This window comes from Paraburkholderia bannensis NBRC 103871 (assembly GCF_000685015.1).
Classification (GTDB): Bacteria; Pseudomonadota; Gammaproteobacteria; order Burkholderiales; family Burkholderiaceae; genus Paraburkholderia; species Paraburkholderia bannensis.
The window spans coordinates 170,781-228,451 of sequence record NZ_BAYA01000001.1 but is presented as its reverse complement, the minus strand read 5'-3'; the positions used below and the strand labels follow the sequence as shown (position 1 = coordinate 228,451).

Here is a 57,671-nt window from a genome sequence, read left to right as displayed (position 1 = left end):
GCGATTTTGGCGCACAGGAGCCCAGCAGCTTCACGATGCAGCACTTCTGGCAGATGCTCACGCAGCCCGAATTCACGCTCAAGGTGAGGGCGCCGCAGGCACAGCACGCGGACGTCTCCGGCATGCTCTGGGGCGGCAATCTGGCCGTGCTCACGTCGCTGATCGGCACGCCGTATATGCCGCCGGTGGAGGGCGGCATTCTGTTCGTCGAAGACGTCAACGAACAGCCGTTCCGCGTCGAACGCATGCTGTACCAGCTTCATCTCTCGGGCATCCTCGCGCGCCAGAAGGCGCTCGTACTCGGCGATTTCTCGGGCGGCAAGCCGTTCGACTACGACAACGGCTACGACCTGCACGCCGTGGTGGAGCAGGTGCGTTCGGTGGCGGGCATCCCGGTCATCACGGGCCTGCCGTTCGGCCATATCGCGGACATGGCGACACTGCCGTTTGGCGGGGACGCGAAACTCAGCGCCAACGCGCATGGGTTCGAACTCAACGTAAGCGGCTATCCGCATCTGGGTTGATTTGCGGCGGATGAACCAGCGCCTTCGGGCGCTGTTTTAAATTATCAATATGCAACTAACAGCCAGGTAATTCCACTTTAGCGAAATGTTCTAGAACCACCGTCGCGCAAAATTGTTGACAAAAAATTGGATCATTCGAGGGCATGTTGTCACCATGAGTGTGCGCAGTGCCCAGCATTGAAGCGGTTTTCACAGGAATAAGGCATGTGTCTGACCGGTCAGACCAGGCATATTCCCCAGGTTTGCCGATAAAATTGTTGACAATCTTTATGTCCAAACTAGCATACCCAACATCAAGGTGACAGACATGCCCAGAGACCTGCAAAACGCCGATACCGAAGCCGACGCGACCGGCACGAAGCCCGAAGCGATTGCCGCGCGCATCCGCGCCGCGATCCTGGAGCATCGTCTGCCGCCTGGCGCGAAGCTCACGGAAGCGCAGTTGTGCGAGGTATTCAACGTCAAGCGCGGGCCGATTCGCCAGGCGCTCGCCTTGCTCGCCACCGATCACCTCGTCGACCTGGAGCCGAATCGCGGCGCGTTCGTTGCCAGCCCGTCGCTCCAGGAGGTGCACGAAGTGTTCGAGATGCGCCGCATCATCGAACTGGCGGTGGTAGAGCGCGTGTGCAGTGCCCAGCACGGCACGCGGCGACTCAAGAGCATCGGCGAGACGATCCGCCGCGAGCGCAAGGCCTTCGAAGGGCGCGACTTTCCGGCCTGGATCCGCCTGTCGGGCGAGTTCCACACCGAACTGGCGGCGCTGACCGGCAACACGGTGCTGTGCGATTGCCTGAATGGTCTCGTCGCGCGTTCGACGCTGATTTCGGCGCTTTACGAATCGCCCGGACGCAGCCCGTGCTCGTTCGACGATCACGACGCGATCCTTGCAGCGCTCGAAGCGGGGCAGACGCAGGAAGCGGCAGCGCTGATGGTGCGCCACCTGCAGGGCGTGGAATTGAAGATGCTCGATCGACCGACAGGCGCGTCGGTGGATCTACAGGATGTGTTCGGCACACGCGAGCCCGCGGTTGCAGCGCGCTGACGCGTGAGCGGCGAGTAACAAGCGGCTGACAAGCGAGTAGCAGGCGAGTGCCAGGCCGGGCGTGGGAGCATGGATGTTCCCACCACGCAGAACTGAAGGACAACTGAATGATAAGCGGCGCGACTCGTGAAGTGCGCCGCGCGGGGAAGGATTTGGGATGGCAGCGGCACGGCGGGCAGGGCGCCAACACGGCGACCAGCGCAGTGCATAGGCGCTGCCATCCACGCAGGGATCGCGGCAGCCGCATCGAGCGGCGCAGCACGCGTTTTGAGGCGTTCAGGCGTCTTTTTTCCGTCGGCGTATCCATCCCAAGGAGCGGATCATGGCTCAGTTCAGCGCGTCACATGGCAGTCCTGCAGTGCCCACCTTCGATTCGGGCGAGAACAGCGAACCTGGCGATAGCATGCGGATCCCCGCAGGCTACAGCGAGCGCCTCTACAACCACGACCTCGCGCCGCTCAAGGAGCAGACCTGGGGCGCCTACAACATCTTCGCGTTCTGGATGTCCGACGTGCACAGCGTCGGCGGCTATGTATTCGCGGGCAGCCTGTTCGCGCTGGGCCTGACAAGCTGGCAGGTGCTGGTGGCGCTGATCGTCGGCATCTCGATCGTCAACGTGCTGTGCAACCTGATTGCGCGTCCCAGCCAGCGTCACGGCGTGCCGTACCCGGTCGCGTGCCGCGGCACCTTCGGTGTGCTCGGCGCGAACGTGCCGGCGGTGATTCGCGGCCTGATTGCAGTGGCGTGGTACGGCATCCAGACGTTTCTCGCCTCAAGCGCGCTCGTGATCGTCGTGCTCAAGTTCGTCCCGCAGTTAATGCCCTACGCCGATGTGCACAAGCACGGCATGCTGGGCCTTTCGACGGTCGGCTGGGCAGGCTTCATGACGCTGTGGGTCTTGCAGGCCTTCGTGTTCTGGAACGGCATGGAGACCATCAAGAAGTTCATCGACTTCGCGGGCCCGGCGGTTTATGTGGTGATGTTCGCGCTTGCGGGCTACATGGTCTATCGCGCGGGCTGGCAGAACATCGGACTGAATCTGGGCGGCGTGAAGTATCACGGCACGGAAGTCATTCCGGTGATGATCACGGCGATCTCGCTCGTGGTGTCGTATTTCTCGGGCCCGATGCTGAATTTCGGTGACTTCTCGCGTTACGGCAAGTCGCTGCGCAGCGTGCATCGCGGTAACTTCTGGGGCCTGCCGGTCAACTTCCTTGCGTTCTCGCTGGTGACGGTGATTACGACCTCGGCCACGCTGCCTGTGTTCGGACAACTGATTACCGACCCCGTCGAAACCGTGAGCCGCATCGATCATCCGACGGCCGTCATTCTCGGCGCGCTGACCTTCACGATTGCGACCATCGGCATCAACATCGTCGCCAATTTCGTCTCGCCGGCTTTCGACTTTTCGAACGTTGCGCCGCGCCTGATCAGCTGGCGTGCAGGCGGCATGCTGGCCGCCGTGGCTTCAATCTTCATTACGCCGTGGAACCTCTTCAACAACCCGGCTGTGATCCACTACACGCTGGATGTGCTCGGCGCGTTCATTGGCCCTTTGTATGGTGTCCTGATCGTTGACTTCTACCTGGTGAAGCGTGGCCGCCTGGCCGTGGACGATCTCTACACGGTGTCGCCGAAGGGCGCGTACTGGTACAGCAACGGCGTGAACTGGCGTGCGGTCATGGCGCTGCTGCCCGCCGCGGTGATCGCGGTTGTCTGCGTGATGGTGCCGGCGCTCAGCAATGCAGCGAACTTCTCCTGGTTCATCGGCGCGGCACTTGGCGCGCTGTTCTACCGCGTGCTGACGATGGGCCAGCGCGCTCGCGCACAGCAGGCCTGAAAGCAGCCCTGAACGACGCGTCACAACGGCTGGAAATCGAGGAATTGCCATGCGTATCAAACTGATCAATCCGAACACCACGCAGCGCATGACGGCGGCGATGGGGCAGTGCGCCCGTGCCGTCGTCGCATCGGGCACGGAGGTGGTGGCTGTCAGTCCGACGATGGGGCCGCCTTCCATCGAAGGCTATTACGACGAGGCGCTCGCCACGCCCGGCCTGCTCGCCGAAGTCGAAGCGGGCGAGCGCGAAGGCTTCGACGGTTATGTGATCGCCTGCTTCGGCGACCCCGGTCTTTACGCCGCGCGCGAACTCGCACGCGGCCCCGTGATCGGCATTGCCGAGGCGGCCATGCACGCGGCGAGCGTGCTGGCGCCGGGCTTCTCGGTGGTGACCACGCTTTCGCGCACCAAGGCGATGGCGTGGCATCTCGCGGAGCGCTACGGCATGACGCGCTTCTGTCGCAACGTGCGCGCCATCGACGTCGCCGTGCTCGAACTCGATGAGCCGGGTTCGGCCGCGCGCCGCGCAATCGTCGAGGAATGCCGCCGCGCACTGGACGAAGACGGCGCCGACGCCATCGTGCTCGGCTGTGCGGGCATGACGAGCCTCTGTGCGCAGGTTGAAGACGCACTGGGCGTGCCGGTCGTGGACGGCGTCACTGCCGCCGTGAAATGGGTCGAGGCGCTGGTTTCGCTGCGTCTCGTGACCGGCAAGCGGGGCGACTTCGCGAGACCCCTCACGAAGCGTTACGACGGCGAATTCGCCCGCTTCAGCCCGACCGCCGCCGCGAGTGTCACCGAGACGCCGCCGCCCGTGCGCCCGCTGCGTTACGGGTAAACACGCAGCTCAAACAGCCTGGACTGCAATACCGGCGGGCCTTGCCGGCCCGCCACATACACCTCGCTTGACCCGTACTATCCGTCCTCGCGTATGGGCGCGCCCGAACGATTTCGCTACACTGAGCCGTCCTCGAAGCAGAATGCCCGTAGGCCTGCAAATCCTTGTGGCGCAAGGTTCCAGTGCAGCGAAAGGGCATTCGCCTCGCGGCGTTTCGCTTAGTTTCGGTTTCGTTTCGTCATCATCCTTCGACAGATTCGACAGCATGCCACTCGATCCCCAATATCCCCGCGATCTGATCGGTTACGGCCGCCATCCCGTGCAGGCCAACTGGCCCGGCAAGGCGCGCATCGCGGTGCAGTTCGTGCTCAACTACGAAGAGGGCGGCGAGAACTGCGTGCTGCACGGCGACCCCGCCTCCGAGCAGTTCCTCTCCGAGATCGTCGGCGCGGCAGCCTACCCGGCGCGCCACATGAGCATGGAGTCGATCTACGAATACGGCTCGCGTGCGGGCGTGTGGCGCATCCTGCGCGAGTTCGAGAAGCGCGGCTTGCCGCTCACGGTGTTCGGCGTGGGCATGGCGATCGAGCGTCATCCCGACCTGGGCCGCGCCTTCGTCGAACTGGGCCATGAGATCGCCTGCCACGGCTATCGCTGGATTCACTATCAGGACGCGACGCCCGAGCGCGAGATGGAGCACATGAAGCTCGGCATGGAAGCCATCGAGCGCGTGACGGGCCAGCGTCCGCTCGGCTGGTACACGGGCCGCGACAGTCCGAACACGCACCGCCTCGTGGCCGAATACGGCGGCTTCCTCTACGACTCGGATTACTACGGCGACGACCTGCCGTTCTGGATGGATGTCGACGTGACGGGCGGCAAGACGGTGCCGCAACTGATCGTGCCGTACACGCTCGACACCAACGACATGCGCTTCGCCACGCCGCAAGGCTTCAACACGGCCGATCACTTCTTCACGTACCTGCGCGACGCCTTCGACGTGCTCTACGAAGAAGGCGACGAAGCGCCCAAGATGCTCTCGATCGGCATGCATTGCCGCCTGCTCGGCCGCCCGGGCCGCATGCGCGCGCTGCAGCGTTTTCTCGATCACATCGAAAAACACGATCGCGTCTGGGTGACGCGCCGTGTCGATATCGCGCGCCACTGGCGCGAGCACCATCCCTATCAACCGCAACATAACGATCACCGCGGGGCCGCCGCATGAAGGCAATGCACTACACCCTCGAACAGCTGAATCAGGCCTCGACCGACGCCTTCGTGGCGGCACTCTCGGGCATCTTCGAGCACTCGCCCTGGGTCGCCGAATCGGCAGCGCAGCAACGGCCCTACGCAAGCATCGACGCACTGCACACGACGATGTCGGGCGCCGTCGAACATTCCGGCGAAACGCAGCAGCTCGCGCTCATCAACGCTCACCCGGAGCTTGCGGGCAAGGCGGCGGTGCGCGGCGAGCTGACGGAAGAATCGACGCGCGAGCAGAGCGGTGCGGGCCTGAACCAGTGCACGCAGGAAGAATTCGACAAATTGCAGGCGCTCAACCGCGCCTATCGCGAGAAGTTCGGTTTCCCGTTCATTCTTGCGGTGCGCGGCTATGACCGTCACGGCATCATCGCGAACTTCGAATCGCGCGTGAACAACAATCGCGCCGACGAAATGCGCGCGAGCCTCGATCAGATTTACCGTATCGCGCGCTTCAGGCTGGATGAGCTGATCGACGCGTGACGTGGCGATGCGCTTCGCAGGCACACGCTGTATGCGGAGCGCAGCGCCGTTTTAACCATAGAAAAGATACGAAGGAAGACAAAGATGGCACTCCCGACTCTCGACCCCAACGCTCCCGACTTCACGCGCCGCTTCGTCAATCTCGCGGATCCGCGGCTAGGGGCGCAGGCGCTCGAGGCGAGCGACGACTTCTTCGCGCCGAAGGAGCGCATGCTCAATCCGGAGCCGGCCGTCTTCATCCCGGGCAAGTACGACGATCACGGCAAGTGGATGGACGGCTGGGAAACGCGCCGCAAGCGTAGCAATGGTTACGACTGGTGCGTCGTGAAGCTCGCGCGTCCGGGCGTCATCAAGGGCCTCGATCTCGACACCAGCCACTTCACGGGCAACTTCCCGCCGGCGGCTTCCGTCGAAGGCGCGTATGTCGCGGACGGCGCGCCCAACGCATCGACGCAATGGACGGAGATCGTGCCGTCGACCTCGCTCAACGGCAACAGCCACCACTACGTCGAAGTATCGAGCGAGCAGCCCTTCACGCATCTGCGCGTGAACATCTATCCGGATGGCGGCATTGCACGTCTGCGTGTCTATGGCCAGCCGCAAGTCGACTGGAAGGGCGCGAGCCGCTCGGAACTGTTCGACCTGGCCGCGATGGAAAACGGCGCGTATCTGGTCGGCGCGAACAACCAGCACTTTGGCGTCGCTTCGACGCTGCTCATGCCGGGCCGCGGCGTGAACATGGGCGATGGCTGGGAAACGCGTCGCCGTCGCGAACCGGGCAACGACTGGGCGATCATCGCGCTCGCACAGCCGGGCATCATCAAGAAGATCGAAGTCGATACGGCGCACTTCAAGGGCAACTATCCGGATCGCTGCTCGTTCCAGGCCGCGCGCGTGGTGGGCGGCACGGACAGCTCGCTCGTGACGCAGGCGATGTTCTGGCCGGTGCTGCTCGGCGAGCAGAAGCTGCAGATGGACAAGCAGCACTACTACGAAAGCGAGCTTGAAGCGCTGGGCCCGGTCACGCACGTGCGCTTCAACATCTTCCCGGACGGCGGCGTGTCGCGCGTGCGTCTGTGGGGCACGCTCGCTTGAGCGCGCTGACTCAGACCCGCACCGTTAGCACGAAGAGAGCATCATGAGCGATACCCGCACCACGCTGACCATCGAGCCGCTCACGCGCGAGGCGTTCGCGCCGTTTGGCGACGTGATCGAACTCGAAGGCGCGAAGCAGATTCCGATTAACCTCGGCACGACGATCCGCTATCACGATCTTGCGAATGTGGACGTCACGGAAGAGGGCGGGCGCACGCTCGTCAATCTCTTTCGCGGCCAGCCGCGCGTGCTGCCGTTCGAAGTGAAGATGCTTGAGCGCCATCCTCTGGGTAGCCAGGCATTCGTGCCGCTCAACGACAAGCCGTATCTGGTTGTCGTGGCGCCCGCAGGGGATCTGGACGTGTCGAAGATCCGCGCCTTCGTGTCGAGTGGCTGGCAAGGCGTGAACTACGCGAAGGGCGTCTGGCATCATCCGCTGATCGCGCTAGGCGAGGTGAGCGACTTCATCGTCGTCGATCGTGGCGGCGAGGGGCTGAACCTCAACGAACAGGATCTGCCGGAGTCGCTCTGGTTGACCGACGAGGCGATGCGCGAAGGCCAACGCTAACGCCAACGCCAACGTAACCCAACGGCGACGGCATTTCGCCCAGTCGCAAAGAAAAAGCCACGGCCCCGGCCGTGGCTTTTTGCATGGCGCAGACGCTTTGCGTCGCCTGCTCAGGTCGCCCTGCTCAGGTCGTCCGATCAGAACTCGTAACCGACCTGGGTGCGCACCGCTGCATTGCCGGTGCTCGTGACCGACGCTGCACCGTTGATCAGCCAGTGCATATTGGTCGAACGATACGTCACGCCGACCGCTGCCGCGCTGCCGCCCATGTAGTAGCCGCCGCCCGCTGCGACGACCGTGCGGCCCGGCCCCGAAGGCGTGAGGTTGGGCATCGCCATGGCGGCCGCGACGCCGGCATACGCGTTCTTCGACACCGTGTTGATCGAACCTTGTAGATTCGAGATCTGCTGGCCGAACGCATTCGATTGCTGCGTCATGGCGTTGTTCAACTGGTTCAGGTTGACGGCGTCGGTGCCCGACGTCCCCGCTGCGACGTTGACGACTTGACGCTCGGCGCCCTCCTGGCCGACCGAAACCGCATTGTCGCGATTGGCGATCGAATTCGCGCCGATAGCGACGGCGTTGTTCGCCGATGCGTTGGCCTTGTCGCCGATCGCCGTCGAGTTCGCACCCGTGGCCACGGCGCCGCCGCCGACCGCGAGCGCCTGCGTACCCGAGGCCGCCGCGACGCCGCTCGTCGTGTTCGCCGATACCGCCGTCGAGCCCGTCATGCTGATGTTCTGCACGGCCTGATTGATGCTGGCGACCTGCTGGTTCGTCGCGTAGAGCTGCTGGCCCGTCACGGCGTCGGTGCTGTTGGCGGAAAGCGCGCCGTTCTGCAGGCCGCTGAGGCTCACGTTCGCGCCGCTGGTGCTGCTGAGCGTGACGCTCGAATGATCGGCGGAGTCGTAGTGCAGGGCGTCGGCGTCGGTCGTGGCCGATGCAGCCCCCGTGTTGTCCGCCGAGGTCGCGCCCAGCAGCGAACGCGTTGCAGCGACCATGCGCACGGGTGAGCTTGCCGGCGTGCTGGATTCGGATGCAACGGTGCCCAGTTCCGCGTTGAACGACGCGATGTCTGCTGTGTTCTTCAGGATCCGGTTGTCCAGGTTCGTAATCGCGTCGCCGACCGTGTTCACAGTCGTGCCGCCGACCGAATACGTCGGTGCGACAAATCCACCTGCCGCGTTGATGGACGCGCCGCCGCCCAGCGCGCTCACCACGCTGCGCATCTGCGAGACGTTCACTGCGTCGGTGTCGCCCTGGCCCGCGGCAAGATTGACGATGCGGCGCGTGTTGGCCGCGTTCTGGATGACGTATGGGCGCCCGTCCGCGTCATAGGCGACGTAGGAAGCCGTGCCGTCGTTGCCGACCGAGACGGTATTGCCCTGATTGGCTACCGAGCCCGCACCAATCGCCACGGCATCCTTCGCGTTCGCGTAGGCTTGCACGCCGAGCGCGACACCGTTTGCTGCCGGTGTATAAGCGTTCGAGCCGATTGCGACCGAACCGGCGCCCAGCGCGCGCGCTACGTCGGAGGGCGCCGTGAGTCCAGCGCCGTCCGCGAGGCCCGCGGCCTGTGAGTAAAAACCCGCCGTCTTATAGGACTGCGTAAGACTGGCCGAATTGACGCCGGACGCGCCGTTCGCATCGCTGGTCGCGGCCATGAGCAATTTCACCCCGCTACCGCCGCCTGCCTGCGCGATCATGTCGCCCACCTGGCCGACATTGGCCGCGTCGGTTGCCTGAACCCCGTTTGCCACATTGCTGATCACGGTGCCTTTTGGCAGGAAACCCTGGGTGCGCTCGCCGTTCACGAAGTAGGTGCTATTGCCGTTGCCCGGATCGAGCACGACCTGTGCATTGGCCGTCCCGATCGTGTTCGGCACATACAGCACGGACGGATTGCTGACGTTCCCGTTGGTGTCGACAATGTAGCCGCCGTAGGTATAGCCCGTCGGGCTGGATGACGGTGCCTGCGCACCCCATCCCGCAGTCGTCAGCGTGTTGTGAATACGCGTATTGTCGTTGGTGATGTTCGTGATCGACTCGTCGATGCCATAGAGCTGCGCACCATTCACGGCATCGCTGCTTGTCTGGCTGATGGCGCCATTGGCGACGTTGTGCAGCGCAACGGGCATTGCAGCACCGGCGCCGCCGAAGGTCACTGCGTTGTGCGCAGCCGAATCGTATGTCACCGCATTCGCAACCCCCGTCGAAATGGCATACAGCTGCGAGCCGTTCACGGCTTCGGTGCTGTCCGCGGACACCTTGCCTGGCGCAAGCTGCACGATTTTCTGGTTGCTCATGGTGACGACGCTGTCGAACGTCGTCGGGCCGTACACCATGACGCTCGCACCTTTCAGCTTGAGCGTGCCGTTCAGGTATCCCGCCACCTGCGCCGTCGATGCGCCGAATCCATACCCGCCTTTGGTGTCCGCCGCGTTGTTCAGGGCGAACGCCAGGCCATCCGAGGTGCCCTTGCCATCGGTCGAGCAATCGAGCGCCTCGTTGCCGCCCGACGAGCCCCAGGCGTATCCCTTGGCGCCCGTGCACAGCTCGAGACCGCCCTGGCCCACCGTGCCGGGGGTGGCGGCCCACGCCGTATGTGAGGACAGGCTGGCAGCAATCCCCATTGCGCTGCCGGCGAGAAGGGCAAGACGCCGCACGGTTCTGCGGCCTGCCGACGAAGTTTCGGGCACGGCGACCCACGTTTGGTCTGTTTCGCTCCAGACAGAGCGGTATGTCTTATTCATTCAGGATGCCATATTAATGATGTTGGTCGTATTCGCATTCGCGATTGATGCAAGTGAAACCCCGTTGGCGATGCGAACGCGAACTTTAGGCGGACGGATTCGACTCAGGAATACGAAATTTCTGAATTAGAAGGAGAGGGTGGTCAACAGGCTGATAGAAATGAAAAACAGAAAGTCGTCTTATGAAGAACCAGATTCCTATGCCTGAAAGAAAATCGAAGTGAAATTTGAGATTCATGTTGAGTTTTGTAAAACGCCATGAAATTAGGGGCTTCTCGAAATATCGGGCTGATAAGATCCGCCTCGCCGCTGTCATGATCGGCGGAAATTACTCATAAAGGAGAACTTAAAAATGCAAAAAATCGACCGCACCCAACTCGCTAATGTCCAGGCCGCAGGCGGCTGCTGCAAGAGCTGCTGCACGCCGGCCGCGTCGAAGACGCCGGTTGTCCCGCGCTAAGCGACGCTGCTGAACGAAAGGGGGGCGCCCCCCTTTCTTCGTCGTCCCGGTCGCACGCCAACTTTATTCAACGCACCAACCCGCTGTGTCTCCCAAGTGTTTCGAACTCATTTCAAGCGTCTCAAGGCGCATGCTGCGATCGCACGCTTCGCCATCCGTCGGCATGTGTTTGCAAGGTTGCCGTTTGCGTTGCTCGATGCAGGGGCGCGTGCGAACTGGTTGATGTGCGCGCCGATCGATGGACGCGTGCGCTCGACAGGCATCGCCCGCTACGAAGCGGGGCGAGTCGAAGTGGGCCTTGGGCGGCGTGATGCACTGAGCGTCATGAGCGCCCAGTTACGCGAGCGCTGGATCGACGAGCGGCTTTATGCAGCGCGCGCGCTCGGCAGCGACGCGTGGCCGGATCTGCGCGCCGCGGCGGCGCAGCTGGCTGCGCACGTCAGGCAGATCAAGTCCCGTGAACCTGGCCGCATCGTCGTGCTGTCGCCGTTTCACTATGTTTCCCAGTACGCGAACATTTATGTCGTCGACGAAGTGCGCCGCTTGCTTGAGCTCAATTCGCTGTCGGTCGTATCCGGTGTCCCGCGCGATGTATTGGGCAACGATGCACAGATGATCCCGTCGGTGCAGGTGCTTTACACCTACGACGAAAACAGCGGAAGTCGCAACAGCCTTGGCCTGCGCGTGATTCGCGCAATGCGGCGTGATGGCGTGGTCGTGGTGTTCTCGGATGTCCCGCCATTCGCGCTGGCTAAATATCCGATGGAAACAGTCGGCGTCGCGATGAACGGTCAGCCTGCGCGCCTCCACAACGGTGTGTTCAGGTTGGGCGCGCCTGTCAACGCGGTCTTGTTGTCGTTCTATTTGCGCTTTGAGCGCGGCCGTTTCAGCATCGACATTTTTTCACCCATTCCGCTGGCCGATCCCTCGGCGCCGCAGCGCGTCGCCGACGATATCGCCGCGGCGCGGCGCGCAAACTATCCGCACTGGCTGTTCGCGGGGCATCCGTCTGTTTATCACTTCGCCGCCACGCGCTAGCAGCACCCGAACAAAAAAAGAGCCTGCGCAGCCGCGCCGGACAACATCAGACCACCACACGTCAGGCCGATCATCGGCCACGGGGACGCAATCACAACGTGGAACCCATTTATCTTCCCGAGTTCCGGGATTTTCATTGGCGCTGGATCGCCTATACAGCGTCGGCCTTTGTTGTATTTGGCGCGGCGTTCGCGTTCACGCATGAAGTCGAGCTGAAGCAGGACGTACGCTGCGAAATCGTTTCGCCGGCGGAAATCAAGGTGCAGGGCGAAAGCGGGCTCGTCTCAGCGATTTACGTGCAGCCCCCGGCGCATGTCGAACCAGGGCAGCCGCTGTTTCGCCTCGAACGCGATCTGTCGCTCGCACACGGCGGCATGCGGCGCGCGGACTTCGACGCACAGGTGCGTGACGAAGAACGCCGTGCGGCCGATGCGCGCTACGCGCAGCGCCATATCGATCTCACATCGCAACTGGCGACGGCCCGCGCAAGCGAAATGAGCCGCCGCGCGGGACTGGCCGAACTGGACGTGCAGGGCGCACAGAACACCCAGCTCGCCGCCGAAGCGCAGAAGAAACTCGCGCGCCTCGAATCGGTATCCGATTACGTCGCGGCCGACCGCATCGAGCAGGCGCGCGCGGACCTCCACCAGGTCCGCATCGCACGCGCAGAAGTCGCCTCGCGGCGCGAGCAGGCGCTCGCCGCGCTGGTGGATCTGCGCAACGCCCAGACCTCGCTCGAAGCGCAACTGCACGAGCTGGACGCCAGCCGCGCACGCGATCTTCAGGACGCCGATGCGCGCTTCGAGCAGACGCGCCGCGACGCGACGATCTCCGCGCCGAAGGCCGGGCTTGTGACGTTCTCGCGCCTCGTGCAGGGCAGCACGCTGCAGCCCGCCGATATCGCCATGGTGATCGTCACCGATTCCCATGAGCCGCTGCGTGCCGAGCTGCGCATCCCATCGCGCCGCCGTGGCTTCGTGCGCCCCGGCCAAACGGTGCGGCTCAAGTTCGATGCGTTTCCCTATGCGCGCTTCGGCTCATACGAAGCGCGCATCGATGCGATCTCGCGCACGACGGTCTCGCCGCCCACGCCTGCGCCGGGTGGCCCGGCCAATGCCGCGAATGCGACCGACGCGCTTGCGCAGCCCGCGCCGGGCGACGAGTACGTCGCCTGGGTCACGCTGCCGGGACGAACCTTCGATTACGGCAAGCAGCATTTCGACATCCTGCCGGGCATGCAGGCCACGGCGAGCATCGTCGTCGAGCGCCGCACCATTGCCGAATGGGTGCTGGAGCCACTTTTCCGCAGCGTGCGAGGCTGACATGCAGGTGATCTTCCAGAACGAAGTCGCGGAATGCGGCTATGCGTGCCTCGCGATGGTTCTGTCGCACCACGGTCGCGCGACCGAGGTACGTGAGCTTTCCGCGTTTCGGCCCATCTCCGCGAACGGTCTCTCGTTGATGGATCTCTACGACATGGCGACGGATTTCGGCCTTGAAGTGCAGGCGTTTCGCTTCGAGGCCGCACAGATTGGCGAGATCAGGCGCGGCTCCATCGTGCATTTCGGCGGCGCGCATTTTGTCGTGTTCGAGCGCGCGACGCGCCATTACGTGACGTTGATCGACCCTGCCGTTGGGCGCAGGCGCATCGCGATGGACACGTTTCTCGCGTGCATATCGGGCTATCTGATCGAGTGCACGCCGACACCCGCGCTCACGCGCATCCGTCGCCGGCTGCGTGTGCCCGATGCGCTGGCGCGGGTGCGTGCGCTCAATCCGCGCTTGCGCAGCCAGTTCGCGAAGACCCTGTTCGTCGCGCTCGGCGCGCAGTTTGCGATCCTTGCGCAGCCGTATTTCGGCTCGTTCGTGCTCGATCACGTCGTTGCGCAGGACAACCTGAATCTGCTCAATGTGCTGACCTTCACGTTCGCGGCGATCTTCCTCGTGGGGGCGTTGAGCCAGTATGTGCAGGGCGTGCTCGTCGAATTGCTGTATGCGCGCGTGAGCGTGAACGCGACCGAGGGCCTGTTTGCCCATCTGCTGCGCGTGCCGATCGCGTACTTCGAGAAGCGCAATCTCGGCGATATCTTCACGCGTTTCAAGGCCCAGGACGAGGTCAACAGTTTTGCGTCGCGCTCCGTGCTGTCGTTCTGCATCGACGTGACGGTCGGTCTGCTCGCGTTGCTGCTGATGTTCGTGCAGGACGTCAAACTGTCGGTTGTCGTGCTGGCGATTTTTGCGCTCTATGTGCTGGTGTCCGGCGCGATGTTCGTGGCGATGCGCGATACCCATGCGCGCTTGCTTCAGGAGCGTGCGCGCTGCGACGACGCGCTGTTCGAAACCGTGCGCGGCGCGTCGCTCATCAAGCTTTCGCAGGGTGAGACGCGCCGCGTCGCGCGCTTCATGGAGCTGTTTCGCACCTATGCGTCGGCGCTGTTCCAGAGCAGCCGCCTGAGCGCCACGCGCGATGCGGTGCTCAAGCTGCTGGCGCACGCCGAAACGCTGGTCATCACCTGGCTTGCGGCGAAGCTGATGCTCGCCGGCGCGGTCTCGGTCGGCGCGTTCTACTCGTTCATGATCTACAAGACGCTGTTTTCGGAGCGCATCGCACAGTCGATCAATACGGGCTTTGCGTATTTCATGTTGAGCGTGCCGGTCGCGCGCGTGGACGATATCGTCGAGTGTGCGCCCGAGCGCTATACGGCGCTTGCGGACATGCATAAAACCGTGGAGCTGCGGCGGTTCGAGCGCATCGCCGTGCGCGACGTGAGCTTCTCCTATGGCGTGTCCGATCAGCCGGTGCTGGTGCACGCGAGCCTCGACATCGCGCGCGGCGACAAGATCGTCATTACCGGGCCGTCCGGCGCGGGCAAGTCGACGCTATTCAGGCTGCTGGCCGCCTCCGACATGCCACAACACGGCGAGATCACGCTCAATGGCATTGCATGGCCCAAGCTGAGCGTCGATGAAATCCGCCGTCATAGCGCGCACATGCGCCAGGGCGACATCATCCTGCACGGTTCGATTGCCGAAAACATCTCCCTGTTCGAAGGCAATGCCGACGAGGCCCGCATTCTCGCGCTGCTCGAAGCCGTGGGTTTGGTCGACGATGTGATGCGCCTGCCGATGCGAACGCGCACGGTCATCAGCGATACGCTCGCGAATATCTCGGCGGGGCAACGCCAGCGTCTTTTGCTTGCGCGCGCGCTGTATCAGCCGCGCGAACTGCTGTTGCTCGACGAGCCGACTTCGAATCTCGACCCCGTTGCTGTGCGGCGCATTGCGACGCTGCTTCAGGGCCTTGATCGCACCGTCGTCGTGATTACGCACGACCTGGCGATGGCGCAGGGCTTTGAAAAACATTACCGGCTGGTCGATGGCGGTTTCGTGCGGGTCGAGCGCGAGGCGCAACACGAGGGCGTGCGATGAGCCGCGCCACGCGTTTCATGCTGCTCGCGGCCGCGTGGCTGATGGGGACAGCGCACGCCGCTGACCTGCTGTCCGTCGTCAGCGGCGCGCTTGAGCGCGATCCGGCGCTCGCTGCCTCGCGCGAGGCGACGCGCGCCGCCGCGCAGGCTGCGCCGAAGGCGCGAGCGGCATTGCTGCCGCGTGTGTCGGGCGGCTGGGGCCGCGCATACAACGGCATCGTCACGGAAGATTTCCCGACCCAGCACTACTGGCAAAGCGGCTGGACGATCGGCCTCACGCAGCCGGTCTTCAACTGGGCGAACTGGACGGCATATCGTCAGGCCGACTACGTGGTCGCGCGGGCGCGCCTGCAAGCCGCCAGCGCGCAACAGGACGCCATACTGTCGGCGGCGCAGGCTTACTTCGATGCGCTGGCCGCCACCGATGAAGTTGCACGCGCAACGGATTATCTGCATGCAATCGACGCGCACATGGCGCTGCTCGCGCGGGGCGAAGACCGCGGGAGAGGCGACGCTCGTGGACGTGCGCGACGGCGAGTCGAGCCGCGCGCAGGCGCAATTGCAATGGCTCGATGCGCAAACGCAGGCGCGTCTGGCGAATGCGGCGCTGGCACGTCTCGCCGGGCCCGATGTTGGGCCGCTCGCCGCGTTGCCGCCGGGCGGTGCGCCACAACTCGCGCCGCTTGCTGTCGAGCCGTGGGTGACGCAGGCGCAGGCGCACGGCTACGGGGTGCAGATCGGTGAAATGGCGCTCCAGATCGCTCGCTTCGATACCGAAAAGGCGCGCGCGGCGCGCTATCCGAGCGTCGATCTTCAGGTCACGCATACACCGGCTGGCGCAGCGGGCGGCTATGCGCGGCCCACAACGACGACCACGGGCATGCTGTCCGTCACGATTCCGCTCTACTCGGGCGGCGAAATCAGCGCAAAGGTCGACGAAGCCAACGCGCTGCAGGACAAGGCGCGCGACGAACTCGACGCCGCCGTGCGCGACGCGGGCGCGAACGCACGCGATGCGTGGCTGCGCGTCAATTCGGGTGGGATGCGCGTGTCGGCGCTCGACGATGTGGTCAGGCGCGCACAGTCGGCGCTTGAGGCGACACGGATCGGCCAGCGCGCGGGCAGCCGCACGACTTACGACGTGCTGCGCGCCACCGACGCGTTCTACGCGAGCCGCCGCGATTGGATCCGCGCGCGCTACGACACCGTGCTTGCGACGCTCAAGCTGCTCGCGCAGGCGTCGATGCTCGATCTCGACGAAGTAGGGCGCCTGAACACGCAGTTGTTTGCGCCGGACTTCGCACCATCCCACGCATCGCGCGCCCCATGAAGAAAAGCCCGAAGCGCTCAACACGCTTCGGGCTTCTCCCCCTTCCCAACACCTGCAACTACATGACGCTTACTTCGCGCCGCCCTGGAACCAGGCAGCGATCTTCATGCGTTCGTCGTCCGTCATGTGCGTAACGTTGCCCAGCGGCATGGCCTTGAGCGTCACAGCCTGCTGATACAGACGCTGCGCATTCTGCGAGATTTCGTCAGGCGTATCGAGCATCACGCCTGCGGGTGCAGCGCCCATCATCGTCGGGTGAGCCGAGTGGCAGCCTGCGCAACGCTGTTGCAGGATCGGCTGGATGTCGGACACCTTGATGGTCGGTGCGTTGGCGGCTTCGGCTTGCGGCACGACCGGGCGCGGCAGCGTCCAGACCAGTGCGACGAACATCAGCGCCACGCCGCCGATCGGCAGATACCAGAGCTGCTGGCCACGATGGCGCATCACGAAGAACTGACGGATCAGCGCGCCGGCCAGCATGATGACGACGAGGACAGCCCAGTTGTATTCGTGGGCGTAGGTCATCGCGTAGTGGTTCGACAGCATCGCGAACACCACCGGCAGCGTGAAGTACGTGTTGTGTACCGAGCGCTGCTTGCCGCGCTTGCCGTAGATCGGGTTCGGCACTTCGCCCTTGAGCATCGCGTTGACCATCTTGCGCTGGCCAGGAATGATCACGAAGAACACGTTCGCCGACATGATCGTCGCCAGCATCGCACCCATGATCAGGTACGCGGCGCGGCCCGAGAAAATGTGGCAAGCGAGGTAAGCGGCGATCACGACATAGATGCCGACACACGCGCCGAGCAGCTTGTCCTTCGTGCCCAGCAGGCGGCACAGCGAGTCATAGACGATCCAGCCTGCAGCGAGGAAGCCCAGTGCGGAGGCCACCGCCACGACCGGGCCCATGTCGAGCACGTTCTTGTCGATCAGGTACGTGTTCGGTGCGAACAGATAGAGCACCGTGAACAGCGACGCGCCCGAGAGCCAGGTCGTGTACGAGGGCCACTTCGACCAGTGCAGGTCGTCGGGCATTTCGGGCGGCGCGACGGTGTACTTCTGCATGTTGTAGAAGCCGCCACCGTGGACGTGCCACAGTTCGCCGAACACGCCGCGACGCTTCTGGTTGGGATCCGTAGGCGGTTTGAGGCTGTTGTCGAGCGCGACGAAGTAGAACGATTCGCCGATCCAGGCGATCGCCGCGATGACGTGGAACCAGCGCAATGCGAGGTTCAGCCAGTCGGTAATAAAGCCTTCCATGAAACTCCTCCACTCCTGATTCGTTGCGCGCGGACGTCAGTGCGTCTCGCGCGGGACTGCGGGGGCGGCAACAGTGCAGCGCCGCAAAGCGGGGGCACGTGAGTGCGCCGCCTGTCTCTTCGATGTGTTGTTGTTGGCTGTGCTAGCAGCGCGAGCGGGCCTGGCTAACCAGTTAGCTGCCGCGATACGTGCTGTACGACCACGGCGACACCAGCAGCGGCACGTGATAGTGCGCGCCGGCATCGGCCACGCCAAAGCGCAGCACGACGCGATCGACGAAGCGCGGTTCCGGTACTTTCGTGCCGATCGAGGCGAAATAGTCGCCCGCATGGAACACGAGTTCATATTCGCCGGGGGTGAGCGCCGCGCCTTCGAGCAGCGGTTCGTCGCAGCGGCCGTCGTGATTGGTCGTGACGGTTTTCAGCGCGCGGCGGGACTCGCCGTCGAGCGCATGGAGTTCGACCTTGATGCCCGCGCCGGGACGGCCGTTCGCGGTGTCGAGCACGTGGGTAGTCAGCTTGCCCATTCGCAGTTTTCCTTGTCTTTTCCTGGTGTCATTGCGAGGTTTCGGCGGCGTCTCGATCCCATGATGCTCAAGCGGCGGATCGAGGCTCCACGTCAGTGGCTACATACCCGTCGGCGGATCGAAGCGAGCGCCGTGACCGCATTTTAAGAACGATCGGGCCGCAATCGCGCGAGCGATAGGAAAGATAATCCCCGTAGCATGAGCCTGGCCGCCGCGCCTTGCTGGATGCGGCTCCGAAGGGGGACGAAACCTCGGGTTTTCACTCATGGTCGTATCGTATCCGCGCCAAAAATCGACCTTTATATGAAGGGACTGAATTCCGGTATCTCGTCCAGGCGAATTGCCAGCGGAATTTTGGTTGCGCAAGGTTGCGGTCATGCGCGCTGCCGCTCACGGCGCAGCGCGCAACCCGAAGACGGCGCTGGGCGCCGGGTAACCGGGCCAGCGGCGTCCTCGTCAGGACGCGTCGGCACCGGTTGTTCCGGTAGATCGGCGCTGCGGCAAGGACGTCTGCTTCACATTCACAGTCAATTTACGGACAACGGAGCGAACAGACGCGATGGAACGCACGAAAACCTTGCTGGTCAAGAACGCCGACATGCTGGTCACGATGGACGCCGCGCGGCGCGAAATCCGCGGCGGCGGCATCTATGTCGAGAACAACCGCATCGTCGCGGTCGGCCCGACGGCGGAGCTGCCGCAGACCGCCGACGAGGTGATCGACGCCACCGGCCATATCGTCACGCCGGGGCTCGTCAACACTCACCACCACATGTACCAGAGCCTCACGCGCGCCGTGCCCGCCGCGCAGGACGCCGAGCTGTTCGGCTGGCTCACGAATCTCTACAAGGTCTGGGCCAACCTGACGCCGGAGATGATCGAGGTCTCGACGCTCACGGCCATGGCCGAACTGCTGCTGTCAGGCTGCACGACGTCGAGCGACCACCTCTACATCTACCCGAACGGCAGCCGCCTGGACGACAGCATTCGCGCCGCGCAGCAGATCGGCATGCGCTTTCACGCGGCGCGCGGCAGCATGAGCGTGGGGCAGAAGGATGGCGGCCTGCCGCCCGATTCGGTGGTCGAAAACGAGGACGCGATCCTCGCCGATACCCAGCGCCTGATCGAGACGTATCACGACGAGGGTCGCTACGCGATGCTGCGCGTGGTGGTCGCGCCGTGCTCGCCGTTCTCGGTAAGCCGCGACCTGATGCGCGAATCGGCGACGATGGCGCGCCATTACGGCGTATCGATGCACACGCACCTCGCGGAAAACGTCAACGACATCGCCTATAGCCGCGAGAAGTTCGGCATGACGCCCGCCGAATACGCCGAGGATCTGGGCTGGGTCGGCCACGATGTGTGGCACGCGCACTGCGTGCAGCTCGACGACCATGGCATCGGCCTGTTCGGGCGCACCGGCACGGGCGTCGCGCACTGTCCGTGCTCGAACATGCGGCTGGCATCCGGCATTGCGCCGATCAAGAAAATGCGGCTTGCGGGCGTGCCGGTGGGCCTTGGCGTGGATGGTTCCGCATCGAACGACGGCGCGCAGATGGTGGCCGAAATGCGCCAGGCGATGCTGCTCGCGCGCGTGGGTTTTGGCCCCGATGCGATGACGGCGCGCGAAGCGCTGGAAATCGCCACGCTGGGCGGCGCGAAGGTGCTGGGCCGCGACGATATCGGCGCGCTCGCCCCGGGCATGGCCGCGGATTTCATCGCTTTCGACCTGCGCCAGCCGTTGTTCGCGGGTGCGCTGCACGATCCGGTCGCCGCGCTGGCGTTCTGCGCGCCGTCGCAGGTCGCGTTGTCGGTGATCGACGGGCGTGTGGTGGTGAAGGGCGGCGTGTTGCAGACCGTCGAACTCGGGCCGGTGATCGAGCGCCATAACCGGCTCGCGGGGCAGCTTGCGCAGGCGGCGCGCTGATCCAGGTGCATAAGCGCGAAATGCGTAAGCGAAGCGCATGAAGCAAAACGGGCGGCGCGCAAAAGCGGGCCGCCCGTGTCGTAACGCACTAGCCGTTCGGCAAAACGGCGCGTGCGATATCGGTGGTATCAGCGGTAGCGTCAGGGTTTGTCGATCAGCGTCCTGGTGGCTTCGGCGACGAGGCTGCGCAACCAGCGGACTTCATCCGAATAGTGACAACGCTCGTGCCACAACTGGTAGTACTGCATCGGCGGGAAGTCGAGCGGCGCCGGCACGACCGTCAGCGGCAGGAAGCGCGCGTAATGATCGGCGAAGAGGCGCGTGGTGGTGAACACCAGATCCGACTTGATGAGCACGTACGGCGCCAGGTTGAAGTACGGCAGCGTGACGACGACATGACGCTTCAGGCGCTCGCGCGCGAGGTGCACGTCAATGGCGCCGCGCTGGCCGACGGAATAGGGCGTCGGCGCGAGATGCGGCGCATTGAGGTACTGGTCGAGCGTGAGCCCGCCGCGCTTGGCGAACGGGTGCGTGTTGCTCATCAGGCAGACGATCTGGTCGACGAACAGATTCGACAAGTGCAACTGCTCGGGCGGCTCCGGCCAGTTGCCGATCACGATATCGAGCTTGCCTTCTTCGAGCGCCAGTTCGTAGTCGAACGCAGGCCCGAGCGAATGGAATTCGAGCGTGGCGTTCGGCGCGGCCTGGCGGAAACGCTCGACCACGGTGGGCACGAACAGGACGTTCAGGTAGTCCGGACAGCCGATGCGGTAACAGCGGATCGAGGTCGCCGGATCGAAATTATGCTGCTGGAAGCGGATGCGCTCGATCTCGCGCAGGGCGTTTTGCACGGGTTCGAGCAGGCGCAGGCCATATTCGGTCGGCACCATGCCGGACTTGCCGCGCACGAGCAGCGGGTCGCCGGTGATGTCGCGCAGACGCCGTAGCGCCGCGCTGATAGCGGGTTGCGACTGATTGAGCTTGACGGCCGCGCGCGTCACGCTGCGCTCCATCAAGAGGGTGTGCAAGACGCGCAAAAGGTACGTGTCGATCGCCTCGCGTTGCTGGCTCATGAAATCTCCGAATTATATGTTTTGGCTGATCGAGGGGCTTTAGGGATATATGTTTTTTAATATGTACAAAAAGACCCGTCAAGAGAGGGTTCTACTGAGCCATCCTGACAAGTCCCTGTTGCGCGTGGCGCAACGGCGTGTCTCGGGGATTTTTGTCGGCTCGACGCTGACGCGGCTGGCAAGGTATCGTCACCTCGCATGGGGGCGCTTTGCGCGGCCACAGACAAGGCTTTTGCGCAAAGGGTAGTCGCAGGCAAAAACGGACAACGAACTAGCCATAACGTACTACGGCGGAACATTCATGGGCGATTCTTCTTCCCGTCAAACGGGCGTAACGGGTCAAGCGGGCGTAACGGCCGATGCGGGACACGGCTCAGCGCAGCGCGTGCCGCGACTGGCGCTTTCCGGCATTACGAAGCAGTACCCGGCGGTGCGCGCGAACGACGACGTCACGCTCACGGTCGCGCCCGGCGAGATCCACGCGCTGCTCGGCGAAAACGGGGCGGGCAAGAGCACGCTCATGAAGATCGTCTACGGCGCGGTGCGACCCGACGCGGGCGAGATTCGTTGGGAAGGCCAGGCTGTCGAAATCGCGAGTCCCGCCGCGGCGCGCAAGCTCGGCATCGGCATGGTGTTCCAGCATTTTTCGTTGTTCGAAACGCTCACGGTCGGCGAGAACATCGCGCTCTCGCTCGACGAGAAGTTCGATCTCAAGACGCTGGCCGCGCGCATTCGCGAGGTGTCGGGGCAATACGGGCTGGACGTCGATCCGCAGCGCCACGTGCACAGCCTCACGGTGGGCGAGCGCCAGCGCGTGGAGATCGTGCGCTGCCTGCTGCAGAACCCGCGTCTGCTGATCATGGACGAGCCGACTTCGGTGCTCACGCCGCAGGCCGTGCGCAAGCTGTTCGGCACGCTGCGCAGGCTGGCCGCGGAAGGGTGCAGCATCCTCTACATCAGTCACAAGCTCGACGAAATCCAGGAGCTTTGCGATACGGCCACGGTGCTGCGCGGCGGCAAGGTGACAGGCAACGTGATTCCGCGCGAGGAAACCCATGCGTCGCTCGCGCGCTTGATGGTCGGGCGTGAACTGCCCGCCTATACGCGGCGCGCGCATACGCCTGGCGACGTGCTGCTCGACGTCAAGCATCTGTCGATGCCGAGCGACGATCCGTTCGGCACCTCGCTCGACGATGTGAGCTTCGGCGTGCATGCGGGCGAGATTCTTGGCATCGCGGGCGTGTCGGGCAACGGCCAGGCGGAGCTGCTTGCGGCGCTCTCGGGCGAGGCGCGCCAGACGCCTGCGGGTCGGCACGGCGCGGCGGATTCGGTGACGATCTGCGGCAAGGCGGCGGGGCGTCTTTCGGCGGGCGCGCGACGTCGGCTGGGTTTTGCGTTCGTACCGGAAGAGCGTCTCGGTCGCGGCGCGGTGCCCGCGATGTCGCTTGCTGAAAATGCGCTGCTCACGGCGCATCGCGAAGGCATGGTGCGCTCGGGCTGGCTCAAGACCGGGGCGATGCGCGCGTTCGCGCAACGCTGCATCGGCGCATTCGACGTGCGCTGCGGCGGCCCCGATGCGCTCGCGCAAAGCCTCTCGGGCGGCAACTTGCAAAAGTACATCGTCGGGCGCGAGATCCTGCAGGAGCCCAAGGTGCTCGTGGTCGCGCAGCCCACCTGGGGCGTGGACGTGGGCGCGGCGGCATTCATCCGTCAGCAGTTGCTCGACCTGTCGGCGCGCGGTGTGGCGATTCTCGTGATTTCGGAAGAACTCGAAGAACTGTTCGATATCTGCGACCGCATCGCCGTGCTCGCGGGCGGGCGTCTCTCACCCGCGCGTTTGACCGGCGAAACCAACGCCGAAGAAATCGGCCGCTGGATGGCGGGGCTGTTTGGCGACCGCGCCTCGCAATCGCCTGGCGGCCCGCCGCCTGCGGAGCCTGCCGCACCAGCCGCGCACGCCTGATCGAATGCCTGGCTGACGCAAGCCGAACGAACTGAATAACGACAACGCGACAACCACGCAACAACAACGCAACAACATCGCGACCGCCCATTCCAACGCCACGCCGACATGATTTTTCCCTACCGACTCGAAGCCCGCACGACGCCGTCCCGCACGGTGCGCATCGCGGTGCCGCTGATCGCTGCGCTGCTCACGCTGGCGATCGGCTTCCTGATCTTCGGCCTCGTGGGCCGCGATCCCTTGCAGGCCATGCACGCCTTCTTCATCGAACCGCTATCGACGGTCAACGGCTGGTCGGAGCTCCTGCTCAAGGCGTCGCCGTTGTGCCTGATCGCGCTGGGTCTCGCGGCGGGCTATCGCGCGAACGTCTGGAACATCGGCGCCGAAGGGCAGATGGTGCTCGGCGGCATCGCGGCAAGCGGCGTGGCGATCTACTTCGATCAGGCTAGCGGCTGGTGGATCCTGTTCCTGATGATGATCGCGGGCGTGCTCGGCGGCATGGCGTGGGCGGCGATTCCCGCATGGCTCAAGAGCCGCTTCAACACCAATGAGATCCTCACGAGCCTGATGCTCACGTATGTCGCCACGCAATTGCTGATCTGGCTCGTGAGCGGCCCGTGGCGCGATCCGAACGGCATGAATTTTCCGCTCTCCGAAATGTTCAGCGGCGACGCGCTCTATCCGACTTTCGGCGGCGACTGGCGCATCCACTGGCTGCGCGGCACGCGCCTGAATGCGTCGGTCTTCCTCACGCTCGCGGCCATTCCGCTGGTGTGGCTCTTCATGCGCCGCAGCTTCGCGGGCTATCGCATGAGCGTGGGCGGTCTGGCGCCGCTCGCCGCGCGCTACGCGGGTTTCTCGGAGAAGAAGACGATCTGGACGTCGCTGCTGCTTTCCGGCGGTCTCGCGGGCCTGGCCGGGATGGGCGAAATCGCCGGGCCGATCGGCCAGTTGCAGGCGACGTGGTCGCCAGGTTACGGCTTCACGGCGATCATCGTCGTGTTCGTCGGGCGGCTGCATCCCATTGGCATCGTGCTCGCGAGCCTCCTGATGGCGCTGCTGTATCTGGGCGGCGAAGCGGTGCAAACCTCGCTGCAACTGCCGCAGGCACTCTCGGGCGTGTTCCAGGGCTTGCTGCTGTTCTGCCTGCTCGGCGCGGATCTGTTCGTGAACTACCGCGTTCGCCGCCGCCCCAACGTCGCCGCCGCGCACTGATTGCGCTCGCTTACGCCTGATTACGCCCCCTACACAAGATTCGAAGATACGAAGGCAACACGACATGGATATCCAGCAAGCCAGTTCGCTCGCTTCGAGCGCCGTCACCGCCGCCATTCCGCTGATGTTCGCGGGCGTGGGCGAACTCGTCACGGAGAAGTCGGGCGTGCTCAATCTCGGCGTGGAAGGGATGATGCTGATGGGCGCGGTCACCGGCTACGCGGTCACGACGATCAGCGGCAATCCGTGGCTCGGCCTCGCGGCCGGCATGGCGGCGGGCGTCGCGATGTCGCTGCTGTTCGGCTTTCTCGTGCTGACGATGCTCGCCAACCAGGTCGCGACCGGGCTGTCGCTCACGATCTTCGGCGTGGGGCTGTCGGCGTATGTGGGCAAGCCGTACACCTCGGCGGCCACCTCGGCGACCATCAACGCATGGCCGATTCCCGGCCTCTCGCAACTGCCCGTGGTTGGCCCGGCGTTCTTCAATCTCACGCCTGTCGACTACCTCGCGTTCGTGATGTTCGGCGTGGTCGCGTGGTTTCTCTATCGCACGCGCGCGGGACTCGTGCTGCGCTCGGTCGGCGAGTCGCCGCAGGTCGCGCATTCGGTGGGCTTTCCGGTGATCGGCGTGCGTTATGGCGCGACGGCGTTCGGTGGCGCGATGGCGGGGCTTGCGGGCGCTTACTACTCGGTCGTGCAACTGCACCTGTGGCAGGAGCAGATCACGGCGGGGCGCGGCTGGATTGCGCTGGCGCTCGTGGTGTTCGCGACGTGGCGCCCGGGTCGGCTGTTGATCGGCGCGCTGCTGTTCGGCGCGGTGACGGGCGCGCAGTTCTACGCGCAGGCGATTGGCGTGCCGGTGCCCACGCAGTTCCTCGCCATGCTGCCGTATGTGGCCACCGTCGTCGTGCTCGTGCTGATTTCGCGCAACCCGAACACGATCCGCCTGAACGCCCCTGCATCGCTCGGCAAGCCGTTCTTTGGGGCAGCCTAGTTGTCCGCGCAACGAGTATCGACGATTCGACATTGCTCGCAGTTCTCAATCCACCATAGCAGCACGCTTCCTAACGGGACCGGAGAGTCACCATGAAAAAAACCATCCTGACCGCTTTCGCCGTGGCCGCTACGTGCGGCGCGGCGGCGCTCGCGCCGTCGGCTCAGGCCGCTGATGCGCCGGGCGTCGGTACGCCGGGCGTTGCGTTCGTCTACCTCGGCAATCCGGGCGATGCCGGCTGGACTTACGCCCACGATCAGGGCTCGAAGGCCGCCGAACAGAAGTTCGGCAGCAAGATCAAGATTACGCGCGTCGAGAACGTGCCTGAATCGGCGGATTCGGAGCGCGTGTTCCGCGATCTCGCGAGCAAGGGCAACAAGATTATTTTCGGTTCGAGCTTCGGTTATCAGGACTTCGAACTGAAGGTCGCCAAGGACTTCCCGGACACCGTGTTCCTGCACGCGACCGGCTACAAGAAGGCAACGAACTTCGGCACCTATGACGTGCGCATGTACCAGGGGGCGTATCTCGCGGGCGTCGCGGCGGGTTACGCGACGAAAACGAACACGCTCGGCTTCGTCGCGTCAGTGCCGATTCCCGAAGTCGTGCGCAACATCAACGCGTACACGCTGGGCGCGCGCTCGGTGAACCCGAAGGTTCACACCAAGGTCATCTGGATCAATAGCTGGTTCGATCCGGGCAAGGAAAAGCAGGCCGCCGAAACGCTGATCGGCCAGGGCGCCGACGTGCTGCTGCAAAACACCGATTCGAGCGCGACGCTCGCGACTGCCGAAGAGAAACACGTGCACGCCTTCGGCTGGGACTCGAACATGAAGAAGTTCGGCCCGGACGCGCATCTCGGTTCGGTTGAAGCGAACTGGGGCGTGTATTACGTCGCCGCAATCCAGCAGGTGCTCGATGGCAAGTGGAAGAACGATCCGGTGTGGTGGGGCATTCCGCAAAAGGCCGTCGATCTCGGCGACGTGAATACGGCTGCGCTTTCCGCCGATGCGCAGAAGGCCGTGGCCGCGAAGCGCGAGTCCATCGCCAGCGGCAAGTGGGACGTGTTCACGGGGCCGATCAAGGATCAGACCGGCGCGGTGAAGGTGCCCGCGGGCAAGACGCTGACCGATCCGGAACTGCAACGCCTGAACTGGTACGTCGAAGGCGTGGACGGCTCGCTGCCGAAGTAAGCCGGCGCATAAGCGGAAAAGCCGGCTCGAAAACAAGCCTGCTTTCGTAGGATCATTGCAGCGCCACGCGGCTGCGCGATGCCTTTGCGGCGCGCGCAGCCGTTTTCATTGGCAAGACGGTTTATTCGTCGATCCGCAAGCCGACCTTGATCGTCACCTGCCAGTGCATGACCTTGTCGCCTTCGATCAGGCCGCGGGTTTCGGTGACTTCGAACCAGTGCAGGTGACGCAGCGTTTTCGACGCTCGCGCGATGGCGCAGCGGATCGCTTCGTCGCTCGAAACGGTGGATGAACCGGTGAGTTCGATTTGCTTGTAGACGTGGTCGCTCATGACAAAGTCTCCTCGATGGGGGCGGCGCGCGCGTGACCTTCGACGGGCACGTCAATCGAGTATAGGTAACGACCCGTCGAGCGCCAGCGCGCCTCAGGCTGCGCTGCGCGACAGACGCCGGCGGGTATCATGGCGCCTCGCGCACGCGGCAAGTTTCCAGGCCGCATCGCGCATGCCCGTCAGCGGGCGTGAGCGAACGATGGCGATATAGACATGCAGCAGGAGACAAGGACGATGCAGAAGCAGGAACTGGGATTTTGCGGGCCGGGCTTGATGGGCGCGCCGATGATTCGCCATTTGCTTGGCGCGGGGCACGCGGTTCATGTGTGGAACCGCTCGCGCGCGAAGGCCGAGGCGCTCGTGGCCGACGGCGCGCAGGTCGTGGAGATGCCGCAAGCGCTCGCGCAATGCGCGGACGTGGTGCTGCTATGCGTGGCCGATGGCGCGGCGGTCGAACAGACGGTATTCGGCGAGCACGGCTTGCTGAGCGGCGCCGGGCCGAAGCGCGTGCGCCGCATCGTGGATCATTCGAGCATTCCGCCGCAACTCACGCGCGAGCTGGCCGCGCGCGCGGCGGCGCTGGGCGTCGGCTGGGTCGATGCGCCGGTGTCGGGCGGCGTGGGCGGCGCGCAGGCGGGCACGCTCGCCGTGATGGCAGGCGGCGAAGCCGCGGACGTCGAAGCCGTCGCGCCGATTCTCGCCGCGTACTCGGCGCGCGTCACGCACATGGGCGCGGCGGGCGCGGGCCAGACCACCAAGCTCTGCAACCAGGCCATCGTCACGGCGACGGTCGCCGCCATCGCCGAAGCCGTCGGCCTCGCGCGCCGCAGCGGCATCGACGCCACCAAGCTGCCCGAAGCGCTCGCGGGCGGCTGGGCCGATTCGACGCTCCTGCGCACCTTCGTGCCGCGCATGACGCAGGAGGGCCTCGCGCCCATCGGCGCGCTGAAAACGTTCCAGAAGGACGTCGATACGGTGGCCGCCGCCGCACAGCAGACCGGCACGCCCATGCCCGTCGCGGGCACGGTGCAGCAGGTTCTGCGGCTGGGCGCCGCGATGGGGCTCGATCAGGCCGATCTGTCCGGTTTCGTCGATGTGCTACAGACGCCGCGACGCGGCTAGGCTTGCATGACAGGGGCCAGGCCGCCGCCCGTGCACGAATCTGCCACGAATTTCCGGTAATTTCGAAACCGCGCGCCGCCGTGCCCTGACGCCGCGACCAGACACTGGCAGGCGCGCGCGAACTGGCATAACCTGCTAAAATTACAGGTTTTTCGTCGATCTACTTACCGGGACGCGCTGTGCTCTCTACCGCCAACATCACCATGCAATTCGGGCCGAAGCCCTTGTTCGAGAACATCTCGGTCAAATTCGGCGAAGGCAACCGCTATGGCCTGATCGGCGCGAACGGTTGCGGCAAGTCCACGTTCATGAAGATCCTGGGCAGCGATCTCGAGCAAAGCTCGGGCAACGTTATCCTCGAACCGAACGTGCGCCTGGGCAAGCTGCGCCAGGATCAGTTCGCATACGAAGACGTGCGCGTGCTCGACGTCGTCATGATGGGCCACACCGAAATGTGGGCCGCCATGAGCGAGCGCGATGCGATCTACGCGAACCCCGAAGCCACCGACGACGACTACATGCACGCCGCCGAACTCGAAGCGAAGTTCGCCGAGTACGACGGCTACACGGCCGAAGCGCGTGCGGGCGAGCTGCTGCTCGGCATCGGCATCGGCACGGAATTCCACAACGGCCCGATGAGCGGCGTGGCGCCGGGCTGGAAGCTGCGCGTGCTGCTCGCGCAGGCGCTGTTCTCGAAGCCGGACGTGCTGCTGCTCGACGAACCGACCAACAACCTCGACATCAACTCGATCCGTTGGCTGGAAGATGTTCTGAACGAGTACAACTCGACCATGATCATCATTTCCCACGATCGACACTTCCTGAACCAGGTCTGCACGCACATGGCGGACATGGACTACGGCACGTTGAAGGTCTATCCGGGCAACTACGACGACTACATGCTGGCGTCGACGCAGGCGCGCGAGCGCCAGGCCAACGCCAACGCCAAGGCGAAGGAACGCGTCGCCGACCTGCAGGACTTCGTGCGCCGCTTCTCGGCGAACAAGTCCAAGGCGCGTCAGGCCACCAGCCGCCTGAAGATGATCGACAAGATCAAGATCGAGGAATTCAAGCCCTCGTCGCGTCAGAACCCGTTTATCCGCTTCGAATTCGAGAAGAAGCTGCACAACATCGTCGTGGTCGCGGAAGAGATCACGAAGACCTACGAGCGCCGCATCTTCAACAAATTCAACATCAGCGTGCAGCCGGGCGAGCGTATCGCCATCATCGGCGAAAACGGCGCGGGCAAGACCACGCTGCTGCGTTCGCTGCTGGGCAAGCTGGCCGTCGATAACGGCTCGGTGAAGTGGGCGGAAAACGCCAGCATCGGCTACATGCCGCAGGACACGTACGAAGAGTTCCCGAACGACGTCACGCTGATGGAATGGATCGACCAGTACCGTCAGGAAGGCGACGACGAACAATCCGTGCGCGGCACGCTGGGCCGTCTGCTGTTCAGCGCGGACGATATCCGCAAGTCGGTCAAGGTGCTGTCGGGTGGCGAAAAGGGCCGCATGATCTGGGGCAAGCTGATGCTGGGCCGCCACAACGTGCTGATGATGGACGAGCCGACCAACCACATGGACATGGAATCGATCGAGTCGCTGCAGATCGCGCTCGACAAGTTCGAAGGCACGCTGGTGTTCGTGTCGCACGACCGCGAGTTCGTGAACGGCCTGGCCAATCGCATCATCGAAGTGAAAACCGATGGCACGATCAACGACTACAGCGGCAACTATGAGGACTTCCTGGCGAGCCAGGGTCTGCATTAAGCCGGGTTTTCGGTCGCTGAATCTGGCGGTCGAAGCTTGAAATGAAAACGGGCAACGCTTAATGCGTTGCCCGTTTTGTTTTGTGGGCCGCGAACGGATCTAGTTGCCGGGCTTAGTTCTCGTACTGCAAGCCTGCCGGGATGCGGTAGGCGCTGTCGTGGTATTCGAGCGTCACGCTGTCGCGTTGCGGCAGCGAGTTGCTGACCTCGCATTTTTCCGGCGTGCCGCTCACCGTCTCCTCGACCGTTTTCTCCTGGATCTTCAGGGGCGCAAAGCCGTTGGCCTGCGCGGCTCCTACGGCAATCGTGCGTTTCGTGTCGCTCGACTCGGAGCTGCAGGCGCTGCCCCGGCTGGTGTTCCACTCACTGGCCTTCAGGCGATCCAGCACGGTTCGCATGCGGCTGCCGTCGAGCAGATAGAGACTCAGCGTCGTGACGCCAGACATGTCCGCCGGATAACCCCCCGAAGACTTCAATCGCACGCCGAATGCGCGTTGCGTGGGCGTGAGCTGATAGCGCGCGGTATCGATCTCGATGCCGTCGAAGAAGTGGCCCGACTCGTACTGAATGGCCGCCGCCTGGAATTGATGCGCGACGATGGCACCCGTCGCTGTGCTGGCGATGAGCACGTCCACGTCGATGCTGCCGCCATCGTCGTTGCCGGACGCATTCTGAACCGGTAGCGCGGCGATAGTCAGTGCTTCGTCGGCTGGCCAGATTTTGCAGACAGCATGTTTCTGGTCGAGCGTCTGACTGGGATGCAGCTTGTCCATCCAGGTCTGCAAATAGTCCTCGCATCCCGCATGAGCGACGAGCGGAGCGAAGCAGGCGATGAGGCAAAGCAGGGTGCGTTTCATGCGCATTCGCTCCGACGCTCAGTCGACATATTGCATGCCCTTGGGCACGCCGTATTTGCCGTTGCGGTATTCGAGCGTGAAGTTGGCGCGCTTCGCCGGTTTGGCGTGATCGACGCAATTTGCCGTGGTGCCGGTATTGACGGTCTCGACCGACTTTTCGGCGACCTTGAGCGCGGCGTAACCGTCCTTGCCCGCCGGGCCGATATCGAGCGTGCGCGTCGTCTCGTTGAACGTGCCTGCACAGTTGCCGTCCCAGTCGCCATTGCTGTCGCCGACGATCAGCCGATCGACGACGGTGCGCAGACTTTGGCCATCGATCACGTAAAGGCTCAACACCGATTGACCGGCCGGATTGACACGGGACATGCCTTCGTGAAAGACGCGCACGCCGAACGCGCGGTTCTGCGGCGTCAGTTGATAACGCGCGGTATCGAGCGTCAAACTGGAAAGCTGCATCGCGTCGTATGTAATCGCGCCTTTCTGGAACTGATGCGCGATGATCGTCCCGGAAGCCGAATCCGCGACCAGCACTTCCAGGTCATCGGTGCCTTCATCGTCGTTGCTGCTTTTCTGCGGCAGCGGCAGCGCCGCAATCGTCAGCGCTTCGTTCGCGGGCCAGACCTTGCACACCGCATGTTCCGTATCGAGTGCGCGGCCCGGATGCAGTTGCGTAGTCCACTTCTGGAAGTTGTCCTCGCAGCCCGCGTGAGCAAGCAGCGGCGTGAGACCAATGGCGAGACAGAGCAGGGTACGTTTCATGAAGCGCATGAGCGAATGAAGGAGCGCGCAGTATAAGGGTGCGACCAAAACCCGCGCCTGAATGTGCGCACCACCTTCCGTAAGCGTCAAGCACGCTAGAATGCGTGATCGCTGCGTCGCAAGGTCGCACTCCCGACGCATACGAGCGAACGCACAAAAGCGAACACAAACGGAGACAGGAGCACCGCGCATGAAACAGTTCGACCAGCTTTACATCAACGGCCAATGGGTCGCGTCGCAGGGCAAGGGCACGATCGACGTGTTCGACTCGGGCACCGAGGCCGTCATGGGCCGCATCCCCGAAGGCAACGAGGCCGATGCCGAAGCCGCCATCGCCGCCGCGCGGGCCGCCTTCGACGCCTGGGCGACGACGCCCGCCGCCGAGCGCGGCGCGTACCTGCAAAAGATCGCCGACAACCTCAAGGCCCGCACCGACGAACTCGCGCAACTGATCGCCGGCGAAGTGGGCATGCCGCTCAAGCTCGCCCGCGCGATCCAGGTAGGCGGCCCGGTCTACAACTGGAGCGCTTACGCGAAGCTCGCGAGCGAGTTCCAGTACGAGGAGCGCGTCGGCAACTCGCTGGTCGTGCGCGAGCCGGTGGGCGTCGTGGCGGCGATCACGCCGTGGAACTATCCGCTTAACCAGATCACGCTGAAGGTCGCCGCCGCGCTCGCGGCAGGCTGCACCGTCGTGCTCAAGCCGTCCGAGATCGCGCCGCTGAACGCCTTCGTGCTCGCCGAGGCGATCCACGAAGCGGGCCTGCCCGCAGGCGTATTCAATCTCGTGAGCGGCTATGGCCCGGTCGTCGGCGAACTGATGGCCCGCCATCCCGAAGTCGATATGGTCTCGTTCACTGGATCGACGCGCGCGGGCAAGCGCGTGTCCGAAGTGGCGTCGGCGAGCGTCAAGCGCGTGTCGCTCGAACTGGGCGGCAAGTCGGCCTCGGTCGTGCTCGACGACGCGGATTTCGCGGCGGCGGTGAAGGGCACCGTAGGCGCGTGCTTCCTGAACTCGGGGCAGACCTGCTCGGCGCACACGCGCATGATCGTGCCGGAGTCGCGTTACGACGAGGCGCGCGAACTGGCGAAAGCCGCGGCAGAAGCCTACACGGTCGCCGATCCGCGCGACGAGAAAGCGAAGCTCGGGCCGCTCGCGTCGAAGGTGCAGCAGGAGCGTGTGCAGCACTACATCGAGCGCGGCATTGCCGATGGCGCCGAACTCGTCACGGGCGGCGCAGGCATGCCGGACGGCCTGACGAAGGGCTTCTTCGTCAAGCCAACCGTGTTCGGCCGCGTGCCGCGCGACGCGGCTATCGCGCAGGAGGAAATCTTCGGCCCGGTGCTGACCATCCTCACGGCCAAGGACGAAGACGACGCCGTGGCGATCGCCAACGATTCGCTCTATGGCCTGGGCGGCGCGGTCTGGGCGGGCAGCGACGAGCGCGCGATGCGCGTCGCTCGCCGCATTCGTACGGGCCAGATCGACATCAACGGCGGCGCCTGGAACATGGCCGCGCCGTTCGGCGGCTACAAGCAATCGGGCCATGGCCGCGAAAACGGTGTGTACGGCCTGGAGGAATACCTCGAGTACAAGTCGATGCAGTTCAAGGTGCCGAAGGCTTGAGCGCTTGAACAGCCAGTAGAAAACGCCGCGCCTTGCAAATGTCATGGTGCGACGTTTTGATTTAACTCATTGATGCGGGAGTCATTGCTGGCTCCCGCATTTCTTTTTGACTTTTATCAATGCTGCCATCGGGGCGCGCGCGACCATTAGCGTTTTGTCATCGACAACGCTAAGCGGGTCACCATGTTTCCTGATCATTCATTCGCGCCGCTCCAACTTCGTGGCCGTCAACTGCTGCCCATCGTGCAAGGCGGCATGGGCGTCGGCATTTCCGCGCACCGGCTTGCTGGCAGCGTGGCGCGCGAGGGCGCGCTCGGCACCATCGCGAGCATCGACCTGCGCCATCATCACGCCGACCTGGTCGAGCAATGCCGCGCCGATCCGCGTCACGAGACGCTCGCACAGGCCAATCTCGTCGCGCTGGGCCGCGAGATCGAGGCCGCGCGCAAGCTGGCCGACGGCCACGGCATGATCGCCGTGAACGTCATGAAAGCCGTCAATGCGCACGCCGATTACGTGCGCGCCGCCTGCGAGCACGGCGCCGACGCCATCGTCATGGGCGCGGGCCTGCCGCTCGACCTGCCCGATCTCACCCAGGGCGTCGATATCGCCCTGATTCCGATTCTGTCCGACGCGCGCGGCGTCTCGCTCGTGCTCAAGAAGTGGATGAAGAAAGGGCGTCTGCCCGACGCCGTGGTGCTGGAGCATCCGGCCCATGCGGGCGGTCACCTTGGCGTGACCGATCTTGCCGATATGGGCAACGATCGCTTCGGCTTCGAGCGCATCTTCGAGGAACTGGACGGCGTGCACGCGACGCTCGGCATCTCGCGCAGCGACGTGCCGCTGATCGTCGGTGGCGGCATCAATAGCCATGAGGCCGTGCGGCGCTGGCTCCAGGCGGGCGCGAATGGCGTGCAGGTCGGCACGCCGTTCGCCGTGACCGAAGAGGGCGACGCGCATCCCAACTTCAAGCGCGTGCTCGTCGATGCAAAGCCCGAAGATATCGTCGAATTCGTCAGCGTCACGGGTCTGCCCGCGCGCGCCGTGAGAACGCCGTGGCTCGACCGCTATCTGCGCAACGAATCGCGCATCCGCGCGAAGATCGGCCAGGTGAAGAATGCGTGCCCGACGGGGCTCGAATGTCTGTCCGTGTGCGGCCTGCGCGACGGCATCGAGAAGTTCGGCCACTTCTGCATCGACACGCGTCTGACGGCCGCCTTGCGCGGCGAGGTGTCGAACGGGCTCTTTTTCCGCGGGCGCGAGACGTTGCCTTTTGGCAACGCCATCCGGTCGGTGAGAGACCTTTTGGAGCTGCTTTTGACGGGTTCTGCGCGACCTGCGGTCGCACATCGCGCGGCGTTTGCGCTCAACTGACCCGAATCAAAAAAGGGATCGCCCCTGCCTCGGACAATTCGCAGTGTCTTGCGAATCACCGCGGGAACAACAGGGGTTATCACCATGAAAAAACAGATCAAGACCATCGCGGCCGCGGCCGTGCTCGCACTGGGTGCGGGTTTCGCTGCTTCGGCGGCGCAGGCTGCCACGCCGGACACGGGGATTTATGCGGGCGACTGGCTCGTGCGCCTGCGCGCCATCAGCATCATGCCGCAATCGAGCACGAGCGGCGCGCTCACCACGCTCAAGACCGACGTCAACAACGCCATCGTGCCCGAGCTGGACTTCACCTACATGGCGACGAACAACATCGGCGTGGAGCTGATTCTGGGCACGTCGCGCCACCAGGTGACGTCGAGCCTTGGCGCGCTGGGCGGCGTCGGCGTGCTGCCGCCCACGCTGCTGTTGCAGTACCACTTCAACAACGCGGGCGTGTTCCGGCCTTACGTTGGCGCGGGCATCAACTACACACTGTTCTACAACAACGGTCTGCACGCGGGCGGCCAGCCGGTGTCGATCGATAACCATAGCTTCGGCCCGGCGCTGCAATTCGGCGTCGATTACCAGGTCGCGAAGAACGTGTTCGTGAACGCGGACATCAAGAAGATCTGGATGCGCACGGGTGCGTCGCTCAACGGCTCGTCGCTGGGCACGCTGTATATCGACCCGATCATCGTGGGTATCGGCGTCGGCATGAAGTTCTGAGCGCTGGGCGCACCCGTGGACACAAAATCGAACGCCGGCTGAGTCCGGCGTTTTTTTTATGGCGCTGGGACGTCAGGCGTTTTTCGGCTGGAAGCGCATGGCGGTGCCTTCCTGCTCGATGCGGGCCCAGATGGCGCGCTTTTCTTCGTCGCTCAGGAAGACCCAGTTGGAGACTTCGATCGCGGTGCGGCCGCAGCCTTTGCAGATGTCGTCGAAAAGCGTGGAGCACACGCCGATGCACGGGCTGTCGGGGAGGTCGTGGAGATTGGATGCCATCGATATGTCTTGGGGCGGGATGGCCGGGAGCAGAAAAAGCGTGCCGGCCGTGCGGAAAACCCCGCTATGTTAACCGATTCGCGGCCAGCGGCTTTTCTTGTCCATCTGGTTGAAATGGCAAGGATTCTCTTACTACCGGGAAGGGCGGCCGCAAGCCCTCGTGTGGCGTGCGCCTGGCAGCCGTCGATGCAATCCGGATCGACCGGGCGCCGCGCCAGACGGCCGCCGTCGCGCGAATGTCGCGCCTGCCGTTTTTTTTGTAGACAGGGACGCTCAAACGGCTAAAATTGCGCGCGATTTACCCCCCGTCACGCGCCTGCCCCGGTGCTGTTCCGTTTGCGCGACATGCTGGCGTTCTTTTTTGTCGCCTGGCGCGATTGATGGTAGGTTCGGTAAATTCTGGGGGCCGCCTTGGGCGGCGCACATGCCGCTCACTACGCTCACTAGCGATCGCGGCAAACAAAAGGCAAGCTAAGAACGGAGAACGGGATGAAGAAACGGGTTTTGGCGAAACTGGCTGTGCTCGCACTGTGTGCGTCGCCGTGGGTCGCGTCGGTCGCGAAAGATACGCAGCTGAACGTGTACAACTGGTCTGATTACATCGCCAAAGACACGATTCCGAACTTCCAGAAGCAGACCGGCGTCACCGTCAAGTACGACAACTACGACAGCGACGACACGCTGCAAGCCAAGCTGCTCGCGGGCAATTCGGGCTACGACATCGTTGTGCCGACCACCAATTACGCGGGCAAGCAGATCGCCGCCGGCATTTTCTCGCCGCTCGACAAGTCGAAGATCCCCAACCTCAAGTACCTCGACCCGCAGCTGATGGCGCTCGTCGCCGGCGCGGATCCGGGCAACAAGTTCGCGGTGCCCTGGGCTTACGGCACGACGGGTCTTGCCTATAACGTCGACAAGGCGCAGCAGATCCTCGGCAAGAACGTGCCGCTCGACAACTGGGACATTCTCTTCAAGCCCGAAAACATCTCGAAGCTGAAGGCCTGCGGCGTGTCCGTGCTCGACGCGCCGGATCAGTTCTTCGCCGCCGCGCTGCACTACATCGGCAAGGATCCGCTTTCGACGAATCCGGACGACTATCGCGCCGCGCTGACGATGATGAAGAAGATCCGTCCGTACATCACGCAGTTCAACTCGTCGGGCTATATCAACGACATGGTCGGCGGCGATGTCTGCTTCGCGTACGGCTGGTCGGGCGACGTCGTGATCGCCAAGCATCGTGCGATCGAGGCGAAGAAGCCGTACAAGATCGAGTACTACATTCCGAAGGGCGGCGCGCCGATCTGGTTTGACGTGATGACGATTCCGAAGGATGCGCAGCACAAGGATGCCGCCTACCAGTGGATCAACTACATCGAGACGCCGCAAGTCCACGCCGCGATCACCAACGCCGTGTACTACCCGAGCGCCAACGCGGAAGCGCGCAAGTACGTGAACAAGGACATCGCGAACGATCCGGCTGTGTACCCGCCGCCGGAAGTGCTCAAGACGCTGTTCCTGCTCAAGCCGCTGCCGCCGGAAATCCAGCGTCTCCAGACGCGTCTGTGGACCGAGTTCAAGTCGGGCCGCTGACGCGCCCGGCCGTGTAGTTTTGCGTTTTACCCCAAGCCCTCGGCACGTGCCGGGGGCTTTGTTCGTCAACCCCGTCCAGGTATCAAGTCAGAAAGGCAGGGCAGAGAGAATCATGAGTGACCAGTCGAGTGTGCCGGCCGTAGCCGGCGCGCTGCCTACGGGCTTCGCCGCGAGCGATCCAGCCGCGGACAACTTCGTGCAGGTCGTCGATGTCGTCAAGAAGTTCGGCGACACGACGGCCGTCAAGGGCGTCAACCTGTCGGTGAAGAAGGGCGAGCTGTTCGCGCTGCTTGGCAGCTCGGGCTGCGGCAAGTCCACTTTGCTGCGCATGCTCGCCGGTCTGGAATCGGTCACGTCGGGCAAGATCCTGATTGATGGCGAGGATCTCGCGACGCTGCCGCCGTATCGCCGCCCGGTCAACATGATGTTCCAGTCGTATGCGCTTTTCCCGCATATGACGGTGGAGTCGAACGTCGGCTTCGGGCTGCGCCAGGAAGGCGTCAAGAAGGCCGAACTGCAGGAGCGCGTGGCCAATGTGCTCGAACTCGTGCAGATGTCGCGATTCGCCAGGCGCAAGCCGCATCAGCTGTCGGGCGGCCAGCAGCAGCGCGTCGCACTCGCGCGCTCGCTTGTGAAGCGCCCCAAGCTGCTGCTGCTCGACGAGCCGATGTCGGCGCTCGACAAGCAGATTCGCCAGCGCACCCAGATCGAGCTGGTCAACATTCTCGACAAGGTCGGCGTCACCTGCATCATGGTCACGCACGATCAGGAGGAGGCGATGACGATGGCGGGGCGCCTTGCCGTCATGAGCGAAGGCCAGATTGTCCAGCTCGGCACGCCCAACGAAGTCTACGAATATCCGAACAGCCGCTTCTCGGCCGAATTCATCGGTTCGACCAACCTGTTCGACGGCAACGTGGTGGAAGACGAGCCGGATCATGTCTATGTCCAGTCGCCCGACCTGCCCGTGCATCTTTACGTGAACCATGGCATCACCGGGCCGCTGGGCATGCCCGTGACCATCTCGGTGCGCCCCGAGCGCATCTCGCTCACGCGCAAGCCGCCCGAAGGCGTCTTCAACTGGGGCAAGGGCGTGGTCAAGAACATCGCGTACATGGGCGGTTACTCGCTCTATCACGTCAAGCTCGATTCGGGCAAAACCGTGATCGCGAACATGTCGAGCCTCGCGCTGTCGGAAATCGACTCCCCGACCTGGGAAGACGAAGTCTATGTGCGCTGGAGCGCCTCGGCCGGCGTGGTGCTGACGTCATGAGCACGACGATTCCGGGCACTCCCGGCACGCCCGGCCAGTTCAGGAAACTCCTGAACTGGCCGGCGAAGCGCTTCAACCTGACCGGGCGCACCGCCGTGGTGGCGGGGCCGTTCTTCTGGCTGCTGCTGTTCTTCCTCGTGCCGTTCATCCTGGTGGTGAAGATCAGCTTCGCCGACCAGCAGCTCGGCATTCCGCCGTACACGGAACTCACGTCGTTCAGCGAGGGCGTGTGGCACATCGCGCTCGACCTGTCGCACTACGCGTTTCTGTTCCAGGACAGCCTGTATTTCGCGACCTACGTGAATTCGGTGGTCGTGGCGGGCATTTCGACGCTGCTGTGCCTGCTGATCGGCTATCCGATGGCGTACTACATCGCACGCTCGAATCCGGCCACGCGCAACATCCTCATGATGGCCGTGATGCTGCCGTTCTGGACGTCGTTCCTGATCCGTGTGTACGCGTGGATCGGCATCCTGAAGAACAACGGACTGCTGAACAATTTCCTGATGTGGACGGGCATCATCCATTCGCCGATCGAGCTCTATCACACCAATACGGCCGTCTATATCGGCATGGTCTATTCGTACCTGCCGTTTCTTGTGATGCCGCTCTACGCGCACCTCGTGAAGATGGATCTCACGCTGCTCGAAGCGGCCTATGACCTGGGCGCGAAGCCGTGGCGCGCGTTCCTCGAAATCACGCTGCCGCTGTCGAAGAACGGCATCATCGCGGGCTGCCTGCTGGTGTTCATCCCGGCAGTGGGCGAGTACGTGATTCCGGAACTGCTCGGCGGTGCGAACACGCTGATGATCGGCCGCGTCATGTGGAACGAGTTCTTCGATAACGCCGACTGGCCGATGGCGTCCGCCGTCACCTGCGCGATGGTTCTGCTGCTGCTCGTGCCGATGGCGCTGTTCCAGCACTTCCAGGCGAAGGAACTGGAGGGCCGCGGGAAATGAAACCGAATCGCGTACTGCAATTCATCGCGCTGGGTCTCGGCTTTGCGTTCCTCTATATCCCGATCGTCAGCCTGATCGTCTACTCGTTCAACGAGTCGCAACTGGTGACGGTGTGGACGCACTTCTCGACGCGCTGGTACGAAGCGCTCGCCACCGACGACGAGCTCATCAATGCCGCGTGGCTGTCGCTGCGCATCGCATTGATGACGGCGTTTGCCTCGGTGATCATCGGCACGTGGGCGGGCTTTGTGCTGGCGCGCATGGGCAATTTCCGCGGCTTCACGCTCTACACGGGCATGATCAACGCGCCGCTCGTGATTCCCGAAGTGATCCAGGGCATCTCGCTGCTGCTGCTGTTCGTGGAAATGGGCAAGCTGCTGGGCTGGCCTGCCGGGCGCGGCGTCTTCACGATCTGGATTGGCCACGTGATGCTGTGCATCTCGTACGTTGCCATCATCGTGCAGTCGCGCGTGCGCGAACTGAATCCGTCGCTGGAGGAAGCGGCGCTCGATCTGGGCGCGACGCCGTTCAAGGTGTTCTTCCAGATCACGCTGCCGTTGATCTCGCAGGCGCTGGCCGCGGGCTGGCTGCTGTCCTTCACGCTGTCGATCGACGACCTCGTGCTGTCGGCGTTCCTCTCGGGCCCGGGCTCGACGACGCTGCCGCTCGTGGTGTTCTCGCGCGTGCGGCTGGGTCTGAATCCGGAGATGAACGCGCTCGCGACGCTCTTTATCGCGGTGGTGACGGTGGGCGTGATCGTCGGCAACCACTTCATGCAGCGCGCCGAGCGCAAGCGCATGGCGATGGCGGTCTGACGCGTTCGCCGCTTCAGGCTGCGAGACGAAAAACGGCGCGTGGGCTTCGGCCCACGCGCCGTTTTGTTTTCCCGATCCGGAATTTCAGGGCGCAATCGACCCAGGGTCGTTTTAGCGTGACCAGGCGACGAGGCGCTATGATCGGGGTAAACGCGGCTCTGGCGCGTCATGCCAGCGACCGCTGCGGGAACAGGATGATCGAGATACTTTTTAAAGAGGGCGCGACCGGCGCGATTGGTGCAAGCGGCGCAATCGGCACCTTCTGGCAACAACTGATGCAGCTCTGGGAGCTGATTGTGATGGTCTGCCGCTTTTTGTTGGGGCTGCTCAAGCTGCTGAGCGGCACCTGACGGCGCAGCGGGCTAACGGGGGCGGCGGAGCTCGTGAGGGCGCGCCGCGATGGGTATGACGTTCGGCGCGTGTCAGGGTGACAGCCGCGATGCGCGTGGACACGATTCAAGGGCACAGGATGATCGACGATTCCACCCGGCGGTTCACCGACCGGGTCGCAGACTACGTGAAGTACCGTCCCACCTATCCGCGTGAAGTCGCGACCTTCGTGCACGTCGAATGCGGCGTGGCGCCTGCCGCGACTGTCGCCGACATCGGCGCGGGCACCGGCATTTCCTCGAAGCTTTTTCTGGACGCTGGCCATCCGGTCGTGGCCGTCGAGCCGAACGCCGCGATGCGCGAAGCGGCAGACCGCTTGCTGGCCGGCTACGCGGGTTATCGCAGCGTGGCAGGGACGGCCGAAGCGACCAGCTTGCCCGACGCGAGCGTCGACCTCGTGAGCGCCGCGCAGGCCTTCCACTGGTTCGATAAAGCGGGCACGCGGCGCGAGTTCGCGCGCATTCTCAAACCTCGCGGCAAGATCGTGCTGTTCTGGAATAGCCGCAAGCTCAAGGGATCGGCGTTCCTTGAAGGCTATGAAGCGCTGCTCAAGCGCTTTTCCGACGATTACGCAAGCGTCGCCGAAAGCTACCCGACCGACGACGCCATGGCCGACTGGTTCGGCGACGGCTTCGAGCAGAAGACCGTGTTTCCGAACGCTCAACTGCTCGACTTCGACGGGCTGCGTGGGCGGCTGGCTTCGTCGTCGTATGCGCCGAAACCCGGCGATCCGCGCCACGAGCCGATGCTCGCGGCGCTGCGCGAGCTATTCGATGCGACACAGCAGGATGGGCGCGTGAACTTCGCCTACGAGACGCGCGTATTCGCGGGCAAGCCGCTGCGTTAGCGTGAAAATCAGCGCAAGAACTAGCGCGAAAACTCGTAGTCGCTTGCGCGTACGCGTTTCGTCTTGCGCCGGAACGTGAAGGTGAAACCCGGCCACAGCGACGTGACCTTGCCGCTGCGCGTCTGGTAGTAGCTGTGGCAGCCGGACGTCCACACGGTGCGCTGCAGTTGCGCCTGCAACTTGTCGTTGAAGGCGCGCTGCACGTCCGCACGCACGCTCATCGTGCGCGCGCCGCGGCGCTGCAGTTCACGGATGCAATCGGCGATATAGCGGATCTGCGACTCGATCATGTAGATCATCGAGTTGTGGCCGAGACCCGTATTCGGCCCGATCACGAAGAACAGATTCGGAAAGCCCGCGACGCTCGCGCCCAGGTACGCCTCGGGGCCGTCGCGCCGCCACGCCTCGCCGAGATCCGCGCCGTTCACGCCGCTCACGCGAAACGGCGCTTCCACGTCGTTCACCTGGAAACCCGTGCCGCAGACGATCGCATCGAAGCGATGATGCACGCCGTCGGCGGTGACGATGCCGTCCGCGACGACTTCGCGGATCGGATCGGTTAGCAGCGCGACGTTCGGTTGCGTGAGCGCGGGCAGATAGTCGCTCGACAGCAGCACGCGCTTGCAGCCCAGCGCATAGTCGGGCGCGAGCTTCGCGCGCAGCGCCGGATCCTTGACCTTGTGCGCGAGATAGTTGCGCGCGAACTTCATCGGCGCGGCAAGCAGGCGCTGGTCGACGATGAAGCCGAGCGCACGAGATTCCAGTTGCCAGTAGATCGCCGCGCGCGCGAGGCGCTGCGCGAACGGCACATGCCGGTACATCCAGCGGCGGCGCGCCTCGATCGCGCGATCGCGGCGCGGCATAATCCACGGCGGCGTGCGCTGGAACACGGTGAGCTGCGCAACGCGTGGCTGGATGCGCGGAACGAACTGGATCGCGCTGGCCCCCGTGCCGATCACCGCGACGCGTTTGCCTTCGAGCGTGTAGTCGTGATCCCAGCGCGCCGAATGAAAGAGCTTGCCTTCGAAGCGCTCCAGCCCGTCGATGGCGGGCAGGGCGGGACGCGACAGCGGGCCGTTGGCGGCGATCAGCAGGTCGGTCTCGACGGTTTGCATCGTGCCGTCGCGCTCGATGTCGATGCTCCACACGCCGCGGCCTGCATCGAAGCGCGCCGCGCTCACGCGCGAGCGCCATGCGATGAAGCGCTCGACGTCATACTTGCGCGCGCAACGTTCCAGATAATCGAGGATCTCTCGTTGGGGTGCGTAAGTGCGCGTCCAGTCGGGATTCGGCTCGAAGGAAAATGAGTAGAGGTGCGAAGGAACATCGCAGGCGGCACCAGGATAGGCATTATCGCGCCAGGTGCCGCCGAGACTCGCGGCCGCCTCGTAGATCGTGAAGGTTGCGATCCCCATGCGCCGCAACTGGATCGCCATGCCGATGCCGGAAAAACCGCTGCCGACGATCGCGATGCGCGGCGTGCCCGCGTGAGTGGCCATATCAGTCTGATTCGAAGAAAACATACGCCGTTCAAGCAAAACGGGCTCCGCGAGGGAGCCCGTCAGGTCTGATCGGCAATACAAAGATGCTCAGGAGTTCCAGTCGTCCGAGGAACTGTCGTTGCTGCCCATATCGACACCGCCGCCCGAGCCATCGTCCCAGTTGTTTGAACCCTGGCCGTAGTCGACGCCGCCATCGTTGTTGCCGCCGCGGCGGCGGTCGTCGTCGCGATCGACGATGACATCGCGCTCGACCACGCGGTCACGGCCCGAATTGAGGGCCTCGCCGAGCAGCACGCCGGTCAGCAGACCACCCATGCCACCCATGCCGCCACCGCCTTGCTGCACAATGACCTGCGGCTGCTGTTGCGGCGGATACTGGGGCGGATATTGCGGCTGACGGCCGAATGCAGCATCGGCTTCACGAGCGTAGGGCGAATCGCCACCGTACGAACCCGCAGGCGCGGCGGCCTGCGCGTTGGGATCGGGGCGGCCTTCGGCGCGCGCCTTGAGGCTGGCGAACTGGCGCTCCAGATCTTCGATCTCGTACGGCGCGACGGGGCTGGTGCTGCCCGAGAGTTTTTCGACCACGCTGCGCAACTGCGTCTCGAACGCTTCCACGTCTTTTTCGAGCGCTTCGTGACCCACGGCGGTGGAGAGCTTCACGTCGAGCTTTAGCGAGCGCACGGCGTTGAGCAGGTCGGTGGCGCGCTTGAGCTGGTCGCGGCGGTCGTCGCCGGCCTTGGCATCGTCGTTCGACTTCGCGCGGCGCAGTGTCCAGCGCAGCACCAGCGCAATCCCGATCACGACGATCGCAATGCCGATCCACATGCCCATGCCGGGGCCGTGATGCTGTGGCGCTGCGGCAGCGGCCATGGCAACGGGCGCGGCCGATTGCTGCGCGAACGGATTGCTCGTGCGATTCGTATTAGACGCACCGGCGCGCGTGGCGTCGGAGCGGATCTTCGCTTCGACCTGCGCGAAGCGCTGCGGCTGCGTGAAGCGGATCTGCGGATCGAGCGATTTAGCCTGCTCGACCTGAGTGAGCGCGTCGGCGTAACGGCCTTCGCGGTTGAGCACCTGCGCGTACAGATAGTGCGCGCGGGCATTGTCGGGATGCGCCTGCAGAACCTGGGTCAGGCCCGAGTCCGCGCGCTGCCAGTCGCCTTGCGACATCGCGGATTCGATCTGCTGCACGCTCGGCACGGCAGCGAAGGCCGCGCCGCTCACGAGGGCGAGCGATGCGAAAACTGCGAGGAGAAACTTTTTCATGTTGCAGGCCGGGCGGTTTGTTGCCCGTCTCCATGACATACGTTACGTGGATGCGGCACGGCGTTCGAACAACCGGCCGCCGCGCCGCATCCGTCACGCGCGGCGCGTTACTGTGCCGGCGTATTGAGCTGCTTTTTCAGGGCTTCGAGGCGGTCATCCACCGACGGGCCCTTGTTGAGCGCGGCGAGCTTGTCGTCGAGTGCCTTGCCGCTGGAAACGTCCGCCGAATTCAGGCGGGCGTCCGAACGCGCGTTCGACAGGTTCACCTTGTCTTCGAGCTTCTGGAAGTCCTGCGCAAGATTCTTGCCGCCGATACCGCCGAGCGCCGTGGCCGCGACATCCTTGGCCTGGGCGATCTGCTGCTTGGCTTGCAGGATGTTCGAGCGCGCGTTCAGGTCGTTGCGGCGCGAACGCATGTCGTCGATCTGCTGCTTGAGCTGATCGACCGACGGTTCGAGCTTGGCGAGTTCAGCGGCGAGCGCATCGCGTTCGGCCTCAGCCGTCGACTGCGCACCGAGCGCTTCGCGGGCGAGTGCTTCGTCGCCCGATTGCAGGGCGCGCTTCGCGCCGTCTTCGTACTTCTTCGCCTTGTCGGCGGCCACGTCGCGCTTGCTTTGCTGCATCGCGACCTGCGCCTGGATCTCGACGAGCGAGTTCTCGGCTTTGGCGATGCTGTCGTCGAGTTCGCGCACGATCTGGCGCGCGTCGCGCGACGGATCCTGCACGGAATCGGCCGCGTCGTTCAGGAGACCCTTGACCGTGCGGGAGATGGAGTCGAAAAGCGACATGGAATTCCTCCGGTGTAATGAGATCGGCCCATGGGGCCGCAATACCGCAATCTGTGCGTACATGTCGCGCTGTGCTGCCCGTGTGCGTTCATTTCGCATTCGGGTTTCGCATTCAGCTTACGCCGCTTTGTGCTGGCTGCGCATGCAGCGCGAAAATCGGGGCGCTTCGGGCAATTGCAATAGCGACTAGCGGTGCGGGAAACGAAAATCTCAGGAGCTTACGCCAACGTTTCGATTGTCCGGCCGCCCGCAATGCTCGCGGATATTACACCACGGGGTCTCTTAAAAGGGACTTAAAGGCCCGAGCAGCGCGCTGCGGTTGTTATCGCGAATATCAGCAATATCGCCCATTCAGTAGGGATGCCTCGTCTCAAGCGAACTTGCCGCCTTCGGGCGCGGAGTCGCTGTCCGACGCGTCCGCTTCGTCGAGCATGCGCTGCGTGCGCGCGAAGGGTGCGTTCGTCACGCCTTTGAGCGGCTGCACGGGCGCGCCTTCGTGCAAATGGACGGTATCGGAATGTGAATTCTCTGCGTTGGCTTCCGGTTCTGCGGCTTCAGCCGCTTCGGCGGAGAGACGCGCGACGGTCTGCGCCAGTTCGCGTTCGGCGTGATTGGGTTCGGGTTCCGCTTGGGGCGCATCGGTGGCTTCGTCAAGCTCCGGCGAGGCAGCCGGCCGCACACCCGCACGGCCTGCGCGCAGCGGCCTGGCGGCCTTGCGCAGCACTTGCGCCAGGGCATCGGGTTCGCGCGGCGCATTGAGCCGGTCGACGATGCTCGCAGCCTTGACCTGGTCGCTCGTCGCACTGAAGGCAATCACGGCGCGCCGCATCAGCTCGCTGACGCTGATGCCGAGTTCGTCGGCCGTGGCGGAGATCGCACGCTTCTGGGCGGGCGTGACGAAGACGACAATGCGTTCGCTGGGCTTGTTCATGATCGGCTTGCCGGGGTGATAGCGCTGATTCGGCCTTGAATCTGGCTACGAAGTGAACACGGCGCCCGCTCCCGATGCGCAAGGCAAGCGAGGCGAGCAGGGCGTACGGCAATCTCTCCATAATAAGACGAGACGTGCGCTGCGCAACGCAAAGATGCACGCGCGGGCTCGCCAACGCACGCAACAATGTATTGGGCATAAGGATAAAGACCGCGCATTACGATATCGAGTCGCGCTTCGATTCGATATTTTCTCCGCAGAACGGTGCAGATGGCGCAAGGTGCCGTCATGAAAGCGAATCGCTGGCGACCCCAGGGCCGAGTCCAGGAAACTCTTACAAAAAAAGCGCGACCGTCGGCGCACGATTTATTTAGAATGCGCTGTTACATTTCGCGTGATGGCTTTTTTTAGGGGCCTTTCAGGCACCTCGCGCGAAAGGTTGCTGAAAGAGTGACCACGCGACGGCGCGCCTTAACCCGCGCGCCGCGTGACCGGACGGGGGCGTTGCCGGTCACGCCGCGGCACCGCACGCGGGGTGCGATGCCGTCCACGCCGCATTGGCGCCATGACGCCATGATCAGATCAATGCGTGCCTTCAGGCGCGCAGCCGGGGCGCAGAACCAGACGCGCCAATCATTCCAGTCATGCCTATCATCAAACGACCGCCTTCACCGCAATACCCGAACGACGATCGGGAACCCTCCTTCAACAACGCACGCCAGCAGCGCAACGACGATACGCGTTCCGATGCGCGCGACGGCTCGCGCGGCAACCGCCCACGCAAGCGTTCCATCGGCGCGTCGATCGCGCTCTGGTTCGCCGGCCTGATCGCCACGCTTTGCGTGGTGGGCGCGCTGATCGTCGGCTATGCGCTCGTCGTCATGGGGCCGCAGTTGCCCTCGCTCGACGCGCTCACGAACTATCAGCCGAAGGTGCCGCTGCGCATCTACACGGCCGATCACGTGATGATCGGCGAGTTCGGCGATGAGCGACGCCAGCTCGTGCGTTTCCAGGACATCCCCGACGTGCAGAAGAAGGCCGTCCTCGCGATCGAGGACTACCGCTTCTACGAACACGGCGGCGTGGACTTCGTCGGCATTCTGCGGGCTGGCGTGGCCGACCTGATGCATGGCGGCGCGTCGCAGGGCGCGAGCACGATCACGATGCAGGTCGCGCGTAACTTCTTCCTTTCGAGCGAGAAGACCTACACGCGCAAGATCTACGAAATGATGCTCGCCTACAAGATCGAGCGCGCGCTCACGAAGGATCAGATCCTTGAGCTGTACATGAACCAGATTTATCTGGGTCAGCGCGCTTACGGTTTTTCGGCGGCGGCGCGTGTGTACTTCGGCAAAGACCTGAAGGACATCACGCTGGCCGAAGCGGCGATGCTCGCCGGTCTGCCGAAGGCGCCGTCGGCGTATAACCCGATCGTCAATCCGAAGCGCGCGAAGATCCGTCAGCAGTACATCCTCAAGCGCATGCTCGATCTGGGCTACGTCACCCAGGCGCAGTACGACGAAGCCGTGAAGGAGCCGTTGCATACGCGCACCACCGGCACCGAATACAGCGTGCACGCCGAGTACATCGCGGAAATGGTGCGCCAGATGATGTACGCGCAGTACAAGGACGAAACCTATACGCGCGGCCTGACGGTCACCACGACCATCGATTCAGCCGACCAGAACGCCGCCTACGCCGCCGTGCGCAAGGGCGTGATGGACTACGAGCGCCGCCACGGCTATCGCGGCCCGGAAGGCTTCGTGCAACTGCCCGCGGCAGGCGACGACCGCGACCAGGCGATCGACGACGCGCTCACCGATCACCCGGACAACGGCGATATCGTCTCTGCTGTCGTGACCGAAGCCGGCCCGAAGTCGGTGACGGCGCAACTGCTCGACGGCACCTCGGTCAACATCACGGGCGAGGGCCTGCGCTTTGTGGCGGCGGGTCTGTCGACGCGTGCCTCGGCGGCCCTCAAGATCCGCCCGGGTTCGATCGTGCGCCTGATCGCCGACGAGAAGAACAACTGGCAGATCACGCAGCTGCCGCAGGTCGAGGGCGCGCTCGTCTCGCTCACGCCGCAGGACGGCGCGATCCGCGCGCTGATCGGCGGCTTCGACTTCAACAAGAACAAGTTCAACCACGTGACCCAGGCATGGCGCCAGCCGGGTTCGAGCTTCAAGCCGTTCATCTATTCGGCGTCGCTCGAAAAGGGCTTGGGGCCGGCGACCATCATCAACGATGCGCCGCTGTACTTCCCGCCCAGCACGCCGGGCGGCGACGCGTGGGAGCCGAAGGACGACGACCAGCCCGATGGCCCGATGCCGATGCGCCTCGCGCTGCAGAAGTCGAAGAACCTCGTGTCGATCCGCATCCTGTCGTATATCGGCACGAAGTACGCGCAGGACTACGTCACGCAGCGTTTCGGCTTCGACGCGGACAAGACGCCGCCGTACCTGCCGATGGCGCTGGGCGCAGGCCTGGTGACGCCGCTGCAATCGGCGGGCGCGTATAGCGTGTTCGCCAACGGCGGCTATCGCATCAACCCGTACCTGATCGCGGAAGTCGACGACGCGCACGGTCAGCCGGTGTCGCGCGCACAGCCGCTCGTGGCGGGCCAGAACGCGCCGCAGACGCTCACGCCGCGCAACGCGTACATCATGAACAGCCTGCTGCATTCGGTGGCGACGGCGGGCACGGGCGCGGGCACCAACGTGCTGCACCGTGACGACCTGCAGGGCAAGACCGGTACGACCAACGATGCGCACGACGGCTGGTTTGCGGGTTATCAGCGCAATCTGGTCGCGGTGGCGTGGATGGGTTACGACCAGCCGAAGAGCCTCGGTAGCCGTGAGTTCGGTGCGCAGCTCGCACTGCCGATCTGGGTGAACTACATGAGCCAGGCGCTGCGCAACATCCCGCAGGAAGAACCGCCGATGCCGGCCGGTATCACGACGATCGGCGGCGAGCTGTACTACTCGGATGTGACGCCGGGTGCGGGCTTCGTGTCGGCGATCGGCATGGACTCCGGCATGCCCGCAGGCGCGGCCAGCGATGCCAGCGGCGCGACCGGCAGCATGGGCCCCGGCGGGATGACGCCGCCGAGCGTCACGTCGAGCGAGAAGCAGCAGATCATGGATCTGTTCGAATCGAACAAGCCTTGATGGATCGCCCAGGCGGCGTAACAGCCTGAGCGATTGCGGTAAACCCAAACCTGAACACGGCGCACCGGCAACGGTGTGCCGTGTTTTGTTTTGCAGCGCCGATTTCCTTTTGCGACAAGCACTTGGTCAAGTTGCCCAGGGCTTTTCCACAGGCCCTTCAACAAAAACTGTGGACAACGGAGCAATGTGCCCGCGCCGTATTTATCAACAGTTTTTGTTGGCAGCCCTGTGAATAACCTTTGGAGAGCGAAGCTAACTGCCTGATCCGCAAGCGCTTGTCCGCGCGAAGCGATGACGAGGCAGTTCGCATCAGAAAGTATCGTCGTATCGCACGCCGACGGCTTTGCCGTGCGCGCTGCCCGACCAGGTGAGCGCCCAGTGCGTGAGCCACGCACCGGTGAACGCGCCCAGCGCGTCGGCGAACAGATCCTTGTACGAGAAACCATCGGTGCGGCAGGTGCCGTCGATGGTCTCCTTGACGACACCCGGCACGGTGCCGAGCAGCGCGCCGTAGATGGCCGGATGCGCGGTGTCGCGCATCAGCCAGGCGCCCAGCGCGCCGAACGGTGCGGACACACCGAAGTGCTCCAGCTTGTCCGTGCCGACCCAACTGTCGGACGTCTGCAGGCGGAAGCCGCCGTGCGAACCGGAGCAGTCGAAGCCCGCATGTGCCGCGGCACTCGCCGTGATCAGCAGTGCGGCGCAAAGGCCGCGATGGGATACGAGTGACATGATCGTCGAGGTCTGGATGGCTGAGGGTGTCAGTGCATTTTCTCTGCGAAAAACGATCGAGTTATATAAAGGAATCCGAATTAATTGGATTGCCTTACCCTCGATTTGCGGTCGAGTGTATCAGTAAACTCTTAAATTTAAGTCTGAGATTTTCCCGTCAGAAAAATGTGAAATCAGCGCGAAATAACGGGAATTGAGAGCGTGAATATCAGGGGCGGTGCAGCCAGGTGATGGCCGCGCCGCGAACGCCCGTGCACACATTGCGTGTGCACGGCGACGCGTGTTCAGGGCGTCGAATGGTGCGCGCCGGCGGCGCTAGTCTTGCTGTCAGGCGACGGATTGCCCATTGCCTGGAACAGCGCCGCCGTATCCGACAAGCGCGTACCGCGATAGCGGATCGCATCGAGGCTCGCGTTGCGCCATTGCTGTTCGCTTTGACGCACCGCGTAGTAGGGCACCGCGCCCAGCTTGTAGCGCGCGTTGGTATCGTCGTAGACGCCTTGCGCGGTCTGCGCCGACGTTCCGGCTGCATCGAGCGCCTGCGCATCGTGTTCCAGCGCCGCAAGCCGGTCAGCGACGTCCTGGAACGCCGCGAGCACCGTCTGCTTGTACGAAGCGTTGGCCGCTTCATACGACTGCAAGGCCGCGCGCCGCTGCGCGAGCAGGGCGCCGCCGTGGAAGATCGGCTGCGTGAGCGACGCGCCGATGGCCCACAGCGCGCCCACGCCCGACGTCGCCACCGGCCAGCTAAAGCCACCCTGGCCGAGCCCCGCCGACAGCGTGATGCTCGGGTACATCTGCGCGGTGGCCGCGCCCACTTCGGCGGAGGCGGCGATCAGCGCTGCGCCTGCGGCCTCGATATCGGGGCGCGTCTTCAGCAAATCCGACGGCACCACGACGGGCACCTGTTCGGGCAAATGGAAACTCGCGAGATCCATATCGGGCGGCGCCTGGTCAGGCGTGCGGCCAAGCAGGACGGCCAGCGCGTGCCGCATCGCCGCCGCCTGCTGTTCCAGCCCTGGCAGATTGCTCGCGAGCGCCGCCGCGCTCTGCTGCGCGTTGAGCACGTCAGTACGCGAGACCGCGCCAAGCGCATAGCGCTTTTGCAGATCGTCCGCCTGCGCATTGGCGATGGCGATGAGGCGCTGCGTCGTGTCGATCTGCGCATGCAGCGTGGCGATGCCCAGCGCGCTCGCGACGATATTGGCCGCCAGTGCGCGCCGCGCCGCCTCGAACTGGAACGCCTGCAAGTTCACGCGCGAAGCAAGCGCCGCATTGTTCAGCCGCGTCGCGCCAAAAATGTCGAACGAGTAACGCACCTCGACGAGGCCCGCAAACAGGTTGTATTCGAGCTTGTCGATGCCCAGTTGCGGGATGCCGGGCGCGCGTTGACGCTGCGCGGTGCCGATCGCATCGACGGTCGGCAACAGCGAGCTGCCGATCTGGCCGCGCAACTGCTCGCGCGCGCCTTGCAGGCTGTGATCGGCGGAGGCGAGATTCGGGTTGTTGGCAAGCCCTTCCTCGACGAGCGCATCGAGCGCAGGCGAATCGAACTGCGTCCACCATTGCGGCACCGGTTGCGCGCCCACCACGAATTGCTGCGCCACGCCTTGCGCGGCGACTGTCTGCGTCGGCTGCGCCTGCGCACCGTAATGCGCGGGGTCAGGCATGACGGGCGCGGTGCCATCGGGGCCGAAGGCGCAGCCGCTCGCCAGTAGCACTGCACATGCAGCGACGCTCAACCGGAAGCGCGAACGTCCTGGGGCAAAAGTTTTCATCGGCGCGACTCGGTTCATGATGCGCTCCCTGCATCGGGGCGCGCGTCGCTTTCGCTGCTGCGCACGCGGAACGCGGCCGCATAGAGCGCGGGCAGGAAGAACAGCGTGAGCACGGTCGCGCTCGTGATGCCGCCCATCAGCGCGGTCGCCATCGGCCCGAAAAAGTTCGAGCGCACCAGCGGAATCAGCGCGAGCACGGCGGCGGCGGCCGTCAGCATGATGGGCCGGAAACGCCGCACGGTCGCGCCGACGATGGCGTCGAAACGCTTGTGCCCCGCGCGAATATCGCTTTCGATCTGATCGACGAGGATCACCGAATTGCGCATGATGATGCCGAACATCGCAATCACGCCGAGCATCGCCACGAAGCCGAACGGCTCGTGAAACAGCAACAGTGCCACGGCCACGCCGATCAAGCCGAGCGGCGCGGTCAGCACGACCATCATCACGCGCGAGAGGCTTTGCAACTGGATCATCAGCAGCGTCAGCACGGCGATCATGAGCACGGGCAACTGCACGAAGATCGACGCCTGGCCCTTGGCGCTTTCCTCGACGGAGCCGCCCACCGCGATGCGATAGCCGGTTGGCAGCGTGCCTTGCATCGAGGCCAACGATTTTTGCAGCGCGTGCGTCACGTCGATGCCTTGCGCGCCGCGCCGCACATCGGACTGCACGGTGATGGTCGGTTGCCGGTCGCGCGACCAGATCACGCCGTATTCGAGCGTGTTTTCGAGGTGACCGATGGCGCCGAGCGGCACCGGGCCATTGGACGTCGGCATGGCCAGCGCGAGCATGCGGGCGGGATCGACGCGCTCGTTGGCGGGCGCGCGCAGGTCGACGCTGATGAGCTTGTCGCGCTCGCGGTACTGCGTGACCGTGTAGCCGGAGTAGGTCATTTGCAGGAAATTGGCGACGTCCTGCGACGAGATATTGAGCGCGCGCGCCTTCTGCTGGTCGATCGCGAAATGCAGCGAGCGTTCGGCGGGCTCGTCCCAGTCGAAGCTGACGTTTTCGGTGCGCGGGTCGGCGCGCATCTGCTTCGCCACGCGCTCGGCAATGCCGCGCACGGTGGCGATATCGTCGCCGCTCACGCGGAACTGCACGGGATAGCCGACGGGCGGCCCGTTTTCGAGCCGCGAAAGACGCGTGCGGATCGCGGGGAAGTCGTTGCGCAACTTCGTTTCGAGCCAGTCGGCGAGCTTCTCGCGATCCTCGACCGACTTCGCCGTGATGACGAACTGCGCGAAGTTCGGCTGCTGCAACTGCTGGTCGAGCGGCAGATAGAAACGCGGCGCGCCTGTGCCGACGAAATCGATCGAATGGTCGATCTCCGGGCGGCCCTTGAGCGCTTCTTCAAGGCGCTTCGTCTGCCGCAGCGTGGCGTCGAACGACGCGCCTTCGGGCAGGCGCACGTCCACCAGCAATTCGGGGCGGTCGGAGCTCGGGAAGAACTGCTGCGGAATCAGCGTAAAGCCGCCAAGCGCCACGACGAACAGCACGATGGTGAGCGCAAGCACGACAATGTGCCGCTCGATGCACCAGCCGACCCAGCCGCGCAGGCGATGGTAGAAGCGCGTGTCGTAGATGTCCTCTTCGTGATGCGCGCCGTGGGCTGCATTGGGGTCGGGCTTGCGTTCGGGCAGCAGCCGGTAGCCGAGCAGCGGAATCAGCACGACCGCCGCGAACCACGACGCGATCAGCGCAATCGCCGACACCTGGAAGATCGAGCGCGTGTATTCGCCCGTGCTCGATTTCGCGAGCACGATCGGCAGGAAGCCGGATACCGTGACGAGCGTGCCGGTGAGCATCGGGAATGCCGTGCTCGTATAGGCGTAGGCGGCAGCGCGCGTGCGGTTCCAGCCCTGCGCGAGCTTCACGGCCATCATCTCGACGGAGATGATCGCGTCGTCCACCAGCAGGCCAAGCGCCAGCACGAGCGTGCCGAGCGAGACCTTGTGCAGGCCGATGTCGAACAGGTACATCACGAGCGAGGTCACGGCCAGCACAATCGGAATCGTGATGACGACCACCATGCCCGTGCGCACGCCCAGCGACACGAGGCTCACGACCAGCACGATGCCGACCGCTTCGGCCACCGCTTCGACGAAATCGTCCACTGAGTGCGACACGGCGTCGGGCATGCTCGACACTTCCACGAGCTTCAGGCCCGCGGGCAGTTCGCGCCGCAGCTGCTCGACGCGTGCATCGAGCGCGTTGCCCAGACGGATCACGTCGCCGCCCGGCTGCATGGTGATGCCGATGCCGAGCACCGCCTTGCCCTGGAAACGCATCTGCGTGGCAAGCGGCTCGTCGTAGCCGCGCCGGATCGTCGCGATGTCGCCAAGCCGGAAGCTGCGGCCGTTCACGTTGATGAGCGTATCCGCGAGCGCCTTGAGATCGGTGAACTGGCCGCTCGGGCGCACGAACACGCGATCGTCGGCCGTGGTGAGCGTGCCCGAGGCCGCCACGCTGTTCTGCGCGCCGATCGCCTGGCCGATCTGCGTGGGCGAGATGCCCAGCCGCGTGAGCTGCGCGTTGGCGATCTCGATATAGACGCGCTGGTTCGGGTCGCCGAAGTAATCGACCTTGCCGACGTCCTTCACGCGCAGCAGTTCTTCGCGCAGGTTGTCGGCGTAATCGTGCAGCTGGGCGGGCGAAAAACCATCGCCTTCGAGCGTATAGATGTTGGTGTAGACATCGCCGAACTCGTCGTTGAAGAACGGGCCTTGCACGCCTTGCGGCAGCATCGGCGCGATATCGCCCACTTTCTTGCGCACCTGGTACCAGGTCTCGCGCACCTCGGACACCGGCGCGGAATCCTTCATCGTGAAGAACACCAGCGACTCGCCGGGACGCGAATAGCTGCGCAGAAAGTCGATGTAAGGCGTTTCCTGGAGCTTGCGGCCGATGCGGGTCGTGACTTCGTCCTCGACCTGGCGCGCGCTCGCGCCCGGCCAGAAGGTCTGGATCACCATCACGCGGAACGTGAAGGGGGGATCTTCGGACTGCGAAAGGCGTGTGTACGACAGGGCGCCGAAGATCGTCGCCAGCGCGATCAGGAAGGTCACCAGCGCGCGATGGCGCAGCGCCCAGGCGGACAGGTTGAAGCGGCCTTCGTCATGGTCGTGACCGGGGCCGAGATCGGGTTGCGTGGGTTCCGCCTGCTGCGGGTCTTCGCGTTCGCTCATGACGCGAAGTCCTCCGGATGCAGCGGCGCGATGGGCTTGACTTTCTCGCCCACGCTGACCGTATGCACGCCTTGCAGCACGATGCGATCGCCGTCCTTGAGGCCGTCCGTCACGGTGATGGTGCGCGCGTCGTAGCGCGACACGCTCACGCGGCGCAGCTGCAGCACGTTGTCCGAGCCCTGGACGATCCAGAGCGCAGGCGCGTTGCCGTCGTGGAAGAGGGCGGTGGCGGGTATCGTGAAAGCGCTAGCGGCAGCGGTCTTTGCCGTGCTTGACGAAAGCGCGATGTTGGCCGTCATGCCGAGCCGCACATCGGCGTCCGGATGTTCGAGCGTGAGTTTGACGCGCCATGTGCGGCTTTGCGGATCGGCCGCGGCGGCCAGCTCGCGCACCTTCGCCGTGTAGTGACGTCCCGGCAGCGCGGGCAGCGTTACCTGGGCGATGTCGCCGGTATGCAGCCCGGCAATGGCGTTTTCGGGCAGGTCGCTCACCACGTCGACGTCGCCGCTCCAGGCGAGCTGGTAGACCGCTTGGCCGGCCTGCACGTTCTGGCCGGTGTCGGCGTTTTCGGCGGTGATGACGCCCGCGTGGTCGGCGACGAGCTGCGTATAGCGGCGCTGATCCTGCGAAAGCGCGAGCTGCTGCTTCGCCTGGTCGCGCTGCGCGAGCGCCGATGCGTAGGCGTCCTGAGTCTGCTCGAACTGGGCGCGCGCGATCAGGTTGGCCTGCGACTGGGCCGTATCGCGGTCAAGCTGCTGTTTGGCGAACACGTAGCGATGCTGCGCGGCGTCGTACTGCGCCTGGGCGCTTGCAGCGTTCTTGTCGTAATCGGCGGGATCGAGGCGGGCGAGCACCTGGCCTGGCTTGACCGCATCGCCCAGCCGCACAACGCGCTCGATGATCTTGCCGTTCACGCGGAACGACAGCGGCGTGCTATTGCGCGCCTGCACGCCGCCCGGCCAGGTGGTGGCCGGTGCGCCTTGATCGGGATGCACGGTCATCGACACGACCGGGCGCGGGCCCGGCGCCGTTTCCTCGTGCTTGCCGCAGGCGCCAAGGCCGGCGAGGGCGCACAAAGCGAAGGCGCTCATGAAACGCTGTAAGCTCGATGCACCCGCTTTCCTGGGCGCATTGACGACGATAGCCTGGGACTTGCACTGACTGCGCATCCTGCTCGATGCGCCACGACCGCGACGATTCACATGGACCTCGACATGCCTGGAACGCACGCGCGCCGAACCCGTGCGCGCTGGTCGCTCGCGCCGGGCCTGTCGCGCCGCCGCTGAGCCCGTCCGTGCGCGCAAGAACAACGCGCGCAACGCGGGGCGCATGGATGTCTCCTCCGTTGCACACCGATCGGTCTCAGATGATTTCTGACATTCTAATACAGCGCTGTATCTGAATACAGAAACGAATCCGAAGAAAGATTCAGTGATAGACTCGCGCTACCATCGGGCCATGCCGCAAGCATCGCCCCGCTGGCGCAATCCACTCACCAGACAGTTCGGTACCCCCCACGCCATGACGCGCCCAGCCACTCCGCGCCCACGACTCACCCGCGAGCAAAGCCGCGACCAGACGCGCGAGCGCCTGCTCGACGCCGCGCAGGCGTTGTTCATGGCCAAGGGGTTCGTTAGCGCGAGTGTCGAGGACATCGCACACGAGGCGGGCTACACGCGCGGCGCGTTCTATTCGAATTTCGACAGCAAGGCCGAGCTGATGGTCGAGCTGCTGCGGCGCGATCACGAGGCAATGGAAGTCGACCTGCGCGCGATCTTCGAGGCCAATGCCTCGCGCGAGGTCATGGAAGCGCGCGTGCTTGCGTTCTACAGCCGGCTGCCGCAGGACAACAAGATGTTCCTGCTGTGGGTGGAAGCCAAGCTGCTCGCGGCGCGCGACGCGCGGTTCCGCACGCGCTTTAACGCCTTCATGAAGGAAAAGCGTGAGCGCCTGGCCGCCTATATCGAGGAATTCTCGGCGCGCGTGGGCACGCCGCTGCCGATCGCGCCTGACCTGATGGCGCTGGGCTTGATGGGCTTGTGCGACGGCGTGCAGTTCCTGGCCACGGCCGATCCTCAGCACGTGACGCCGCCGGTGGTGGAGGCCGTGCTGGGCCGCTTCTTCGCGCGCGTGGTGTACGGGCGCGACGCCTGAGCGGCGCACGCTGGATCCGGCCGCCTTCAGATACCGAGGCCGGGGCCGTAATTGCTGCCGATCAGGCGCGTGACCGACGCCACGTCGCCATAGTCCTGCTCGGGCATGCCGTCGAGGATCGCCAGCACCTCGTTGCTCGCGCCCGCATTGCGCGCGGCCTCGACAAGATCGTCCTTGTTGGCGGGCCAACGCACTTCGCGCAACACGTCGCTGAACTGGAGATCGATGGGTTCTTCAGGGATGGATGAAGCGGACATGCGCGAAATCCTCGGCGCGGCAGGGGCGCGAAAGTGAAATCGGCCAAACCGGTTTAAACCAGCGCAAACCAGTCCAGGCCGATAGTCGGGCAGCCCTGCAGGTTCAAGGGCCGTTGGCGTCGCGCAAACAGGATACACAAAGCCATCTCCGCGTCGCCGCCAGGTGCACCGCGGGCGAAGTCGCGCGCGCCGCTCAGGCCGCGCGCTGGCTCAAGTCTGCTGATGAAGAACCGGACTTAGCGTACGGTCAAGGCGATGCGACTTCGGCAGGCTCAGATATTCCCAATGCTGAGCGCCCGTTGCGCTCTGCACGTCGGGTGCGGGCGGGGCGACCGGTACGTCGGCCATGGGCGAACGAACGTCGGGCGCGGCGGCGCTGGC

General features: G+C 64.3%; 49 protein-coding genes (2 of these 49 cut by a window edge). 31 read left to right on the top strand and 18 right to left on the bottom strand.

Features of this window, described 5'->3' with window-relative positions; all coding sequences use genetic code 11:
- The 8 genes from ldcA to BBA01S_RS00965 all read left to right on the top strand — a co-directional run.
- On the top strand, positions 1-524 hold the 3' portion of the coding sequence (ldcA, locus tag BBA01S_RS01000; protein ID WP_027814796.1) for a muramoyltetrapeptide carboxypeptidase. The gene continues 403 nt to the left of window position 1, outside the view; 524 of the gene's 927 nt are visible here — the last part of the coding sequence; its start codon lies off the left edge, out of view; its stop codon occupies positions 522-524.
- A gap of 307 nt (positions 525-831) precedes the next feature.
- The gene (locus BBA01S_RS00995; RefSeq protein WP_027814795.1) at positions 832-1,566 is read left to right on the top strand and encodes a GntR family transcriptional regulator; all 735 of its coding nucleotides are present in this window, start codon (positions 832-834) and stop codon (positions 1,564-1,566) included.
- Between the two features lie 322 nt (positions 1,567-1,888).
- Positions 1,889-3,406, top strand: coding sequence for an NCS1 family nucleobase:cation symporter-1 (locus BBA01S_RS39630; RefSeq protein WP_042295559.1), 1,518 nt, complete (start codon positions 1,889-1,891; stop codon positions 3,404-3,406).
- 49 nt (positions 3,407-3,455) lie between these two features.
- Positions 3,456-4,244, top strand: coding sequence for an aspartate/glutamate racemase family protein (locus BBA01S_RS00985; protein ID WP_027814794.1), 789 nt, complete (start codon positions 3,456-3,458; stop codon positions 4,242-4,244).
- Between the two features lie 265 nt (positions 4,245-4,509).
- Positions 4,510-5,469 carry an allantoinase PuuE gene (puuE, locus tag BBA01S_RS00980; RefSeq protein WP_027814793.1) on the top strand — a complete coding sequence of 320 codons (960 nt, stop codon included), beginning with the start codon at positions 4,510-4,512 and terminating at the stop codon, positions 5,467-5,469.
- Positions 5,466-5,987 carry a 2-oxo-4-hydroxy-4-carboxy-5-ureidoimidazoline decarboxylase gene (uraD, locus tag BBA01S_RS00975; protein ID WP_027814792.1) on the top strand — a complete coding sequence of 174 codons (522 nt, stop codon included), beginning with the start codon at positions 5,466-5,468 and terminating at the stop codon, positions 5,985-5,987. The genes puuE and uraD overlap by 4 nt, the downstream gene beginning before the upstream one ends.
- A gap of 84 nt (positions 5,988-6,071) precedes the next feature.
- Positions 6,072-7,082: an allantoicase gene (gene alc, locus BBA01S_RS00970; RefSeq protein WP_027814791.1), complete on the top strand. Its 1,011-nt coding sequence runs from the start codon at positions 6,072-6,074 to the stop codon at positions 7,080-7,082.
- Positions 7,083-7,125: 43 nt separating this feature from the next.
- Positions 7,126-7,650, top strand: coding sequence for an ureidoglycolate lyase (locus BBA01S_RS00965; RefSeq protein WP_027814790.1), 525 nt, complete (start codon positions 7,126-7,128; stop codon positions 7,648-7,650).
- Positions 7,651-7,787: 137 nt separating this feature from the next.
- On the opposite strand, the gene BBA01S_RS00960 is transcribed toward BBA01S_RS00965, so the two are convergent.
- On the bottom strand, positions 7,788-10,403 hold the full coding sequence (locus BBA01S_RS00960; protein ID WP_084161673.1) for an ESPR-type extended signal peptide-containing protein: 2,616 nt from the start codon (positions 10,401-10,403) through the stop codon (positions 7,788-7,790).
- A 556-nt stretch (positions 10,404-10,959) separates the two neighbouring features.
- Between BBA01S_RS00960 and BBA01S_RS39625 the strand changes: the two genes are divergently transcribed.
- From BBA01S_RS39625 to BBA01S_RS39620, 5 genes are all read left to right on the top strand, one after another.
- Positions 10,960-11,901, top strand: a complete 942-nt coding sequence (locus tag BBA01S_RS39625; protein WP_042295555.1) for a hypothetical protein — start codon at positions 10,960-10,962, stop codon at positions 11,899-11,901.
- 98 nt (positions 11,902-11,999) lie between these two features.
- Positions 12,000-13,223, top strand: a complete 1,224-nt coding sequence (locus BBA01S_RS00950) for an HlyD family secretion protein (protein ID WP_027814788.1) — start codon at positions 12,000-12,002, stop codon at positions 13,221-13,223.
- A 1-nt stretch (position 13,224) separates the two neighbouring features.
- The gene (locus BBA01S_RS00945) at positions 13,225-15,330 is read left to right on the top strand and encodes a peptidase domain-containing ABC transporter (RefSeq protein WP_027814787.1); all 2,106 of its coding nucleotides are present in this window, start codon (positions 13,225-13,227) and stop codon (positions 15,328-15,330) included.
- Positions 15,327-16,073 (top strand): TolC family protein, encoded by a 747-nt coding sequence (locus tag BBA01S_RS48590; RefSeq protein ID WP_084161670.1) that lies wholly within the window; start codon positions 15,327-15,329, stop codon positions 16,071-16,073. The genes BBA01S_RS00945 and BBA01S_RS48590 overlap by 4 nt, the downstream gene beginning before the upstream one ends.
- A gap of 1 nt (position 16,074) precedes the next feature.
- Entirely contained in the window at positions 16,075-16,659 is a 585-nt protein-coding gene (locus BBA01S_RS39620) for a TolC family protein (RefSeq protein ID WP_407668282.1), read from the top strand.
- A gap of 69 nt (positions 16,660-16,728) precedes the next feature.
- On the opposite strand, the gene BBA01S_RS00935 is transcribed toward BBA01S_RS39620, so the two are convergent.
- Positions 16,729-17,919 (bottom strand): urate hydroxylase PuuD, encoded by a 1,191-nt coding sequence (locus BBA01S_RS00935; RefSeq protein ID WP_027814786.1) that lies wholly within the window; start codon positions 17,917-17,919, stop codon positions 16,729-16,731.
- Positions 17,920-18,091: 172 nt separating this feature from the next.
- Positions 18,092-18,445 (bottom strand): hydroxyisourate hydrolase, encoded by a 354-nt coding sequence (gene uraH / locus BBA01S_RS00930; protein ID WP_027814785.1) that lies wholly within the window; start codon positions 18,443-18,445, stop codon positions 18,092-18,094.
- Positions 18,446-19,004: 559 nt separating this feature from the next.
- Between uraH and BBA01S_RS00925 the strand changes: the two genes are divergently transcribed.
- Complete coding sequence (locus tag BBA01S_RS00925; protein ID WP_027814784.1) at positions 19,005-20,372, top strand: 8-oxoguanine deaminase; 1,368 nt, start codon at positions 19,005-19,007, stop codon at positions 20,370-20,372.
- A gap of 140 nt (positions 20,373-20,512) precedes the next feature.
- Here BBA01S_RS00925 and BBA01S_RS00920 read toward each other — a convergent pair whose 3' ends face one another.
- Complete coding sequence (locus BBA01S_RS00920; RefSeq protein ID WP_027814783.1) at positions 20,513-21,445, bottom strand: LysR substrate-binding domain-containing protein; 933 nt, start codon at positions 21,443-21,445, stop codon at positions 20,513-20,515.
- Positions 21,446-21,746: 301 nt separating this feature from the next.
- Here BBA01S_RS00920 and BBA01S_RS39615 point away from each other — a divergent pair, with 301 nt between their 5' ends.
- From BBA01S_RS39615 to BBA01S_RS00900, 4 genes are all read left to right on the top strand, one after another.
- Positions 21,747-23,408, top strand: coding sequence for an ABC transporter ATP-binding protein (locus BBA01S_RS39615; RefSeq protein ID WP_084161667.1), 1,662 nt, complete (start codon positions 21,747-21,749; stop codon positions 23,406-23,408).
- A 108-nt stretch (positions 23,409-23,516) separates the two neighbouring features.
- A complete protein-coding gene (locus tag BBA01S_RS00910) occupies positions 23,517-24,623 on the top strand; it encodes an ABC transporter permease (protein ID WP_027814782.1) in 1,107 nt (368 codons plus the stop codon).
- A 64-nt stretch (positions 24,624-24,687) separates the two neighbouring features.
- A complete protein-coding gene (locus BBA01S_RS00905; protein ID WP_027814781.1) occupies positions 24,688-25,617 on the top strand; it encodes an ABC transporter permease in 930 nt (309 codons plus the stop codon).
- A gap of 92 nt (positions 25,618-25,709) precedes the next feature.
- Complete coding sequence (locus tag BBA01S_RS00900) at positions 25,710-26,810, top strand: BMP family ABC transporter substrate-binding protein (RefSeq protein WP_027814780.1); 1,101 nt, start codon at positions 25,710-25,712, stop codon at positions 26,808-26,810.
- 121 nt (positions 26,811-26,931) lie between these two features.
- Here BBA01S_RS00900 and BBA01S_RS00895 read toward each other — a convergent pair whose 3' ends face one another.
- Complete coding sequence (locus tag BBA01S_RS00895; RefSeq protein ID WP_027814779.1) at positions 26,932-27,141, bottom strand: dodecin; 210 nt, start codon at positions 27,139-27,141, stop codon at positions 26,932-26,934.
- Positions 27,142-27,375: 234 nt separating this feature from the next.
- On the opposite strand from BBA01S_RS00895, the gene BBA01S_RS00890 reads away from it, so the two are divergent.
- On the top strand, positions 27,376-28,263 hold the full coding sequence (locus BBA01S_RS00890; protein ID WP_042295551.1) for an NAD(P)-dependent oxidoreductase: 888 nt from the start codon (positions 27,376-27,378) through the stop codon (positions 28,261-28,263).
- A 179-nt stretch (positions 28,264-28,442) separates the two neighbouring features.
- Positions 28,443-30,035: an ABC-F family ATPase gene (locus tag BBA01S_RS00885; protein ID WP_027814777.1), complete on the top strand. Its 1,593-nt coding sequence runs from the start codon at positions 28,443-28,445 to the stop codon at positions 30,033-30,035.
- A gap of 112 nt (positions 30,036-30,147) precedes the next feature.
- On the opposite strand, the gene BBA01S_RS00880 is transcribed toward BBA01S_RS00885, so the two are convergent.
- Both BBA01S_RS00880 and BBA01S_RS39610 read right to left on the bottom strand, forming a co-directional pair.
- Entirely contained in the window at positions 30,148-30,891 is a 744-nt protein-coding gene (locus tag BBA01S_RS00880) for a PA3715 family protein (protein WP_156965811.1), read from the bottom strand.
- Positions 30,892-30,909: 18 nt separating this feature from the next.
- Positions 30,910-31,650: a PA3715 family protein gene (locus BBA01S_RS39610; RefSeq protein WP_156965810.1), complete on the bottom strand. Its 741-nt coding sequence runs from the start codon at positions 31,648-31,650 to the stop codon at positions 30,910-30,912.
- Between the two features lie 190 nt (positions 31,651-31,840).
- Here BBA01S_RS39610 and BBA01S_RS00870 point away from each other — a divergent pair, with 190 nt between their 5' ends.
- The 3 genes from BBA01S_RS00870 (at position 31,841) to BBA01S_RS00860 (ending at position 35,374) form a co-directional block, all read left to right on the top strand.
- Complete coding sequence (locus BBA01S_RS00870) at positions 31,841-33,274, top strand: aldehyde dehydrogenase family protein (protein WP_027814775.1); 1,434 nt, start codon at positions 31,841-31,843, stop codon at positions 33,272-33,274.
- A 183-nt stretch (positions 33,275-33,457) separates the two neighbouring features.
- Positions 33,458-34,648 (top strand): NAD(P)H-dependent flavin oxidoreductase, encoded by a 1,191-nt coding sequence (locus tag BBA01S_RS00865; RefSeq protein ID WP_027814774.1) that lies wholly within the window; start codon positions 33,458-33,460, stop codon positions 34,646-34,648.
- Between the two features lie 84 nt (positions 34,649-34,732).
- On the top strand, positions 34,733-35,374 hold the full coding sequence (locus tag BBA01S_RS00860; protein ID WP_027814773.1) for an OmpW/AlkL family protein: 642 nt from the start codon (positions 34,733-34,735) through the stop codon (positions 35,372-35,374).
- Between the two features lie 72 nt (positions 35,375-35,446).
- Here the strand turns inward: BBA01S_RS00860 and BBA01S_RS00855 are convergent, their stop codons facing one another.
- Positions 35,447-35,650, bottom strand: a complete 204-nt coding sequence (locus BBA01S_RS00855; protein WP_027814772.1) for a DUF1289 domain-containing protein — start codon at positions 35,648-35,650, stop codon at positions 35,447-35,449.
- A 489-nt stretch (positions 35,651-36,139) separates the two neighbouring features.
- Between BBA01S_RS00855 and BBA01S_RS00850 the strand changes: the two genes are divergently transcribed.
- The 6 genes from BBA01S_RS00850 to BBA01S_RS00825 all read left to right on the top strand — a co-directional run bounded on the left by BBA01S_RS00850 (position 36,140) and on the right by BBA01S_RS00825 (position 41,524).
- Entirely contained in the window at positions 36,140-37,240 is a 1,101-nt protein-coding gene (locus BBA01S_RS00850; RefSeq protein ID WP_027814771.1) for a polyamine ABC transporter substrate-binding protein, read from the top strand.
- A gap of 112 nt (positions 37,241-37,352) precedes the next feature.
- On the top strand, positions 37,353-38,513 hold the full coding sequence (locus BBA01S_RS00845) for an ABC transporter ATP-binding protein (protein WP_042295549.1): 1,161 nt from the start codon (positions 37,353-37,355) through the stop codon (positions 38,511-38,513).
- Positions 38,510-39,472 (top strand): ABC transporter permease subunit, encoded by a 963-nt coding sequence (locus BBA01S_RS00840; RefSeq protein ID WP_042295547.1) that lies wholly within the window; start codon positions 38,510-38,512, stop codon positions 39,470-39,472. Before BBA01S_RS00845 ends, BBA01S_RS00840 begins: the two co-directional genes overlap by 4 nt.
- The gene (locus tag BBA01S_RS00835; protein WP_027814768.1) at positions 39,469-40,287 is read left to right on the top strand and encodes an ABC transporter permease subunit; all 819 of its coding nucleotides are present in this window, start codon (positions 39,469-39,471) and stop codon (positions 40,285-40,287) included. Before BBA01S_RS00840 ends, BBA01S_RS00835 begins: the two co-directional genes overlap by 4 nt.
- Before the next feature lie 137 nt (positions 40,288-40,424).
- Positions 40,425-40,637 (top strand): hypothetical protein, encoded by a 213-nt coding sequence (locus BBA01S_RS39605; protein WP_042295545.1) that lies wholly within the window; start codon positions 40,425-40,427, stop codon positions 40,635-40,637.
- A 119-nt stretch (positions 40,638-40,756) separates the two neighbouring features.
- Positions 40,757-41,524 carry a class I SAM-dependent methyltransferase gene (locus BBA01S_RS00825; protein ID WP_027814767.1) on the top strand — a complete coding sequence of 256 codons (768 nt, stop codon included), beginning with the start codon at positions 40,757-40,759 and terminating at the stop codon, positions 41,522-41,524.
- 20 nt (positions 41,525-41,544) lie between these two features.
- Here the strand turns inward: BBA01S_RS00825 and BBA01S_RS00820 are convergent, their stop codons facing one another.
- From BBA01S_RS00820 to BBA01S_RS47955, 4 genes are all read right to left on the bottom strand, one after another.
- Positions 41,545-43,023: a flavin-containing monooxygenase gene (locus BBA01S_RS00820; protein ID WP_027814766.1), complete on the bottom strand. Its 1,479-nt coding sequence runs from the start codon at positions 43,021-43,023 to the stop codon at positions 41,545-41,547.
- Between the two features lie 90 nt (positions 43,024-43,113).
- Positions 43,114-44,295 carry a tetratricopeptide repeat protein gene (locus BBA01S_RS00815; protein WP_027814765.1) on the bottom strand — a complete coding sequence of 394 codons (1,182 nt, stop codon included), beginning with the start codon at positions 44,293-44,295 and terminating at the stop codon, positions 43,114-43,116.
- Positions 44,296-44,402: 107 nt separating this feature from the next.
- Positions 44,403-45,083: a PspA/IM30 family protein gene (locus tag BBA01S_RS00810; protein ID WP_027814764.1), complete on the bottom strand. Its 681-nt coding sequence runs from the start codon at positions 45,081-45,083 to the stop codon at positions 44,403-44,405.
- Between the two features lie 370 nt (positions 45,084-45,453).
- Positions 45,454-46,014: a plasmid mobilization protein gene (locus tag BBA01S_RS47955; protein ID WP_042295542.1), complete on the bottom strand. Its 561-nt coding sequence runs from the start codon at positions 46,012-46,014 to the stop codon at positions 45,454-45,456.
- A gap of 644 nt (positions 46,015-46,658) precedes the next feature.
- On the opposite strand from BBA01S_RS47955, the gene BBA01S_RS00800 reads away from it, so the two are divergent.
- Positions 46,659-49,181: a penicillin-binding protein 1A gene (locus tag BBA01S_RS00800; protein ID WP_027814763.1), complete on the top strand. Its 2,523-nt coding sequence runs from the start codon at positions 46,659-46,661 to the stop codon at positions 49,179-49,181.
- A 309-nt stretch (positions 49,182-49,490) separates the two neighbouring features.
- Here the strand turns inward: BBA01S_RS00800 and BBA01S_RS00795 are convergent, their stop codons facing one another.
- The 4 genes from BBA01S_RS00795 to BBA01S_RS00780 all read right to left on the bottom strand — a co-directional run bounded on the left by BBA01S_RS00795 (position 49,491) and on the right by BBA01S_RS00780 (position 55,970).
- Entirely contained in the window at positions 49,491-49,913 is a 423-nt protein-coding gene (locus BBA01S_RS00795; RefSeq protein WP_027814762.1) for a hypothetical protein, read from the bottom strand.
- Positions 49,914-50,197: 284 nt separating this feature from the next.
- Positions 50,198-51,691: an efflux transporter outer membrane subunit gene (locus BBA01S_RS39595; protein ID WP_042295539.1), complete on the bottom strand. Its 1,494-nt coding sequence runs from the start codon at positions 51,689-51,691 to the stop codon at positions 50,198-50,200.
- Positions 51,692-51,705: 14 nt separating this feature from the next.
- Positions 51,706-54,879 carry an efflux RND transporter permease subunit gene (locus BBA01S_RS00785; RefSeq protein ID WP_084161662.1) on the bottom strand — a complete coding sequence of 1,058 codons (3,174 nt, stop codon included), beginning with the start codon at positions 54,877-54,879 and terminating at the stop codon, positions 51,706-51,708.
- On the bottom strand, positions 54,876-55,970 hold the full coding sequence (locus tag BBA01S_RS00780) for an efflux RND transporter periplasmic adaptor subunit (RefSeq protein ID WP_027814760.1): 1,095 nt from the start codon (positions 55,968-55,970) through the stop codon (positions 54,876-54,878). Before BBA01S_RS00780 ends, BBA01S_RS00785 begins: the two co-directional genes overlap by 4 nt.
- Positions 55,971-56,400: 430 nt before the next feature.
- On the opposite strand from BBA01S_RS00780, the gene BBA01S_RS00770 reads away from it, so the two are divergent.
- A complete protein-coding gene (locus BBA01S_RS00770) occupies positions 56,401-57,033 on the top strand; it encodes a TetR/AcrR family transcriptional regulator (protein WP_027814759.1) in 633 nt (210 codons plus the stop codon).
- Between the two features lie 26 nt (positions 57,034-57,059).
- Here the strand turns inward: BBA01S_RS00770 and BBA01S_RS00765 are convergent, their stop codons facing one another.
- Both BBA01S_RS00765 and BBA01S_RS00760 read right to left on the bottom strand, forming a co-directional pair.
- Complete coding sequence (locus BBA01S_RS00765; protein ID WP_027814758.1) at positions 57,060-57,290, bottom strand: DUF2795 domain-containing protein; 231 nt, start codon at positions 57,288-57,290, stop codon at positions 57,060-57,062.
- 210 nt (positions 57,291-57,500) lie between these two features.
- On the bottom strand, positions 57,501-57,671 hold the 3' portion of the coding sequence (locus tag BBA01S_RS00760) for a hypothetical protein (RefSeq protein ID WP_027814757.1). 90 nt of this gene lie beyond the right edge of the window; the window shows 171 of its 261 coding nt (coding positions 91-261); the start codon falls outside the window, past its right edge; it ends in the stop codon at positions 57,501-57,503.

Coding starts and splice junctions, on each gene's coding strand:
- BBA01S_RS00995 (WP_027814795.1), top strand. CDS start 832: ATGCCCAGAGACCTGCAAAACGCCGATACCGAAGCCGACGCGACCGGC.
- BBA01S_RS39630 (WP_042295559.1), top strand. CDS start 1,889: ATGGCTCAGTTCAGCGCGTCACATGGCAGTCCTGCAGTGCCCACCTTC.
- BBA01S_RS00985 (WP_027814794.1), top strand. CDS start 3,456: ATGCGTATCAAACTGATCAATCCGAACACCACGCAGCGCATGACGGCG.
- puuE (WP_027814793.1), top strand. CDS start 4,510: ATGCCACTCGATCCCCAATATCCCCGCGATCTGATCGGTTACGGCCGC.
- uraD (WP_027814792.1), top strand. CDS start 5,466: ATGAAGGCAATGCACTACACCCTCGAACAGCTGAATCAGGCCTCGACC.
- alc (WP_027814791.1), top strand. CDS start 6,072: ATGGCACTCCCGACTCTCGACCCCAACGCTCCCGACTTCACGCGCCGC.
- BBA01S_RS00965 (WP_027814790.1), top strand. CDS start 7,126: ATGAGCGATACCCGCACCACGCTGACCATCGAGCCGCTCACGCGCGAG.
- BBA01S_RS00960 (WP_084161673.1), bottom strand. CDS start 10,403: ATGAATAAGACATACCGCTCTGTCTGGAGCGAAACAGACCAAACGTGG.
- BBA01S_RS00945 (WP_027814787.1), top strand. CDS start 13,225: ATGCAGGTGATCTTCCAGAACGAAGTCGCGGAATGCGGCTATGCGTGC.
- BBA01S_RS48590 (WP_084161670.1), top strand. CDS start 15,327: ATGAGCCGCGCCACGCGTTTCATGCTGCTCGCGGCCGCGTGGCTGATG.
- BBA01S_RS39620 (WP_407668282.1), top strand. CDS start 16,075: ATGGCGCTCCAGATCGCTCGCTTCGATACCGAAAAGGCGCGCGCGGCG.
- BBA01S_RS00935 (WP_027814786.1), bottom strand. CDS start 17,919: ATGGAAGGCTTTATTACCGACTGGCTGAACCTCGCATTGCGCTGGTTC.
- uraH (WP_027814785.1), bottom strand. CDS start 18,445: ATGGGCAAGCTGACTACCCACGTGCTCGACACCGCGAACGGCCGTCCC.
- BBA01S_RS00925 (WP_027814784.1), top strand. CDS start 19,005: ATGGAACGCACGAAAACCTTGCTGGTCAAGAACGCCGACATGCTGGTC.
- BBA01S_RS00920 (WP_027814783.1), bottom strand. CDS start 21,445: ATGAGCCAGCAACGCGAGGCGATCGACACGTACCTTTTGCGCGTCTTG.
- BBA01S_RS39615 (WP_084161667.1), top strand. CDS start 21,747: ATGGGCGATTCTTCTTCCCGTCAAACGGGCGTAACGGGTCAAGCGGGC.
- BBA01S_RS00910 (WP_027814782.1), top strand. CDS start 23,517: ATGATTTTTCCCTACCGACTCGAAGCCCGCACGACGCCGTCCCGCACG.
- BBA01S_RS00905 (WP_027814781.1), top strand. CDS start 24,688: ATGGATATCCAGCAAGCCAGTTCGCTCGCTTCGAGCGCCGTCACCGCC.
- BBA01S_RS00900 (WP_027814780.1), top strand. CDS start 25,710: ATGAAAAAAACCATCCTGACCGCTTTCGCCGTGGCCGCTACGTGCGGC.
- BBA01S_RS00895 (WP_027814779.1), bottom strand. CDS start 27,141: ATGAGCGACCACGTCTACAAGCAAATCGAACTCACCGGTTCATCCACC.
- BBA01S_RS00890 (WP_042295551.1), top strand. CDS start 27,376: ATGCAGAAGCAGGAACTGGGATTTTGCGGGCCGGGCTTGATGGGCGCG.
- BBA01S_RS00880 (WP_156965811.1), bottom strand. CDS start 30,891: ATGAAACGCACCCTGCTTTGCCTCATCGCCTGCTTCGCTCCGCTCGTC.
- BBA01S_RS39610 (WP_156965810.1), bottom strand. CDS start 31,650: ATGAAACGTACCCTGCTCTGTCTCGCCATTGGTCTCACGCCGCTGCTT.
- BBA01S_RS00870 (WP_027814775.1), top strand. CDS start 31,841: ATGAAACAGTTCGACCAGCTTTACATCAACGGCCAATGGGTCGCGTCG.
- BBA01S_RS00865 (WP_027814774.1), top strand. CDS start 33,458: ATGTTTCCTGATCATTCATTCGCGCCGCTCCAACTTCGTGGCCGTCAA.
- BBA01S_RS00860 (WP_027814773.1), top strand. CDS start 34,733: ATGAAAAAACAGATCAAGACCATCGCGGCCGCGGCCGTGCTCGCACTG.
- BBA01S_RS00855 (WP_027814772.1), bottom strand. CDS start 35,650: ATGGCATCCAATCTCCACGACCTCCCCGACAGCCCGTGCATCGGCGTG.
- BBA01S_RS00850 (WP_027814771.1), top strand. CDS start 36,140: ATGAAGAAACGGGTTTTGGCGAAACTGGCTGTGCTCGCACTGTGTGCG.
- BBA01S_RS00845 (WP_042295549.1), top strand. CDS start 37,353: ATGAGTGACCAGTCGAGTGTGCCGGCCGTAGCCGGCGCGCTGCCTACG.
- BBA01S_RS00840 (WP_042295547.1), top strand. CDS start 38,510: ATGAGCACGACGATTCCGGGCACTCCCGGCACGCCCGGCCAGTTCAGG.
- BBA01S_RS00835 (WP_027814768.1), top strand. CDS start 39,469: ATGAAACCGAATCGCGTACTGCAATTCATCGCGCTGGGTCTCGGCTTT.
- BBA01S_RS39605 (WP_042295545.1), top strand. CDS start 40,425: ATGATCGGGGTAAACGCGGCTCTGGCGCGTCATGCCAGCGACCGCTGC.
- BBA01S_RS00825 (WP_027814767.1), top strand. CDS start 40,757: ATGATCGACGATTCCACCCGGCGGTTCACCGACCGGGTCGCAGACTAC.
- BBA01S_RS00820 (WP_027814766.1), bottom strand. CDS start 43,023: ATGGCCACTCACGCGGGCACGCCGCGCATCGCGATCGTCGGCAGCGGT.
- BBA01S_RS00815 (WP_027814765.1), bottom strand. CDS start 44,295: ATGAAAAAGTTTCTCCTCGCAGTTTTCGCATCGCTCGCCCTCGTGAGC.
- BBA01S_RS00810 (WP_027814764.1), bottom strand. CDS start 45,083: ATGTCGCTTTTCGACTCCATCTCCCGCACGGTCAAGGGTCTCCTGAAC.
- BBA01S_RS47955 (WP_042295542.1), bottom strand. CDS start 46,014: ATGAACAAGCCCAGCGAACGCATTGTCGTCTTCGTCACGCCCGCCCAG.
- BBA01S_RS00800 (WP_027814763.1), top strand. CDS start 46,659: ATGCCTATCATCAAACGACCGCCTTCACCGCAATACCCGAACGACGAT.
- BBA01S_RS00795 (WP_027814762.1), bottom strand. CDS start 49,913: ATGTCACTCGTATCCCATCGCGGCCTTTGCGCCGCACTGCTGATCACG.
- BBA01S_RS39595 (WP_042295539.1), bottom strand. CDS start 51,691: ATGAAAACTTTTGCCCCAGGACGTTCGCGCTTCCGGTTGAGCGTCGCT.
- BBA01S_RS00785 (WP_084161662.1), bottom strand. CDS start 54,879: ATGAGCGAACGCGAAGACCCGCAGCAGGCGGAACCCACGCAACCCGAT.
- BBA01S_RS00780 (WP_027814760.1), bottom strand. CDS start 55,970: ATGAGCGCCTTCGCTTTGTGCGCCCTCGCCGGCCTTGGCGCCTGCGGC.
- BBA01S_RS00770 (WP_027814759.1), top strand. CDS start 56,401: ATGACGCGCCCAGCCACTCCGCGCCCACGACTCACCCGCGAGCAAAGC.
- BBA01S_RS00765 (WP_027814758.1), bottom strand. CDS start 57,290: ATGTCCGCTTCATCCATCCCTGAAGAACCCATCGATCTCCAGTTCAGC.